Below are 57,671 nucleotides of genomic sequence, written 5' to 3'. Positions count from 1 at the left end.
GGGCCGCAAGCGCGTCCCCCTCTTCGGCGGCGGTATAAATATGTTCCGCCCGAATTGCTTCAATATTTCCCTCGACTATTGAGGATACTAAAGAGCTTCGGCCTTCCTTTACGGCTTTAACCATGAAATAAACCAGAGCGGTTTCCGAAGCCATCGCTTCCAGACAGCCGTAATTGCCGCAGCTGCATAACGGGCCGTCTATATCTACGACACTATGTCCTATTTCACCGGCGCTATCACCTAAACCGCGATATAACTCGCCATTCAGGATAATCCCGGACCCAATTCCGCCTCCGACGCCCATAAATATCGCATTTTTCACTTCCCGGTAAGGCCCGTAATAGTATAATCCCAGGGCCATCGCCCGCATATCGTTCTCCACAACGACAGGCAGATGAAACCGTTCTTCCATGATAAATTTTAAGGGTACATTGCGCCAGCCCGTAGTAGGTGAAAATAAGGACAGCCCTTCCGTTGACCGGACCGGCCCCCGTACCGTTATGCCGATCGCTGATGCGCTCTGCCCTTCCGCCGACGAACAGCACTGTCTTATAATATCTTCCAAGATAGCCAATACCTCATCCTTCTCAAGATGCTGCGTATTTTGGCTCACCTGCTTCTTAACTTCCAGGCCGGCATTCACTACATAGCCGATAATTTCTTTGGACCGGACATCAGCAATAACCAGATTGGCAACTTCCGGATTCGCCTTTAACAGTACCGGACGTCTGCCGCCGCTGTATTCCCCGATCATATACGTGCTGATTATGCCGGCGTCAATCAATTTACCGGAAATGTTGGTCACCGTAGGCGCAGTCAAGCCGGTTAATTTGGCAATATCCACGCGGGATATAGGACCGCGTCTCCGTACCGTATTAACTATCAGCGCCTCATTCACACCACCCGCGGCTTTTAAATTGGTATTCATTATTTCTGCCATATCACTACACCTATTCTTGCCTTTCTAACTTAAAAATACGAACCACTGTCACTTGCGCTACCAGATTGTATAGCCCGTCGTAATAATCCGAAAACAGCCTCTCACAAATCTTCTCTCTATATAAATTAGAAATCAGAGGCCAATATTCCTCTTTAATTATAAATTTAATTAAATATTTTTTTAACCATTTTAACCTACTCTGCCGCCAAAAACAACTCCAACTATATTACCTATATTTACATCCGGCCGGACATCCATCCATTCCTGCTCTTCGCAGTGGCGGCATCGGTACGGGACTTTATACGGGTTAAGTATAATCCGGAAAATATAATCATCGCTCCGGCAATCTGCAGCGGGCCAAATGTTTCACCTAATAATATCCAGGAGGCAAAAATAGCAAAAACAGGCGATAAATTATTGTATAACGCCGCTTTTGTACTGCCAATTCTGCCAATGGCCCACACCCAAAGAAAATTACCGATACTAAGCCCCAATACACCGGAATAAAGAATACTCAGCCAGGCGGGAAGGGGAATCCGGCTCCAGTTGAGTGCCGTCAGGGCCGGTAAAGAAATCACAGCAAAGGCTAGCGCCGTAATCGTCATTACATAAGCCATAATCTGGTAAGACGAGTATTTATCCACCAGCTTTTTGGAAAATACAGTATAATAGCCGTTACCAGCCAAACCAACCAGGAGCAGCAGCGCTCCCTCCAGGTCATTCGCCGCCAGGCTCATATGCTTGCCCGACCCCAGGACAATTAAAACCACGCCGAATAAAGACACGCCAATGCCAGCCACCACCGGCCGGGAAATGGTCTCCAGGTGAAAAAATTTATTAATTAGAGCGACACTGACCGGCAAAAGAGCCAAAACCATAGCGGCATTCCCCGCCGACGTTTTGGGTAAACCGGCTAAGAAAAAGACCTGAAAAAAGAAAAAACCCATCAGACTGATGGCCAAAATCATCCTTTTATCCTCTTTCGCCACAGGCCGGCAATGTTTCTTTGAACAAAGCACCGGCAAAAATACCAGCATGGCTACCAGCAAACGCAGGGCATTATACGCCATAGGCGGCAAATACAAGAGGCCGACTTTCATAGCAGGGGTGTTGATTCCCCAAATTAATACGGTCACCAATAAAATAGCTTCAACAAAACCCCGGTTTGACAACACGATTCACTCCCATTTTAAATCTCCGGCGTCATATATCTTTCTTATTTTTTATCGACATTTCATTTTATTGTAAATCATTTCTGCCGCTTAGGCAAACAGTTCCTGCCGTTCCTATAATCCCCTGCCCCTGCTATGGAACCGTCGGGAAGGAAATAGTAAACGCCCCGCTTTAAAGCCAAGCGGAGCGCTATAGACCGAAAGACCGCATAGCGGTTTCTATTGCAGTTCTATTGCCGGCTGGGACGAAACTGAGGAATGTAGACCCGGCCGGGAAGACACTTCCGGCCGGCGCCGGCTGCCGGCATAGCGAATTTTTGCAAATTCAGCCAGATCATAATCGACGGTAACCAGATCTTGACGGTTCAATTCATTCATTGCCGTTTTACCCACTGCTTGTACAGCCAGTTGCATTTCCGCCGTGCAAGACCGCAAAAAATTAGCTAAATGGGCAGCCGCTTTATCCACATCCAGTTTATCGGTCAGCCGTCCGTCATATAAGGCCAGTTGCGGCGGGGTGGTCTGAGGCAGCGCCTTAGTCGCCTGAGTCTGCAGCGCCGCCATGAGGGCAATGGAGCCAATATATACGGCATCGGCTCCCAGCGCGACTGCTTTTAAAAAATGTCCCGGCGTTGTCAGTCCGCCCGTACAAATTACACTGATTCTTTCCCGCAGACCCTGTTCTTCCAGCCAATCCACCGTTCGTACCAGCGTATGCAATGTCGGCAGTCCTACATTGTCCTGCAGGGTGGGATTGGCGTGGGACGTTCCCCCTTCCGCGCCGTCCACAACGATAAAGTCCGCTTCCGTCCGGGCGATCACCGCCAATTCATACTCGATATAATCGGTGCCGGCTATTTTGATGCCTACCGGTACATCATAACTGGCTTTAAGACCGTTCACCAGGTTTATAAAATCCTGGACCGTCTGAATTCCCGGCATACGGGCTGAAATACCCGTGTTTTGCCCTTCCTCCAGATGCCATGCCTCCCGTAGATGGCCGCCAATTTTAGAGGCTGTAATCGGTTCGTCTACGGCGCCACCCCAGGCGCCTTGCCCCATTTGTATCTCGATGGCGTCAAGACGGCTTAGCTGGTCCGGTGTATTGAGCCAGCCGCCCCGGTTGTACTGACCGATCAAAAAGCGGGCGGCATCCCGTTCCTCCTGCGTAACCGCCGATTCCCCCGTATTGGTCGATGTTCCCGCCATAGCCGATCCCCGGGCCAATGCCGTTTTGACCTCCAAACTGAGTGAACCGCCGTAAGACATGCCCGTAATCAGAATCGGGATATCCAGGGTAAGCGGGCGCTTTGCCTGCGGACCAATCACCGTCCGGGTATTAACCTGCTTATAATCGGGTACGGGAAACGTAAAAAGCTGTTTCGGATTGAGTAATATTTTCTCCCATGGTGATAGGACAACGGGACTCCCCAGGGGACGGGTCAGTTCTTTGCCGGATTCCGCCCGCATCATCGCCTCAATGATTGCCACCGGATTCATTTTCGTTGCCGCGGTAACCAGCAGCATTGGATTATCGGGATAATCCTCCGTCATCATTTTAACCATTGCTTCGTCCATTACGGGATCCATCATCTTCATCATCATCCAGCTCGCCAGCATAGCAACATCCCTTTCATAATGACTGTTTAATCATAGTATGGTGTATACGGATAAAATCATTCCGAACCGATAAGCGGCGAAAATTTGGCCTTTTGTTTTTTAATAGGCACTGCGGGGATTGTCCAGGCCGGATGGCGATTTTACCAAATTTTAGTTTTTTGATACTATAAAGGCAAGTAAAACTCATCACAAGGAGGTCTGGATGTGAAAAAGATTCTACTATTGCTGGCTAATGGTTTTGAGGCTTATGAGGCCAGTGTTTTTACTGACGTATTCGATTGGAACCGGGAAGAAGGAGACGGGTCGACTCAATTAGTAACCTGCGGTGTGAGAGAAAAGTTAATGTGCACCGGTCATTTAACGGTTCTGCCCGAACTATTGGCATCTCAGGCCGATGCAACCGGGTTTGACGCTCTGGCGATTCCGGGAGGTTACGAATCCTATGGTTTTTATGAAGATGCCTACAGTGAGGATTTTTTGTCCGTTATTCAAACGTTTAACCGGGCGGAAAAACGAATCGCCGCGGTTTGCGTCGGCGCTCTGCCTTTGGGAAAAAGCGGCGTTTTACGTGGACGGCAGGGAACGACCTATCATTTGAACAACGGCTACCGCCAGCGGCAGTTAGCCGCTTTTGGGGTGAATGTCGTTAACCGGCCCCTCGTAGTTGACGGCAACATTATCACTTGTTCCGCGCCGGCGTCGGCCCTGGATGTTGCCTTTAAACTGCTGGAACTGCTTACATCACCGGCAAACTGCAGTCATATAAAACATTTAATGGGTTTTTAGATTTTGCCCTCCAGGTATTCGTTATAAGTAACACGCCGGTCAATCACACCGGTTTCCGTTATTTCAATAATCCGGTTGGCTACTGTTTGTACAAATTGGTGGTCATGGGATGCAAACAGGATTGTGCCATCAAACTGAATCAGTCCGTTATTCAAAGCGGTAATGGATTCCAGGTCCAGATGGTTGGTAGGCTCATCCAGCAGAAGAACATTCGCTCCGCTCAGCATCATTTTGGCGAGCATGCACCGCACCTTTTCGCCGCCGGACAATACGTTGGCCGCTTTTTGGGTTTCTTCGCCGGAAAACAGCATACGGCCCAAAAAACCCCGTACGAACGTTTCGTCCGGATCCCGGGAAAATTGTCTGAGCCACTCCACAAGATTCAGGGACGTATCAAAATAAACCGAGTTGTCCTGAGGAAAATAAGCCTGCGAAGTGGTAACTCCCCATTTCAAGTCACCCTGGTCCGCTGCAGCTTCTCCCGTAAGAATTTTAAACAGCGTTGTTTTCGCTAAATTGTCCGGCCCCACAAAAGCAATCTTATCACCCTTTTCCACCCGGAAGCTGATCTGGTCAAGCACCTTCTCCCCATCGACAGACTTACTGATATCTTCCACTGTCAACAGTTGGTCTCCCGCCTCCCGGTCCGGTTTAAAGGCAATATAGGGATATTTGCGGGAAGAAGGTCGTATATCCTCCAACGTCAGTTTTTCCAGCAGCTTTTTACGGGAAGTCGCCTGCTTGGACTTGGAAGCGTTGGCACTAAACCGTTGAATAAAAGTTTGCAGTTCTTTTATTTTTTCTTCCGTTTTGCGGTTGGCTTCTTTGGAAAGTTTTAAGGCCAATTCGCTGGACTGCTGCCAAAAATCGTAATTTCCCACATATAACTGAATTTTACCAAAATCAATATCGGCAATATGCGTACAAACCTCATTGAGAAAATGGCGGTCATGGGATACTACGATCACCGTATTTTCAAAGTTACCGAGGAATTCTTCCAGCCACCGGATGGACTCCACATCCAAATGGTTCGTCGGTTCGTCCAAAAGCAAAATATCCGGGTTGCCGAATAACGCTTGCGCAAGTAACACGCGGACTTTTTCCTTGCCGCTTACATCCCGCATGAGCTTATCATGCAGTTCTTCCTGAATGCCTAAGCCGGTTAACAGCCGGGCCGCCTCCGTTTCCGCATTCCAACCGTCCAGTTCGGCAAACTCTCCTTCCAGTTCGGCGATCCGGATTCCATCCTGATCCGAAAAATCCGCTTTGCTATACAGCGCCTCTTTCTCCTCCATAATGGCAAACAGTCTCGCATGCCCCATGATTACAGTTTTTAAAACAGTAAATTCATCAAATTCATAATGATTTTGTTTAAGAATCGCAATCCGTTCCCCCGGGGAAATGAGCACCTCCCCGGAACTAGGCTCAATAGCGCCGGACAGAATGTTCAAAAAGGTAGATTTTCCTGTTCCGTTTGCGCCAATTAATCCATAGCAATTTCCGGGAGTGAATTTAATATCCACATTTTCAAACAACGACCGTTTTCCATAACGCAGGCTCAATCCATTGGTGCTAATCATCCCTTATTCCGCCTTTCTAAAATCGATTACAAAAATAAAAGCCGTCCGGTAACGGCGGCTTTTTATGAAATTGAAAAGTATAAAGTATATTGATTAACCATATCACAAATTGTTCCAGCCGTCAAACCGTATCTCTGGCGGCGGCAATTACTCTCCATAGACAGCATTGGCAGCCTGGCTAATATAGAATGCTGGAAACGGTAACCGGCTTTATATTGACAAGCCGCGACGTTACTGTTATATTACTGTTAATAATGATAATCATAAAAGCAATGACTGGGAAAAGTACGGCAGGCTTTTTTCTCGCAGAGAGCCGGGGGTTGGTGTAACCCGGCAGAACAGGCAGCCGGAATACACCCATTAGCTGCAGGCCGAAACCAGTAGGCTGAGCCGGCCGACCGCCGTTATCGCCAAAGACGCTGTCAAGCGTCTGCTGAGCGGCTGTTTCATTGGCAATGTGGGTGGCACCGCGGGTTTTAATTAAGCCCGTCCCTGATCAGGGACGGGCTTTTCCAATGGAACCGGAAAAATCCGGTTTCTTTTTGACCGCACAAACAAACAAGGGGGAATCCATTCATGTCTGTCCTGGAAATTTTAAAGGAACGCGGCTTTATTGCGCAATTAACCCACGAAGAAGAAATTGAGACTTTATTGTCTCAAGAGCAGGTTACCTTTTATATCGGCTTTGATCCTACCGCTGACAGCCTGCATGTGGGCCATTTTCTCGGCCTCATGGTCATGTCCCACATGCAGCGTGCCGGTCACCGTCCCATTTGCCTGATCGGCGGCGGTACCGCCATGGTGGGCGATCCGTCAGGCAAAAGTGATATGCGGAAAATGATGACCGTAGAAGAAATTAATCATAACGGAGAATGTTTCAAAAAGCAGATGCAGCGCTTCATCGATTTCTCCGACGGCAAGGCGCTTATGCTTAACAACGCGGATTGGCTGCTAACCCTGAATTATGTGGAAGTACTGCGGGAAGTCGGCGTACATCTTTCCGTCAACCGCATGCTGGCGGCGGAATGTTACAAACAGCGGATGGAAAAAGGCCTTACCTTTTTGGAATTTAATTATATGCTTATGCAGGCCTACGATTTTCTCGAACTTCACCGCCGTCACAACTGCCGTATGCAATTAGGCGGTGATGACCAATGGTCCAATATTCTGGCCGGCGTTGATCTCATCCGCCGTAAAGAAAGCAAGCCTGCTTTCGGCCTGACTTTTACCCTGCTGACTACCAGCGACGGTCGCAAAATGGGTAAAACGGAAAAAGGGGCATTATGGCTTGACCCGCAAAAGACGACACCCTATGAATTCTATCAGTACTGGCGTAATGTTGAGGATGCCGATGTGTCCCGGTGCCTGTCCCTGCTTACCTTTCTGCCCATGGAGGAAGTAAGACGGCTGAGCGCTCTTAAAGACAAGGAAATCAATACCGCCAAAAAAATATTGGCGTACGAAGTAACCAAACTCATCCACGGGGAAACGGAAGCGCAGAAGGCGCAGCAGGCGGCGGAAGCCCTGTTCGGCGGCGCGGGACCGCTGGATAATGCGCCCACCCTGACCATATCCCCCGCTGTTATTAATGGTACTAAGCTACTGGATATTCTTACCGGCGCCGGTGTTTTTGCATCCAAAGGCGAGGGCCGCCGTTTAATTGCCCAGGGCGGTCTCTACCTTGGCAATATCAAAGTCACCGACCAGGATATGCTCCTTACTGCTGATCTGTTTGAAAACAACAGTCTGCTCGTCCGCAAGGGCAAAAAAAATTATTACCGGCTCATTATTGATTAATTCACTTTAAGGGGGGAGGTTCCGTGATCTCCGTTCTCAGTGACTGCCGTCTTTGCCCCCGCCGATGCCGGGTAAACCGCACCCGGGCCGAAAAGGGTTATTGCGGAGCAGGCGTATTACCCAAAATCGCCCTGGTATCATTGCATCATGGCGAAGAACCTTGCCTGTCAGGCAGCGGCGGCGCCGGCACGGTGTTTTTCTCTCACTGCAACCTGCACTGCCACTTTTGCCAAAATCATAAAATTAGCCAGGAAGGATATGGCCGGGAAGTTTCCATTGACCGGCTGGCGGAAATTTTTTGCGAGCAAGAGCAGCGTGGTGCTCATAACGTGAGCCTGGTTACTCCCACCCAGTTTACGCCACAAATTATCGAAGCTCTCCGGACGGCCAAACAACAGGGTTTTTCCTTACCTGTTGTTTATAACACCAACGGTTATGAAACGGTGGAAACCGTAGAAATGCTCGGCCCCTGGGTTGACATTTTTCTGCCTGACCTGAAATACGCTGCCAATGACTACAGTATTACCTACTCCGAGGGTCCCGGTTACTTTCATTATGCCAGCCGGGCCATTGCCAAAATGGTGGAATTGACCGGTCCGCCCCGGTTTGACGACCAGGGAATCATGCAAAAAGGAGTTATTGTCCGCCATTTGGTCCTGCCTGGGTTAAGGAAGGATTCGCAGCGCATCCTGGACTGGCTTTGGCAAACCTTCGGCCACACTGTGTATATCAGCCTGATGAACCAGTACACACCGTTATATAACGCCGGTCAGCACCAAGAACTTAATCGCACTGTGACGACCCGGGAATATGACCGCCTTATTGAATACGCTCTCACTCTGGGGATCGAAAATGCGTTTATCCAGGAAGGGCGGGCCACCGGCAGCCAGTTTGTACCGTCTTTTAATTTAGCCGGTGTCTTGAATCCTGCCGAAGGACACCCGACTCTAACCGGTCCGTAAACAGTTCTCCTACGCGGACAATCGTCAGTTCTGTCCTGTATTGACGAATCTTCCGGAAGAGCATAATATAGACTTGTAATGTGAAAATTCATAAATAATCCCTTCTCGGTTTACATTAGGGTTGGGCAGGACAGCCTGCTGCAACCCTAATCCAATAAATGGGAGATGAATGGCAAATGATTAATCAAGCAAGAATGCTGGCCGAATTTCTGGAACTGGTCAAGATCAAATGTTCCACCAAGGAGGAACGGCAAGCGGCCGATTTCCTGAAGCCACGGCTTACGGCCCTGAATCTGGAAGTCAGCGAGGATGACGCGGCTGCCAAATTCGGCGGCAATTGCGGCAATATACTGGCCTACCTGAAAGGAAATGTGCCGGCTGCCCCGGTCATTCTGCTCAATGCCCATCTGGACTGCGTTGAACCTTGTGAAAATATTCAGCCCCAAATCAAGGATGGGATCATTTCGTCCGCCGGCGATACGATTTTAGGCTCCGACGATAAAGCCGGCGTAGCCGCTATTCTCGAAGCTTTACGGATACTCAAGGAACAGAATTTGCCCCATGGCGATATTCAGGTTGTTTTTACCGTTGGTGAAGAATCAGGCTTAAATGGCTCCAAAAACCTGGACCGGCAATTATTGAGGGCTGACTTCGGCTATTCCCTGGATGCCGGCGGTACGCCCGGCGAAATTATCACCATGGCTCCCGGCCAAAATAGTATTAACGCTACAATCCACGGCAAGACAGCCCATGCAGGGGTAGCACCGGAAGAAGGGATCAATGCCATTGTCGTGGCCGGCAAAGCCATTGCCGCCCTGAAACAGGGGCGCCTGGACTTTGAAACCACGGCCAATGTCGGTATCATCCGCGGCGGCCGGGCCACTAATATCGTGCCGGATACGGTAGAAGTGTTCTGCGAGGCCCGCAGCCGCAATCTGGACAAACTGGCAGCCCAAACGGCCCATATGCGGGAAACATTTGAGCAGATCGCGCAGGCCAACGGCGCCCGGGCTGAAGTAACCGTCTCCAGCGCCTATAATCCCTTCGTGCTGGAAGAAAACTCAGCTGTTGTCAGTTTGGCCGTTCAGGCAGCAAAATGCATTGGTTTGCTGCCTGACGTTAAAGCCACGGGTGGCGGCAGCGACGCCAATTTCTTTAATGCCTACGGTGTCCCGACAGCGGTTCTGGGCGTCGGCATGTCCAAGGTACATACAACGGAAGAATTCATCAAAGAAGCGGATCTGTATGCTGCAGCCCGTCTGGTTCTGGCAATTATCCAAGCAGCCGCCGAAAAACAAAAATAGATTTCTATTTCCGGGCGGGCATTTTGCCCGTCTTTTTGTTTTGCTCTGTCTTGCGGAATTATTTAAGAACCGCTATACTATATTATTAGTCCATTCATTTATTTGTCTCTTGGAAAAGGTGGTGATTCGATGAAAACAGGCATATCTATTATTGGAGCGCCGGTCTGGCTGGGACAGACCCATTACGGCACCAATCTGGGGCCTTACGCCCTGCGCGCTGCCGGAATTCTCGACGCATTGACCCTACTAACCGCCGACGTTATTGATGCCGGCAACATTGCCGCCGATACCAAAAAAAGGTCCAAACAACGCCGCTCGCGGCTGAAGAATCTCCGCGCAGTCGTTACCGCCAATGAAGAGCTGGCGGAAATGGTCTCGCTCGCCACCGGCCGGCACCGTTTTCCCCTCGTTTTAGGCGGTGATCACAGTATTGCTATTGGCACATTAGCCGGCCTGGCCCGGCATTATCATAATCTCGGGGTTATTTGGTACGACGCCCATGCCGATATGAATACACCCGAAACGTCTCCCAGCGGCAACATCCATGGCATGCCGCTCGCAGCCAGTATGGGACTGGGGCACCCTTCACTCGTTCAGGTTGCCGGTTATATGCCAAAAGTAAAACCGGAAAATATCGTATTTATCGGGATACGGGATATAGATCCGGGGGAACGGGAATTAATCCGGACCCAAAAAATAAAACAGTTTACAGTCGCCGATATTAACGAACGGGGCATGCCGCAGATTATCCGGGAAACCCTGGACTACCTGCTTTCCCGCTGCGACGGCATCCATCTCAGTTTTGACCTGGACGGTATAGACCCGTCCGCCGCGCCGGGAGTTGGTACGCCGGTTCCGGGAGGAATATCCTGGGCTGATAGTCTGTTGGCCATGCAGGAACTGGCTCATTCAGGACAAATCACCTCTGCCGAATTTGTAGAACTGAATCCTTTACTGGATAAGGACCAGCGAACCACACAGGCAACGGTCCGGTTAGTCTCTCTCCTGTTTGGCGGATCCGCCGTTACGGCGGCCCGGCAGGAATTGCCGGCAGCTACGGACATTACCGGCTAAACTTATTTGCATGACGCAGGCTTATAACCAAGCCTGCGTTTTTCGATTTTCAGCACCTAATTTATCCAATTCATTTCAGAAGGAATTTTGTAAAACTTCGTCGAAATCAGGGAACTTAAATGTTTTCTCCCTGTTCCTTTGGTTCCGGTTTCCCTTATGCAAACTTTAATAAATAAATGTTTTGGTTGGGACGTGATAGCCATGCTTTCCGGCGAAACCACTCCAAAGGACAGTCGAATGTGTCAGAAATTCCGGTCACAGCAAATTTCAATTCGAATTGTGACCCTTTATTCCGTTGCCGGCTTCTTATGGATTTTATTTTCCGACCGTTTCCTTGCCGCCGTGACGGGAAATATGCATCAGTTTTTACGTTTCAGTATGTATAAAGGCTATACTTTTGTTGCGGTTACTGCTTGGCTGCTCTATTACGCCACCCGCTATTTTATACGGCAGGTTTACCAGGTCAAGGAGCATTTATTCTCGGCGAATCAGGCGCTGGAATCGGCCTATAAGGAATTGCGAACCAGCGAAGAAGAACTGCGCCGGCAATACACGGAACTGCAGCAGCAATCGGCAGCGTTACATCGCAATGAAGAAAAATACCGTTCCCTGTTCGATAATATGCTGAATGCTTTTGGTCTGCACGAAATCATCTGCGACGAAGCGGGAAAACCGGTCGACTACCGCTTTCTGGGAGTGAATCCGGCTTTTGAACGTATTACCGGACTGAGACGTGATCAAATACTTGGCAAAACCGTCCGCGAACTTCTGCCCGGCATTGAACCCTACTGGATTGAAACATTCGGCCGGGTTGCCCTAACCGGCCAGGCCACGTCCATTACCGACTATTCTGCCGATTTGGGACGTTATTTTGCCGTCGAAGTCTATAGCCCGGAACCGGGTTTATTTGCCGTGCAGTTTTTGGATATAACCGAGAAAAGACTATACCGGGAACGCCTGGAATATTTGGCTTATCACGATTCATTGACCGGGCTTCCCAACCGGCTGCTGTTTCAGAACCGGCTGGAAGAAAATCTGGCGGCATGCCGGCAGCACCAGCAGCAGTTAGCCCTCCTTTTTTTGGATCTGGATGATTTCAAACTGGTAAATGATACCCTGGGCCACGCCGCCGGCGATCAGTTACTCAGGGCCATCGCCGGGCGGCTGACCCGCTGTACCGGTGAGCAAGTAACAGTAGCCCGCATGGGCGGCGATGAATTTACCCTTTTGCTGCCCGCCGCCGAAAGTGTGGAACAGGTGTCGGCCTTGGCGGAAACAGTCATTGCTGCGATTCGGCAGCCGTGGTTTTTTGAGGGCAAACCGTTTCGCCCCAGCGGTAGAATCGGTATTGCTTTATTTCCCCGCGACGGGCAGGATACCGACACTCTGATGAAACAAGCCGACATGGCCATGTATAAAGCAAAAGAACATGGCAAAGGACATTATCAGTATTATATGAATGATATGGAATCGTACCTGGCCAGACGGTTGGAACTTGAAAATAGTCTGCATCATGCTCTCGAAGAAAATCAATTTGTCCTTTATTATCAGCCTCAGGTTGACTTAGGTGGTTCCATCGTAGGGGTTGAAGCTTTATTGCGCTGGCTCCACCCCGAAAAGGGACTGATCCCGCCCACGGAATTTATTGGCGCTGCCGAAGAAAATGGTCTCATCGTTCCGATTGGTGAATGGGTCTTACGCACGGCTTGCCGGCAAAATAAAGAGTGGCGAAACATGGGATTGACGCCGGTTTCCATGTCGGTTAATCTTTCGGCCCGCCAATTTCAACAAGCTAATCTTTTAGCCGTCATTACCGGCGCTCTGGCAGACTCCGGATTATCCCCGGAATGGCTCACTCTGGAAATTACCGAAAGCATCGCCATGAAAGATGCTGATTTTACGATTCAGTTACTGCAGGCATTATGCGAAAAAGGGATCCACATCAGCCTGGATGATTTCGGTATAGGTTACTCCTCCTTGATTTATCTGAAACGGTTTCCCATTCATTCCCTTAAAATTGACCGTTCTTTCATTCTGGACATCAATGATCATTCGGATGGTGCCATTATTGCCCAAACCATTATTGCCTTGTGCCGGAATCTAAGATTATCCGTCGTGGCCGAGGGAGTGGAAACCATTGAGCAAATGCAATTTTTGCAAAAACTGCGGTGTGACGTAATGCAGGGCTATTTTTTCAGCCGGCCTCTCCCGGCAGCGGAAATAACGGCCCTGCTGCAAATTGAAAAAACAGGGCTGTGAGAAACTTATCCGTAGTTTTTCACAGCCCGCTTAGTTTTTCTAAAATGTTAAATCCCGTTCCACTATGACCGGTCCGGCGGGAATACCGGACAAAGTAAACCCGGCCACAAGGTCTGATGGCATTACAGGCTGGCGTTTTTCAATAAGGCCCGCCTTCCAGGCCAGATAGCCGATAATCGCCGTTGCTTTGACTCCCCGGCGGCGCAGGGCGGTAATGGATAAATCCCGTTGCCGTTTGGAAAGACGGTGCCCATCCTCACTGATTAATAGCGGCACATGGGTGAACGCAGGCAGACTGAGCTGCAGCAGCTTATAGAGCAATAATTGCCGCGGCGTCGAACTTAAGAGGTCATCCCCGCGCAGTACTGCCGTAATTTTCATTGCCGCATCATCTACTACCACTGCCAGTTGATAGGCGTGAATTCCGTCGGACCGCCGGACAACAAAGTCCCCTGTCTCCCGTTGGACATCCTGTCTTATAAGGCCCCGGACCCCGTCCGTAAATGAGATCGTACCTGATGGAACAACTAAACGCAGGGCTGGATGAAGTCCTTCATCGCCGGAAACCGGCGGACGCCGCCGGCAAAGGCCGGAATAAATCCGTTCCCCGCTGCCGGCGTGCGGCGCCGACGCAGCCAGTTGCGCCCGCGTGCAATAGCAGGGATAAATTAAACCGGCCGCCGCCAACTGTTCCAGCGCCTGCTGATAAAGATGGCGCCGCTGGCTTTGCCGGTATGGCCCATACAATCCCCCCCGGTCCGGTCCCTCATCCCAGTCAAGTCCCAGCCAAGTCAGGTCATCCATCAAGCCGGCACCGTATTCCGGCCGGGAGCGGTCCGGATCCAAGTCCTCCAGACGCAGGACCATCGTCCCCCTGGCGGCCCGGACCTGCAGCCAAGCCAACAATGCCGTCCAGGCGTTGCCCAGATGCATTTCTCCCGTCGGACTGGGGGCAAACCGGCCCCGCAGCATCGGCTCTTGCTGGTTTTTGATTTCTGACATTCCCCGTCCCGCCTTTATTCCCACTTTCACAGTCCCCTGTCCCTCGAATTCTTCCAGAAAGATAAGCTTAGTGAATTTTTTTTGCAAAATTCATTTTCTCTTTGTTATTATATAATTCCCGCTGCGAATTTACAATGTGGCACATTCCTTACCGGCCGGACAGAAAGGCGGAAAAAGGGCTGTTTAAAAACGCCAGCAGGCGGGGTACCAGGGCCGGCGCCAGCAGTGTGGCGGCAAGGCCGGAAAAAATCATGGACAGACTGGCAATCGCTCCTTCCAGTGATCCCAGTTCATAGGCTTTGCTTGTACCGGTGCCATGAGCGGCAATGCCTAATATCATTCCTTTGGCAATCGGACTTTGCATTGACAAGAGACGGATCACGACGGGACCTAGAATAAGACCCGCTAATCCTGTTAAAATAACAAATACAGCAGTTATCGCCGGGATTCCCCCCAGCATTTGCGACAGGTTCATGGCAATGGGGGTTGTCACCGAACGCGGTGCCATACTGTCTATAAGTTCCGAACTCATAGCGGCATATCGCGCCAAAAGTAGCGAAGAACCTATGGCCACCACCATGCCGCTGACAACACCGCCGGTAATCTCCCAGATATATTGGCGTAAAATCGACCGGTTTTTGTACATGGGAACGGCCAATGCAACCGTTGCCGGCTGCAGCATGTCACTAAACAGGCGGCTACCTGTATTATACGTATCGATTGATACCCGCCACACCGTCAACCCGATAATCAATAGTACCGGACAGACCAGCAGCGGCGATAAGAAGGGAATCGGTTTATAACTATAAATTTTTTTTGTTCCCCAATAAACAAATAAGGTTGCCAAAAAACTAACCAGTATCGTCATATTCTCACCTTTTCTCTCTAATACCCAGCAGCCATTCGGACATCCAGCCCACATACACCATAACCAGCAGCGTGCTGACGACAATAATCAACAGAAATTCGCCCCCCTGCTTTAGCATCAAATCGGAATAGCGCATAACTCCAACAGCGGAGGGAACAAAAAATAACAGCATTTCCGCGATAAGAAAATTGGCTCCTGCCTCAATCCATTTTAACGGAATCACCTTCCATTCCAAAAGCAGATATAATGCGATTATGCCAATGACACTGCCTTGTATGCCAAGCTGCCAGCACCGGGCAATCTCATTACATACCAAGGCGAATACATATAAAATACCAACTTGGGCCCAAACCCTAACATATTTCATTTGACCACTCCTTTTGTTTACGAGTTTACACCAAGGACGAAATAACGGGAAATATCAATTCGCTATCGTATTCATGCCTTGCGGCTATGAGAAAGGTCTTTAGGTCCGTGGCGCAGGGCTCAGGGCGCGTGAAAACCCGGTGGAAAGCTTCCGCCGGCTCAAATCATAGTCGTTCACACAGCAGGAGGATTTTTATTACGCCGGTAGAACGCTGTATATAGTTCTTAAGCTATAGCCAAAAATAACGAGGTGATTATAATGAAACCAGTCTTATTGGTAATCGACGTTCAGAAAGCTTTTCCTCCCAATGCGCCTTCGCTGCAGCAGGCTATCCCGGTCATCAACGCGGCCATAGATTTATTCCGGGAGAACAAGTTGCCGATTATTGCCATTCAGCACATTAATGAGCGGGACGGCCTGGTCCCCGGTACGGAAGGCTTTGAACTTGCCGCCGATTTACACCTGCTGTCTGCCGACCCTCGTGTCCACAAGACCTATGGCAATGCGTTCAACAAAACTTCCCTGGGGCAATTAGTTGAAGAGTATGGCGCCGACACGCTCATCCTGACCGGCTATGCAGCTGAAAATTGTGTATTGTCCACCTGCCGGGCAGCACTTGACCGGGACTTGACACCGGTCATTCTGCGCGGTTCCATCGGCAGCCGCAATCCGGCCAACATCACTTTTGTGGAGAGCATCAACGATCTCATTTCGTTCAATGCGCTGAAAAAATTTCTGGCAGGATAAGAAAAACCGCAAACGCGGTTTTTCGGTCCATGGCGCAGGGCTCGGGGCGCAGGAAAACCCGTCCATACTCAGGGCAAAAAAACGGCCTTTCTTTTTCCTGCGAAAAAAGAAAGGCCGTTTTTTACCAGTTGATACTCGGAGCTACTTGGGCTTCCGGGTTTAGAACCACACCCCGCAACACCCATTCTTTAAATACCGGATACCCTGTCCGGTCGACAATATAGCCGACATGTTCCTTGCCGCCCGGTGCGGCAGGGTCCATATATTCCTGAATATAAGCGTATACATTCCGGATAATGCCAATAATGCTGTCCTCATCCACCCAGCGGATAAAGGGTTGCGCCAAACGGGGATTCTTTTTCCCGGTCCGTCCCATAATGACTAATTGAAATAATTGCCGCGGACTGCGTGTCCAGGCCCCGGTAGGACATTTCAGGACGCATTCGCCACAGCCGATACAGCGTTTGGCATCGCGCTCTACTTTAAAATTGACAAACTCCAGTACATCCGCCGCCCGTTTGGTGCAGTTTTTCACACAGGCCTGACAGCCAATGCAGCGGTAAGCATCATATTGCGGTTCATTCATGCCGATAATGCCGAAATCGTGCATCCGCGCCTTAATGCAATCATTAGGACAGCCGGTCAGGGCAATTTTCACGTGATAATCATGAGGGAACACGTTTTTTTCAATTTTACAGGCCAGGGCTGTTGTGTCATAGTTGGCAAAAGGACAGACCCGGCTGCCGATACAGGCGGTAATATTGCGGGTTCCTGCTGCCAGATAGCCGATATCCGGATCACTGCCGGGAATGTCCAGACCCTCCAGCAGCGGCCGGATGGCCCGGTTGACTGCCGGCATATCCGCCATGGCAATACCGGGAATTTCAAACCCCTGCCGGGTTGTTATATGCACCGTACCGTTGCCGAAGGTCTCCGCCACCTGCTGAACCACCGCCAGATATTTAGCATCCAGATGCCCGCCCGGCACCCGGATGCGCACCGCTGTCCGGTAACGTACCTTCGTGACCCGGAAGGCATTCTTTTTCAGCTGTTTGACATTAATATCATGCTGCACGTTTCTCCCTCCTAGTCGAATAGCCCCTTGGCTTTGGTATAGTTAAATACGGGACCTTCCAGGCAAATATAGGTATCATCCATCTTACAGTGCCCGCACTTGCCGACGCCGCAGCACATTTTCCGCTCGTAAGAAACCCATAAATTGTCTTCCCGGACTCCCTGCCGTAAAAATTCGGCAGCCGTGTGCCTGATCATTACCGGCGGCCCCACGACAATTACCTGAACCTGGTTCCGGTCCTCAATGGCGGCTTCCCGCACATATTGGGTAATCAGTCCCGTACGTCCGGTATAATAGGCGTCGCCTTGATCGACCGTTAAAACGACATTCAGACTTTTTTCCCAAGCCGCCAAATCCTCCCGGAACAAGATATCAGCAGGCGACTTGAATCCGGCCAGTAAAGTGAACGACTTAGCCTCCCGGCGATGGGCCGCAAAATAGTCGACCAGGCCTTTTACCGGCGCCAGGCCTGTTCCGCCGGCCGCTACAATCACTTCCCGGTCTTTGTACTGTTCCAGATCAAAACCGTTGCCGTAGGGTCCCCGCAAATATAAGGTATCACCGGCCCGCATAGTGTGAATGCTGTTGGTAACAACACCCACCTTCCGGATGGTCAGCCCAATATAACCGGGCCCTATATCACTTACTGAAATGGGAGCTTCGCCGTATTTGGGCAGAGATACCTCAAAAAACTGCCCCGGCTTTACGCTTCCTTCATACTGCATGATAAAAGTATAGTCGATGGCGGTATGCGGGATAATCCGGCTGATTACAGACGGAAAAGGACGGTATAGATTCATGTTATTCTCCCTCCTTTGGCTGCAGCCGGTTAATGGCATGCGAAAAAGAAATGTATTCCGGGCAGACATCGTCGCAACGGCCGCAGCCGACACACATAGACTCGCCAAAGCGTTTTTTATAATCATATACCTTATGCAAAACCCGGAATCGCATCCGCTCCCCATAACTTTGGCGGAAAGAATGGCCGCCCGCCATGTCGGTAAAACCGTCGACCATGCAGGAAGCCCACACCCGCCGCCTCTCGCCCGACTTCTCATTATCCTTATAAAAAATATCCTGCATGGAAAAACAAGTACATGTCGGACAAACAAAATTGCAGCGGCCGCAGCCGATGCAGCGGGACGAATACTCCTGCCAGAAGGCGACTTCGAAAACATGGTCCGGCAGGTTGGCCGGCATCGTTACCCGGACCGCATTATCCGTTACAAAACGGGGCTCGATTTCAGCCGTACAACCTTGTAAAGCAGGAAAAGCGCTATTTTTTATTTGCACATCAACAAAATCGCCATCGGGCCGCACAAAAAGGTCATAGTTTTCCGTCCGGTTCGTATTCAGACTGGCACAAAAGCAGTTGGCAAAGCTCTGCCGGCACTCGATGAGACAAATAGAAACCTGGTCGCGTACCGCTTTATAATACGGGTCTGCCGGACCATTTTCCAGATAAATCTGATCCAGGCGCCGCAACGCATGGATGTCACAGCTCCGTAAAAATAACAGGATTTTCCGGTCCCGGACCTTGGGTTCCGTCCAGTTATCTTCCGTAAAATAAAATAAGGTTTGAGTAATGGGCAACAGAGTCTCCCTGGCGGAAAAATCACTTTTCCGGTCGTACGCAATCTCCGTAAATGAATGAACCGGCTTGTAACGGACGGAGTCGGTCCCGGTATAAGCCCCTTTGCCGCTACAAACTACGGGAGCCCAAATATCAAATTCTTTTTGCAGTCCTTCAAAGTATTCCTGCCAGGCCGGCAGGGTCAGACGATATCCTTCTCCCATAGGACAGCCTCCTTTTGAATCCTTTATTTTCACTTTACGCCGTGAGCGTTAAAAAATCTGTGATATATATCACAGATTTTTTGTTTCAAAGTCGCTTTTGGTTACCAGGCGGGGACGACGGAGCCCTTGAAATGTTCTTCGATAAATTGTTTTACCGCCGGCGAATGATAGGCTTTAATTAATTTTTGAATGTTACGGTCATCTCTATCCCGGGAGCGGCAAACAAGAATATTCGCATAAGGAGAATCAGCAGCTTCCATGGCAATGGCGTCTTTCGTCGGCACCAAACCGGCCGTCATGGCATAGTTGGTATTAATGGCCGCCAGATCAACGTCGGGCAATGAACGGGGAATCTGGGCGGCATCCAGTTCCTTGACGGTAATATTCTTCGGGTTTTCCACAATGTCGCTTACAGCCGCTTTCAATCCTGTTCCCGGTTTCAATTGAATCAGACCCGCTTTCGCCAATAACAGGAGGGCCCGCCCTCCATTCGTCGGGTCATTGGGTATGGCGACAATCGCGCCCGGCCTTAAGTCGGCAATGTTCTTTATTTTTTGCGAATAAAGCCCCATGGGAAAAATCACTGTCTTGGCAACGGTAACCAAATCGTACTTACGGTCTTTAATGACATTATCCAGATATGGCTGATGCTGAAAACTGTTCATGTCGATGTCGCCCTGACTGAGGGCCACATTCGGCTGGATATAATCATTGAATTCCACGATTTCCAGCTTCAGTCCGTCCTTGGCGGCCACTTTCTGCACGGCCTCCATAATTTCGGTATGGGGACCGGCGGTAACCCCCACCTTAAGCACCTTGTCGCCGGCTTGCCGGCCGCAGCCGGCTAACAAGACGGCAATACTGCTTATTATCACGGCCGTACCAATTAAACTTCTCAACTTCATAGAATATTCCTCCTTAAATCCACATTTCGCATGATCGCAGCAAACTGAAAAAATCCTCTTCGCAGAGCGAAGAGGATTAGCATACTAATTACTCTCTCCATCTGCCAGGAATCAAATCCTGTTGGAATTGGCACCGTTCGCATCACGCGATGGTTGCCGCAGCTTCATCGGGCCAGTCCCTCAGCTAACTCTTGATGAAGTATTCACTTGTTCCGCCTGCCGCATTCCTTTCTTAAGAAGCGGGCAAGCAATGCAGACCAGACTTATTGAAGAAGATAATACCATAGACTTACCGGCTATGTCAATATGAGAAACGATTATTTATACTCAGATGCGAAACTGTCAAAGTCAAAACAGCCGTCGCTAACCATCTTTTGAAACCAATAACCGGATTTCTTGATTCGCCGGTTACGGTTATTTTCCAGCTCGATTTCCACATAACCATATCTGTTCTTAAATGCGTTATAAGGGGAAACATTATCCGTAAAATTCCACATAAGATGACCAAAACAGTTACTGCCTTCCTCGACGGCTTTCCACAGCCACCGCAAATGATCGGCGACATAATTGATACGGTAATCGTCCTGAATTACGCCGGCGGTATCTTTATACCTGTTTTCCTCCGCAACACCCATGCCATTTTCCGTTACAATCCAGGGTATGTTGTTATATTCATTTTTCAGCACCATTGCATAGTCATACAGGCCCTTGGCATAGATCTCCCAGCCCCGGGAGGGATTCATCTTCCTGCCCTGCAGTTCGTAGTCGTCATAATAATAGCGGGGATTAAATTTTACCGCCGGATTCCAGGCAGCCGTCCTCGCTTTGACCCGCTTGGGAGTATAATAATTGAAACCCAGAACATCCACCGGATTGGCTTTAATGATTGCCAGCTCCGCCGCCTCAACATCAATCATACAGCCATGCTGCTCAAGCAGGGCAAAATATTCGGCCGGAAACTCCCCGTTAATGCACGGATCGGCATAAATCCTGTTTTCAAACAGGTCGCACATCTTAGCCGCTTGCAGGTCGTCCGCCGATTGCGACCGGGGATATACCACCGCCGAATTGAGAATAATCCCGATTTTACCGCCCTGTTTATAACCATAATCCTGTTCGTGGTATAACTTTACTGCTTTGGCGGTTGCCAGCACTTTATGATAATTCCACTGCATGGCCTCACGGGTGTCGGCCTTATAAGGATACCAGACCCCTTCCATAATACCCAGCAGAGGAAATACAATTGGTTCATTAAAAGTAAACCAGTAACGTACTCTGTCCCCTAGCAGCTTAAAAGCTGCCGCCGCATATTTCACATAGCATTCGACAACTTGTTTGGAGTTCCAGCCGCCGTATTTTTCATACAAATAGTTGGGTAACTCCCAGTGTTCCAGGCAAATTATCGGTTCAACGCCGTTTTTTATTAATTCGTCTACTACCTTACTGTAAAATTGAGCCGCTTCCTCATTGACTTCACCGGTTTCATAATTTTGAATGAACCGCGACCAGTCGATGGAGGTGCGGTAAGCCTTTATACCCAGTGCCTTCATCAGGGCGCAGTCCTCTTTATAGCGGTTATAAAAGTCAGTCGCAACCGCCGGACCGTATCCTTCGTGCCAGCGCTCCGGCGAATACTTGTACGCCGCATCCAATAGCGAATCCTGACCCGGCTTTTTCCCAGTCCAGCCTTCCGTCTGCCAGGCGGCTGCCGAAGCTCCCAGCATAAAATTCTTCGGTAAATAATATTTCACAGCGAATCCCCCTGTTTTTGATTTGATTCAAAAGACTAAAACTTCTGCCTGCCCTCTTCAGGAACCGGCAGAAGTTAAGCCATTCTTACAATAGTTTTTTTCAGCGGAGCTGTTTCTAGCGTTCCTGCAGCATCAAAATCAGTTCTTCAATCAAATCCTTGGCCACAATCGTGGTCATAAGATGATCCTGGGCATGAATCAGCAGCAAGCTGACCTCCGGCTTTTTCCCCCCTGCTTCTTCTTGTAGTAAATTGGTTTGCACGTGATGCGCTTTATTAAGTTCCACCTTCGCTTTCTCCATGAGTTCACCGGCGGCGGTGAAATTTTTTCCCCGCGCCAGGCGCAGCGCCTCCATAGCATAATTACGGGCGTCGCCGGCATGGAGAATAATTTGAAAAACAACTTGCTCCAGTTCCATATTAGCCTCCTATTTCTATTCCGTAAGCTACTGTTTTCCCAGGCTCAGCGCCTGATCAAGCACCTTCCTGCCATCCACCATGCCGTAACTGAGCGAGTCAATCACCGCAAATTTTTTATTTTTGGCAGTAACAAGTTCGCCGATTGCCTTGGCTTTATATTTCATTTGCGGACCTAATAAGATCACCTCATATTTATCAAGGTAACTTTCCAGTTCATCAACGGAGCAGGCAAAAATGTCATCCTGATTCCCGCGGGCTTCACTCTCTTTCTTCATTTTATTAACCAACAGGCTCGTTGACATTCCCGCCGAGCAAACAAGTAGAATATTCATGGTAACCTCCCGGATTTGTTTTTATTTTTAAGCCGGCATTCAAGCTTTGAATGCGGTTCCGCCTACCGTTGCTTTTTCCGCTTCTTCCATTCCCTTTTCTTCGGCCAGTTTTGCCTTATCCCATACTCTCAGGAACGGATAATAAATCGCACCGGCTACGATAAAATTAACAAGCTGCAACAAAACGGCTTTCCAATCACCTGTCGCTAAAAAACCGCTGAAGAAAACCGGTGTCGTCCATGGCAGCAAGGCGTAAGGCTTGCCGACAAGTCCCGCTGCCATGGTTACATAAGTAATAACGGCCACTGTTAAAGGCGCCAGCACCCACGGTATAATCATGACAGGATTCATAACGATTGGCATACCAAACGTAATCGGTTCGTTAATATTGAAAAGCCCCGGCCATATTGCCGTTTTCCCTAATGCTTTCAATTGTTTGGATTTTACGCGGGTGAAAAGAAGCACCGCCAAAGCCAGAGTGGTCCCGGACCCGCCGATCAGTACAAATACGTCAACAAACTGCTGGGAGATGATATTGGGAATTACCTGTCCGGCTGCTTTGGCAATCGCATTTTGCTGGGTAAAAGCCAGCCATATGGGACTCATGATGCCACCCACCAAGGCTGCCCCGTGAATACCTACGGACCATAAGAGCTGTACAACCAGTTCGGCAATCAGAATAGCGCCTAAAGTTCCACCCAGATGAAGCAGCGGATTGGTAATAATTGTGTTGATCACTTCCGGAATGGGCAAGCCGACGGTACTTAGTAAAATTACATTTACGACCCAGACCAGGGTAAGAATGATAAATCCGGGAAACAAAGCCGCAAAGGACCGGGCTACTGAGGAAGGCACCCCTTCCGGCATTTTAATAACTAAGTTCCTTTTCGTCATATAGCGTTGAACTTCTACGACAAATACCCCAATCAGCATGGCGACAAACAACCCTTTGCTTCCCATCCAGGCTGAGGCAATATTGCCGTCCTTGGTAAACGGCATGGCTAAGATAAACGCCGATACACTCAGGACTCCGGCCGACAAGGTGTCCAATTTGTACGAACCGGCCAGACTGAAGGCAATGGAAAAGGCCGCCACCAGCGCCATAATGCCGAACGTGGCATTGACTACCATTAACAAATTGCCGACATAGGGTTTAACCATTGCCGCCAGGAACGCCACCGGCGGAAAAGCAATTACCAGAAATGCGGAACCAATCAAAATCAAGGGAATGGTGGCCACGATGCCGTCACGGAGAGCTCTCAGGTGGCGCTGTTCTGCAATCCTCCCTGCCACCGGCATAAAATATTTTTCCAGAAATCGAATGAGACCTTCCATAGACACAACAACTCCTTCATAAATGAATTTCGCTTATAGTAATCGCAAAATTCATGCCAATACCATTATCAAGTGGGACGCCGGAACCGGGATAAGGAACCGGGTACAATGCAGCCCGTCCGAATTTACAAGCATCATGGCCGAATATTCTTATTTTTTAACAACTCCCGGATACGCCGTCCGGAAGCCACCCTCCTGTTTCGTCGCATTATGTGTATCGACTTGTATTGAAACTGTATAGTCTGTCAGGACGTCATGGCAATAAGTCCTAACACATTTAAACACTCGCCGGCCGGCAGCCGGACATTGAATTTTTCTTCCAGATAATGTACTGCCTCTAAAACAAGCGCGTATTGTTCGCTATTTTCCTGCAATTCCGCCTCATTGACCTGACGCTCGGGAACAAAGCCGCCGACGCTTAATTTCTCTACGACACAGGCCAAATGCAAAATCAAACCAATCATACAGTCTTCCGTAATCGCCAGTCCCTTTTGACTCAGTACGGTGTAAAACTTCTCAAAGGCCGCCATAAACGCCGTACCATTGATTTTTAAATTTTGATCAATTACATCCTGCATAAAACTCATCCGGTCCATAACCGCTTCCACGGAAGTTTTCCCTTTTTCCTGCCCTTTGAAGTCCGTTGGGAAAAGACAGGCCTTGCCAGCCAATAATTCCTGCGGTGAAATATAATTGATTGATGAATCCTCCGGCCGGATACTGCTGACTACGGCCAATAAATTCTTTTCCCGCTTAATTTGGGCAATTTTGTAGTTATAGTGGTCCTGGTTGGAAATCTCTACAGGAATCACATCAATTTTCCTTCCCTGCTGCTTTGCCAGGTCTTCCACTATCTTCTTAAGTTTTATCGCGGTTCCTTTACCGGTTATGCAGGCGGTAACAATAACATCTCCTTGCAGGTTATAGGAGAAATTGGTATTGTTCCAATACATGCGGCCCACATAAGGACTTAACTCATTGATCGCCCGGTATATCTCTTCCAGCGGCAGCCGCATAATGGCCTTGCGGGCAGCTTCCAGTACTACGGGTGTACTGACCATTTCCACAGTTTTTATCGGAATGGCTGTTCGCTCATAAATCATATCACCGAACATAACCAGCGAACCCATATCCACAAGCAGCAAAACCCCTTGTCCCTGATCCTGCTGAATTACCAGCCGGCTAATTTCCTCCAGGGCCGCCTCCGGTTTCTGCTCTAAGGGCATATCATAACCGATAATATGTTTCTCGCCCAATAGCCGGTTGGCGACATCCACCATGGAAGAGGCGGTGCTGTTGCCATGCATGGCGACGATAATTCCCACCCGTCCCTGACCATCCTTCCGCTTTTGGTTGTCTACCGTTAAAAACATGGTCATAAAGCCAATTTCGTCCGGCGGTACCGTAATATCCATAGCCGCCTTTATCATCCGCCCCAATTCGTCGGCTACCTCGAATTCCTCCCGGTAGCTCCTTTGGATTTCAGCCAGTTGCAGATTGACAATCGGTTTTCCTTCCCGCAGCCGTTCTATAGCGCTGGATACGTGGATGGTCATGGCAAACAGTATGGTTTCTTCAAAAGACCGGTCCATTTTCTGACCGGCATACTGCAGAAACCGGCGGACGATTTCCACAATTTGTTTGTCTACAATCTTATATAACTCCTGCAAATTATCCCGGCGGAACTTTGACATATACTGCTTGAGATAGGCGTCGATATCAAGCCCCAGGATAAGCTGGATATCCTCTTCACTTAATCCTTTCTGGCGGAGGAGCTGGATCTTTTGCTCCATCATTTCATAAATGCTCAGATCGGTCTGCCGCGGCAAAATAATATCCTCTTTAGCTACGGGAAAAACGATTTCCTCGGCTAAGCCGATCTTATCAATCGCCCCCCGGTATTCCTTATATTTTATCAGTCCCCGCCGGACATGAGCCGGGAGGTCCTCACTGCACACCCGGATGCCGTTATTCTTTTTACCCATAAAATCAAGAAAGGCGCGGGCGCAACTGAGTTTAATATCCCCTTTCAACTGACCGATGTTATTGGGGCAATCGTACATCAGGAAAGCCTTCAAGGAATTGAGACTGACGCTGACCGGACTTTGGAGCACTTGTACCTCCCGCCGGAAAAAACATTTTACCAGTTCCCAGCGCTCATTCATCGTCCGCTGCCGCAAAGGCGGCAGATTAATTACCATCGGAATGCGGCGGACAAAAGTTTTTAATAACGAGGAATCCGGATTTTCAGTGGTTGCGCAAAAAATAAGGACCTGAACCTTTTTAAGTTCTTCCGTATCTCCCAGGCTCCGGTACATGCCTTTATCAATGAGATAAAACAGCATTTCCTGTCCTTCCGGCGGCAGCCGGTGAACTTCATCCAGAAATAAGATTCCCATGTTTGCTTTGGCTACGACACCGGCCTTATCCGATTCCGCGCCGGTATAGCTTCCTTTTTTCACACCAAAGAGCTGAGCCAGCAGCAATTGGGGATTGTGGGCATAATCGGCGCAATTAAAAGCAACAAAAGGGGCATCGATTTTGACCCGGCCAATATCTTGCGCATAACGGAACATAGCCTCGGCAAACATGGATTTACCGACTCCCGTTTCCCCCAACAACAGGGTATGCAGCCCCAGCGGCGGATACATAATGGCCGCTTTCGCCTGTTGGACCGCATTTTTCAAACTGCGGCCGGCACCGATGATTTCATCCAGTGCGGAAAGAGGCTGCATAATTTGTTCCGGCGCCGTCCGTTCTCCGTTTGTCCGGTAAAAAACCGGCTTTCCCTCCAATTTTTCCAGCCGGCCGTCCTTCACCAGACTATTTAAATCAGAGGAAGCGTTCGTTCGCTGAATATTCATCCTGACGGCAATCTCATCGGTTGTAACACCGGCAATCTTACCATCCTGCCTGAGCTGTTCCCTGCATAGTTCCCTTACCGTTTCATAAATCTGTTCAATCCGTTTCACGTTACGCTATACCTCCGGCCCATCAAACTAAACTGAAGGAGAATTCTATCAATATTAACTATTTCCCTGCCATTGCAAAAAGAAAGACCGCTTAGAGCGGTCTTTCAGCCTGCGCCTTTATTATAATACAACAATCTCACCGCGCCGTACCCTTTGGGCCAGTGTTGACGACCCCATTCCCTGCTGCGTTACTTCTTCTATGGGGATTCCCAACTCACTGGCAATTAACTGCCGTACCCTGGGACTGCAAAATGTTCCCTGGCAACGGCCCATTCCGGCCCGGGTCCGCCGTTTTACGGCATCCATTGATTTAACGGCAATACCCCGGTGCAGGCTGTCAATAATCTCGGCTTCGGTCACAACCTCACAGCGGCAGATAATATGTTTATCAGGCTCAGCCGCATTAATATCTCCGTCAAAAGTTGCGTCCTTCTTACGGATAATGGGCCGGCGGCAGGGCTGGAAGGATTCCTTTTTCACCAGAGACAGCCCCGCTTGCCGGAGCAGACCGGCAACTTTCAGCGCAATGGCCGGTGAAGAGGTTAAGCCGGGCGAGTCGATACCGATCAGATTAATCAATCCCGGTATCCGTTCCCCTTCAATGACCCAGTCACGCTGGTTGGAATGGGGACGATTGCCGGCAAACGAAGTCAATGCCTTTCTCATGTCAAAGCCGGGAACAGACTTGCGGGCCGTTCTGACAATAAACTCCAGGGTTTTCTCGTCGGTTCCCACATCGTCTTTATCGTCAATTTCCTCGGCATTGGGCCCGATCATTAAATTTCCATGATACGTTGTAGTTACTAGAATTCCTTTCCCCAGCTTGGTCGGCACCTGAAAAATGACTGATTTCACCAGATAATTCTGGTCTTTATCCAGCAGCACGTATTGCCCGCGCCGCGGCGAAATACGATAATCGTCAATGCCTGCCATACAGGCAATCCGGTCACTGTAAATCCCGGCCGCATTAATAACATAAGTGGCTGAAAATTCCTCATCTCCGGCTGTCAGGACAAAATATCCATCCTGGCGCCGGATCGCCGTCACTTCCTTGTTGAGATGCAATTCCGCGCCATTTTCCACTGCATTTTCCGCCAGAGCGATAACAAATTCATAGGGCGACACAACACCGGCATCGGCACAATACAAAGCGGCAATCACTTCCTGACTGAGATAAGGTTCCCGTTCCCTGGCCTGGTCGCCGTTGATTATGGCAAGACCGCCAACCCCGTTTTTAATTCCATAGTCATAAAGCTCTTCCAGCATGGGAAGCTCTTCTTCCCGGAAAGCCAGCACCAAGGACCCGGTTTGGCGATACCCGAAATGCAATTTCTCCTCCAATGCCTTATACATCCGGTTTCCCCTCACGCATAACTCGGCTTTTAAAGTACCCGGTTCGTCGGAATACCCGCCATGAACAATGCCGCTATTTGCTTTCGAACAGCCGCAGCTGACATCATCGGCTTTCTCCAGAATTCCGATGCGCAGCTTGTATTTGGACAATTCCCGGGCGATGTTCATCCCAACCACGCCGGCCCCAATGATGCATACATCATACATACCGCTCCACTCCTTGTTATTTTTTCACCTAAAGACCCGTCACTTGACTGAACAATACCGTTACCCTTCATGCCGGAAGTTACCAGCTAATTTATTTTATATTTATTCTTTACTAAAAATAATTTTCCTTCTTTTATCATTCCAAGGTCAAGGCAATCTAAAAATTTTCTCCTTAATTTCCAATACAGTAAAAAATGAATTGGTAAATAAAAATGATACACATAAATACAAAAAGATAATATGATTCCCATTTTCAAATTTTTAACTCAATTTTGAATGTTATTCTGTTTTTCTATTCAACCGGCGAAAATCGTGGGAATTTTAGGACAATTACTCTGTATTACCGGAAAATAACCGATAGAATTGCCAGTGTGGCAAGTGTATTGGCACGAATTTTGCGGTACATAAACGCTGACAAGCAGAAAAGCGTCGAATCTGCCGCTATGCCTTCAAGGATATAGGAATAGAACATATCAGCTTATTATGAAGCTAAATTCAGCAAACTCCCCCAAATATCTATTCGGATCATTTACCAAAGAAACTATGGGAAAAGAAAGGAGGGAAAGTGTACACCGGTTCCCATGGCTTGCAGCGGTAATTGATAAATGGGGAACTACGGCGGAAGGTGTGAAAGGAAACTATGGATTCTTGCTCCTTTACCGGAATGTCCCCAATGACACTGTTAGAGAGAAAGAGAGTGTGTGTTATGAAAAAAAAGTGTGTTCTGCTTGTAACCCTGGTATTCTTATTGAGCCTCTGCGGTACCGCTTTCGCCGCTGCGTCCTCTATATTTTCCGATGTACCTGCCAATGACTGGTCTTATGCTGCTGTAAACCAATTGGCTAAGGCCGGCATCGTTGAGGGGTATGGCGACGGCACCTTCCGCGGAGAGCGCCTTTTAAGCCGTTACGAAATGGCTATCATTGTCGCTCGGGCTATGACCAAAATGGATCAGGCCGATGCCCAGAATAAAGCCCTGATCGAAAAACTGGCGGCCGAATACGACAGCGAGTTAAAAGCCCTCGATGACAAATACGACAGCAAGTACAACGCTCTGGATAAAAGAGTGGACAATGTTATGTTAAGCGGCTTTGTTCGCGCCAAATATGACAGCGACAGTTCCGACGGCCACAGCAACGGCGGCGGCAACAAACATTTTTACATGGACTTGGAAGGGCAAATGAAAGTGAATGACAGATGGGATGCCCATTTCCAGAGTGAAACAAATAATCACTATACCAATAGTACTTGGGGTAATGCTGTTACCGGTGCTGAAGGGAATGACAGCGATAACAACGGTACAATCCAAAGAATTTGGGCGGTCGGCAGTGTTGGTAAGGTCGGCGTCACCCTCGGCAAAAAGTGGTGGGGCTACGGACAAAACGTTATTTTCGGCCATGCGGCAGACGGCATTCAGCTTGATGTCCCTGTTACGCAGGGATTTACGGCCAGCGTTTTTGATTTAAGACCTTCCCAATCCTCTACCCTCGTATCCGATTCCCTCTCGAATCCCAATAATACTTCTCTTTACGGCATTCAGTTGAATAGTAATTTATCAAAAGAAGCAAACCTGAATTTAGTCCTTGGCGGCAATCATAAAACCGGCGACCGAATTAATGATGATGGCACTGTGGTTGCCGACACAGGCGTTACCCGTTGGGGAGCGGCAGATTTAACTTATAAGATAAATAATGATTATACGTTCCTTGCAACGTACGCTAAAACGAATGCCGATAATTTCAACAACAGCCAGGAGTACAGACTCAATTACAAAGCGGTTGACCTCAATACGCCCGGGTCCTATGATATTTACCTGCGCTATTTTAAATTCCAAAAATACGGCGATATTTCACACGATGATGAATGGGATTCCATGCGCGGGGATTCGAAAGGCTGGATTCTTGGCGTTGACTATGCCTTGGCAAAAAATATCGAATGGACTTCCCTTTATAGTGACCAGAAGCTCAATATCTCCAGCACCAATGATTCCAGAAAATTAATCCGTACTGAAATTGATTACCACTTTTAATCAATTGCTCCGTATTTGACCTGGAAAGACAAACACCGCTTTCAAGCTATTTAAAGCCTGAAAGCGGTGTTTGATTTCAGTAAAACTAAGTGGAATCAATGAGCAAATTGCCTGACTGTATTCCGCCCTCCCTTCTTTGCGGCATGCAGCGCTTTATTGGCGTTAACGACAGCCGCCGCCGGATCGTCCTGTTCCGGAATAACCGTCTCTATCCCTAAGCTGACCGATACCCGCCGGTATGGACTGGCGGCATGTTCTAAGTTAAGATCCAGTACACCAACCCGGACTGATTCAGCCACCACCATAGCCCCCAGGCTGTCGGTATTGGGCAGCAGCAGGATGAACTCTGCCCCGCCATACCGGGCCGCCATATCTCCGGCCCGGTACAAAGATGCCGGCAAAATTTGTGCCACCCGGCGCAAACAGTCGTCACCGGCCAGATGTCCATAAGTTTCGTTATATTTTTTAAAATAATCAATATCAACAAAAATGATGGATAAGGGACCTCCATCCCGCAGCGCCCTGCGCCATTCTTCTTCCAGACGCATTTCAAAATGGCCCCGTCCGGCAATTCCCGTCAGGCCATCAACGGCAACCAGGTGCTTTAACTGCTTATTGGCCGCTATAAGTTCCGTTGTCAGTTTTTCCAGTGTATATTGATATTCCAGGATGCGGCGTCCTGCCGACAGCCGGCTGCGCAGTTCCTTATCATGTACCGGCCTGGTAAGATAATCATCGGCTCCGGCATCCAAACCATCGGCAATTTCATCGATTTTCGTTTTAACGGTTACGATAATAACATAAATGTGCTTCCATTCTTCCTGCCGGATCTTCCGGCACAATTCGATACCGTCGTCATCCAGCAAGACAATGACCGGCTCTCTCTCCTTCTCCAGATAAGACCATGCCTGATTACCGTCCGTAACAGCCATCAGGTCATACTCCCACTCCGAAATAGCCTGAGTTAAATTCCGCCGCCTAATCGGTTCGTCGTCCACGATAAGCACACGCATCCGTTATCCGCCTTCCCGCTTTTTCCGGTTTCCCGTCAGCCTTTTTTGATGCTTACTATTCGGAAAAAACGGGAAAAATCCTGCTATTTTCCGGTAATTGATCAATTATCCCACTTTTTGCATTCCTCTGTCATTCGACAATAATTCTCCTAAAAAAGATAAACTAAGGGAATTTTAAACGAAATATAAAACTCATTATTTACTTTGTGGCTATAAATTGGGAGAAATATTGTCGCTATAAGTTCAGGGTGCGAAATGTGGGAATTATCAGTTGTCCGGTTTTATGATGTATTGACTCCGGCAATACTCCTTGTTGGCAATCGCCCAGCGCAGCGCCTCCAGAAACTTGTCAATCTCAGCATAGTTGTTGTACAGTCCAAGGCTCATTCGTACCATGCCCGGCAGAGGCACTTCGGGATGACAATGGTAATAATCCAGTTTTTCCGCACTTAATTGCAACAAATTTTCCACATAGGGATGGGCACAGAATAAGCCGTTGCGAACTGCAATACCGGCTTCATAGGACAGTACTTCCGCCAGCAGTTTATGATGAATTCCCTGGACGGTAAACGAACATAAGCTAACCCGTTCCTGCCGGTTATTTTCCCAACCGTATAAGGTAACCCCTGAAAGGCGGGACAAGCCACCCAGGGCATAATGGATCAGATCCCGTTCATAGTTCCGGACGGTAGACATGCCGATCCCGGTTAATGTTTTTAAAGCCGCCAACAGGGCTACTACCCCCATAATATTGGGAGTGCCCGCTTCATTTTTAGCGGGAGGCTGCTGCCATTCAATCATTTGGCGGGAAACCAGCCGCACGTCCCCACCGCCCTGATAAACAGGCGGAAATTGAGCAAAAAAGGCTTGGGGACCGATCAGAATACCGATACCAAACGGAGCGTACATCTTATGGGCGGAAAAAACAAGAAAGTCAATGTGTTCCGGCGAATCTTCCGGTTTCATATCTACCGGGCAGTGAGGCACCCATTGCGCCCCGTCCACCAGAATCCTGGCGCCGTAGGCGTGCGCCAGAGTGGCAATGCGGTAGACGGGATTGATAATCCCCGTCACGTTGGAAGCTCCCGTAACCGTAACCAGCTTGACCTTACCGCTATATTTCTTCAGTTTAGCCTCCATATCGTCCAAACAAAGATTGCCGAACCGGTCTACCCGTACATAATCGACAGCCAACTGGCTTTGCCAGGGCAAATCATTGGCCAGATGCTCCATATCGGTCGACAGGACTACCTGATCCCCGTCCTCCTGCCGGAGCAGATAGGCCAGCATATTAATAGCCTCGGTCGTATTCTTGGTATAGATAACCACATCCTGTCCGCCGGCCTTAACAAAGTTTTTAACGGCGTCCCTTGTTTCCTCGTAAATCTCGGATGACAGAACCGATTTATATCCTGAACCCCGGTGAATGGACGAATACCAGGGCGCAAAATCCTCAACACTTTTGAGAACGGAAACAAAGGGAGGCGTTGTAGCCGCATTATCAAAATTAATGGCTGTTACTTTTTTTCCGTTTACTAACGGTACGACAGTATCAACACCAACGACCAGGGTCCGAAGATAGGCCGCTAATTTTTCGTCCCGCATGTTTCATTCCGCCTTTCCCAATGTGTCATAATTGATTTACCTATTATATAATATTTCAGACGTCATCCTTCCGTTACTAAATCAAGAAAGACCAGTAAAAAGCCCCCAACTGCGAAAGTCGGAGGCTTAAAAAAATTATTCAATAACCGTGAGAATTTGTTCCAGCGGCTTGCGGGACGGATAGGTCCACTCCCTGGCAGCCGGCACGCCCAGCGGGGTCATGGCGGCTAAATAATACCCTTCCTGCGTACGTTCGAAGCCAATATAAGCGGATATTTCCTCACCGGCATAGGTCGGCCCGGTCATCCAGCAAGTGCCGTACCCCAGGCTGGCCGCGGCTAACTGAAAGTTTTCCATGGCTGCCGCTACATTCTGAACACCCGGATTGGGACGGTCCAATTCCCGGATTTGCTCTTCGGCCATGATCCCGGCTTCCCGCAGCATGCCGGCAGTGGTATCATAGGGTCCTGCATAAGCTAAGATAAGCACCGGCGCACCCTTAAAGACCGTATGGTAGGAAACAGAGCCTTTGAATGCCTTAATTTTAGTCTCATCCGTCAAGTATTTTGTCAGGGCCGAATTTTTCGCAACAACCAGATCGGCAATATGACCGATCTTTTCCTTATTGGCAATGACAACAAAATGCCAATTCTGCATATTTTTCCCGGAAGGGGCATATGTTGCGGCTTTAATCATCTCCTGAATATGTTCCATCGGCACCGGCTCAGCAATAAATTTGCGCACGCTGTGCCGTTTGTAAATAAACTCCAGTTGATTCATGAATCTCCCTCCATCTTTCTTCTCTACCCTCTCTTTATATTATACTACCCCGGTCAACTTACTAATCATATAACACATACGTTTAAATGCATCCAATCACTTTTTCAATATTCGGCTTCTCATAAAAACATTTCATAGATAATAAAAATTAGCAGGAGAAAATCATTAAACGAGGAAAATTAAAAAGAACAGGGCGCTCCGCCCTGTCAGGATGTTTTTTTGTCCGCGGAATGCAATAATTCAACATGAAGCGGCAAACAGCCGGAATATACTAACGAAGAGACTTAAAACCCACAAGGAGTTGATACCGTGTTGCGCAGCCCTCAGCTCGAACCGGCAACGTTATTTATTTTTGGTGCGTCCGGTGACCTGACCCAGCGAAAAATCATCCCTGCGTTATATAATCTCTTTTTAGGCGGATTTCTTCCCCAGCCGTTTGCTATTATCGGCGTATCGCGCACCGACTTTACGGAAGAGGCGTTTCACCAGCACCTTCGCGCCGGCGTCGACCGTTTCTCGCTGCAAGAAAAACATACCGGAGAGACTTGGCGCCAATTTACTTCCCTGATCCGGTATATTGCCTGCGACTATGATACTCCGGACATGTACGAAAAATTACTGTCCGCCATGGACCAGTCCTGGCAAACCACGGCAAATCAGGTATTTTATCTGGCTACGCCGCCGGCCCTGTTCCCGGAAATCATTAACCAGTTGGGAGCGTCGGGATCATTCCGCGGTAACCAGCAATTTCGCATCGTGATTGAAAAGCCCTTCGGACGCGACCTTGCTTCCGCCCGCGAGCTAAACGCCGCTTTGCTCCAGGTATTTGAAGAAGACCAGATTTATCGCATCGACCACTATCTGGGAAAAGAAACGGTACAAAATATTCTGGCCTTTCGCTTTGCCAACGCCGTATGGGAACCGGTATGGAACCGTAATTTCATTGATCATGTGCAAATTACCGTAGCCGAGCAGCTGGGCATTGGCCGCCGCGGCGGCTATTATGACACGGCCGGAGCCTTGCGGGATATGATGCAAAACCATCTTATGCAGCTTCTTTGCCTGGTGGCTATGGAACCGCCGACTTCCTTTCATCCTGACGAAATACGCAATAAAAAAGTGGATGTCATGAACGCCATTCGTCCCATTCCACCGGACCGGGTCCGGTTTCATGCTGTCCGGGGCCAGTATGGCAACGGCTGGATCGAGGATACACCGGCCTCCGGTTACCGCAACGAGCCCGGCGTCCGGCCCGATTCCAACACCGAAACATTTGCCGTCCTTAAGTTATTTATTGATAATTGGCGCTGGCAAGGTGTTCCCTTTTACCTTAGAACGGGTAAACGGCTTCCAGCCCGGGTTTCGGAAATATCATTACAGTTTCGCCCCGTTCCGCACCATCCCTTTGCCGGTCCGGCTGCCGACGCGATCCAACCTAACCGTCTGGCAATCCAAATTGAACCGGAGGAAGGGATTCTGCTCCGCACCCAGGCAAAAGTGCCCGGATTAGGCATGAATTTAAAGCCGGTGGAAATGCATTACACCTACCGGGAAGTTTTCGATTCCTTATCACCGGATGCCTATGAAACCTTGCTGGTTGACGTTCTGCGCGGCGATCCGGGATTATTCATGCGGGCCGATCAGGTGGAAGCCGCCTGGTCGGTCATAAGTCCCGTCCTAAACTTCTGGGAAAATACACCGGCCTCTCAATTTCCGAATTATCAGGCCGGACAATGGGGTCCATTTGAAGCGGAAAAACTTATTATTGACGATGGCCGGGAGTGGTTCCTTCCGGCTTGTCTGGAAAAAAACGGAAAGAAGTGTTGAAATAATGACAATCCAAGTTTTCTCCACTGTCACAGATGTTAGCAACGCCGCCGCCTCTATGGTCGCCGACCAGGCCAAAACAGCCATCGCCCGGCATGGCTCTTTCCACCTGGTTCTTTCCGGCGGAACAACACCGCGCCATACCCTGGAGAGGTTGGCCGAGCCGCCTTATGCCACAGGGATACCATGGAATAAGGTACATATCTTCTGGGGCGACGAACGCTGGGTTCCACCTGATGATAGCCGCAGCAATCAACACATGGCCCGGACCGCCTTACTCGACCACGTTGCCGTTCCAGCCGGGCAGATCTTTCCCATTCCCTATCGGCAATCGCCGGAAGAAGCGGCAGAAGGTTACGAGAGCACGCTTCGCCGGTTATTCGGAAAACAGCCGCCCCGCTTTGATTTGCTGTTTCTCGGCTTAGGAACTGACGGGCATGTTGCTTCCCTTTTTCCGGGAACCGATGCGGTCATGGAACAGCGGCGCTGGGTATGCCATACCCAAACGCAAGGCCCGGCCGCCGACCGGATCACTCTTACCTTCCCGGTGATTAACCGGGCCCGGACCATTATCTTTTTGGCAACCGGAGAAGAAAAAGCGCCTAAAGTGCGGGAAATTTTAGCAGCAGCCGGCGTTCCACCCCGCTTGCCGGCTCAATTGGTCCATCCTGTAAACGGTGAAATTTATTGGCTGCTAGACCAAGCGGCTGCCAGTCTGCTGACTGAGAAAATCTAAGAAATTTTCTTATAATAACTTTTCAACCAAACTATAGGTCTGTTCCTCAGGAACCGGCTTGCTAATGAAATATCCCTGGATAATATCGCACTGGTACTGTTTTAATTTCGCCAGTTGATACTCGGTTTCCACCCCTTCCGCCACTGTTTTTAAACCAAGACGATGCGCCATTTCAATAATGGATTCCGTCAGTTCTTTTTCTGTTTGCTCCTGCATACCGTCCATAAAGGATTTGTCAATTTTCACAATGTCGATGGGCAATTTTTTCAAATACGTCAAAGAAGAATAGCCGGTGCCGAAATCATCAAGATGAATGCTGATTCCCAGATTCCGGATGGCTTGCAATTTTCCGATGATCAGGTCAAAAGAATCTGCCAAAACGCTTTCCGTAATTTCCAGTCCGAGAGCCGCCGGATTAATTCCCGACGCGGCAACAATTTGCCGCAGCGATTCCACAAAGTCATTCTGCATCAACTGGGCAACGGAAATATTGGCGGAAACAGTCAGGGCGGAATAGCCCCGGGCATGCAGTTCCTTGATAAACAAACAAGCCCGCTTTAAAACCCAATAACCGATAGGAATAATGAGGCCCGTTTCTTCGGCCAGACGAACAAACTGCAATGGCATAACCAGGCCGTATTCCTTGCTGTTCCAACGAAGGAGCGCTTCAAAACCCCTAATTTTTCCACTATACATATCGATTTGCGGCTGATACCACAGACACAGTTCATCGGCGTCAAGCGCCTCCCGCAAGCTTTGCTCCATCATCATTTTATGCCGCATCACGTCATCCATTGCTTTTTCAAAAAACGCAAACTGGTTTTTTCCCTGACCTTTCGCCCGGTACATGGCCATATCCGCATTTTTCAGCAATATCTCAGCCGTGTCCCCATCCGCCGGAAACAAAGTAATGCCGATACTGACGCTGATATGAAGCGTCTTTTCCCCGACCTGAACCGGTTCACTCAACGTTTTCAGCACCCGGCTGGCATAAAGGCTAACCGCCTCAGCATCGGGCTGCTCCAGCAAAACAACAAATTCATCCCCGCCCATCCGGGCTACAAAGGGCAACTCGCCATTGACGTTTTGCAGTTGCCGGCCAATTTTGACCAACAATTTATCGCCATAAGAGTGGCCGAACGTATCATTAATCAGTTTAAAATTATCAATATCAATGAAAAGAAGGGCTCCGGCGACCGACTGCTGCAAAACGGAACACAACCGTTCCCGCAGCGAAGCCCGATTGGCCAAACCGGTCAGAGAGTCGTGAAAGGCTAAATAATTGACCGCCATTTCACTTTGTTTTCTATCCGTAATATCGGTCATCGAACCGGCCATACGCACAGCCTGACCGCGTTGATCAATCAGCGCCTTGCCGCGGACCAAAACCCAGCGGATGCCTTCCGGCGTATTGATTTGATGCTCGCAAACATAATATTCCGTCTTTCCCTGCAGATGTTCTTCCAGGCCGGTCAGAACGGCTTCTACCTCCGCCGGCGGTACTTTCTCCTTAAGGAAGGAACCCAAGCCCTTGATAACCGGAGTGCTTAGACTCAGCATTTCCCGGCACCGGGCGGACATGTACACTTGATTGCCGGCCATATCCCAATCCCATAGACCGTCATTGGCACCCGCAAAAGAGAGTTCATAGCGTTCTTTACTTTTAAAAAGCGCTTCCTGGGTCGATGACAATTCTTCATACTGACTCTGCAATTCTTCCTGGGACGCTAAAATCTCTTCATACAACGCCGTGATTTCCTCATTGCTCCGCCGCAAATTCTCTTCCGCCATCTTCCGCCGCCGGATATTAAGCTGCAAAAAGAGCATATACGTTCCCATAAGCACAATCAGCGCAACAGTAATCCAAACCGTTTTCCGGTTTTGACCGTAATAGGAAACCGGGCGGTGAATGCCGGTACTATTGGGAGGTACATTTTCCACCGGCAGCTTATACTTTAACAATTGGCGGTAATCCAGCATAACCTGTCCGGCGTTGGAACCGGCGGCGGGAAGCCCCTCAGCCGGCTCTCCGCTCATAAGGCGCAGGCCCATCCGGGCCGCCCGGGCCCCATCCTGCCGGCCGCTGATCAAGCTGCCGCCGACAGCGCCATAACCAAGCTCAAACTGATACAAGAGATAAACCGGTACGCGGCTGGCCTCGCTAAAATCCTTCACAAACCTCTCCGGTTCCATAACCAGCCCGGCCCCATCCCGGGAATAAGAGGCCATCAGCACGGCACTCCGGTCCGGGGCGTTGCGCAAAACTTCCTTTACCTTGTCATCAGTCAGTTCATGCAAATCCACAACATCCAGCCGGGCGGGAATACGGCGGAGTGCCGCGTCAAACGCCCGGCGGCTTGCCAAACCGCTCTCGCTACTGTCATACAATAGATAAACCCGCTCCAAAGCGGGATTGAGCCGTAGCATTAGACGGAGCGTGCCTTCCGCATCCACATCTTCATAAACACCGGTAACGTTCTGCTCCCCGCGGGTCAGGGCAGCGGCCTCATCCCGGGTTACACCGGAAAACACTACCGGCGCATTGGCAAAAAGTTCCTGCCGGTGAACCAAAGCAAAATGAAGGGCGGCATCATCCGTCGTAAGGATCAGGTCAACCGGCCGCCGGGCATACCGGGCCCGGAATAATCCATAAAGTAAATTTAAGTTTTCTTCCGTCGGATTATATTTCCAATCCAAATATTCTACATGAATATCGGCAGCACTGTCCGCTTGACGCAGCGCAGCCAACATGCCTTCGGTTTGTTCGTCGGTCCATGGCAATCCCCGGTTATAGGAATTGAGTATCAGGATATGCCGCTGGGCCTGAGCGGCTATTGCCGGAAAAATCCCGCTCAGGAAAACAGCCATCCAGAGCGCGGACAGGACTGCTATTTTTCGGAACCGCAATCGCCGCATCTCCTTTCATCAACATACTGTCGAAATTAGTATTTAATTTCTGTTTTGACTTTTACTTAAAATTCTCTCTTCCAAAAATGAATCCTGCAATCCAGCCCCGTTCTTGACAAAATACAATAAATTTTTACTGCATTCTTCTTGGAATTCATTTCTCCAACTTTTATTCATCCATTTAAGGATTAATCATTTCATGGTATACTATTGGCAATATCTGAAAAAGGAGTAATCATGCGATCCCCCTTGATAAAATTCATTTTCTTTTTTAGTTTAATTTTCGGCATTATGAACCTTTATATCGGTCTTCGCACTTGGCAATCACTGCACTTGTCTTTGTTTTTTTCCCCTATAACTTTCGGTCTGCTTATGGGAACATTGACCATCCTGCCGGTCGCCGGCCGTTTGCGTAGCCTATACCGTCCTCATGCCGCGGATAGACTGACGGCCCTTGTTAGTTCGTATTGGCTCGCCGCGGCCTATTACGCCACCCTTTTATGGCTTGCAACGGATGCCGCCATTTGGGGAGTCTCCGTCTTCTTTCCCCTTCGTTTCGTCCTGCCGCCGTATCTCCCGGGCCTGACCGTTTGGAGCACAGTTTCCGGCTTGCTCCTTTATGGTACTTGGAATGCCTTGCATCCCGTTATCCGGCACCATACAATAACCATTGCCAAATCATGCGGTCCCCTTACTGATTTACACGCAGTGCTGGTGTCCGACATTCATCTCGGCCCGCTTATCGACAATAGCCGCTTACGGGCGATGATAGAACGGATTAACGCCCTCGAGCCAGACATCGTATTTTTGGCCGGTGACATTATTGACGAAAATGTTGTATATTTTGCGCAAAATAAAATGCCGGAAACATTACGGGCTTTAAAATCCCGCTTCGGCGCCTTTGCCGTTCTGGGCAACCACGAATACCTGGGCGGTTTTCCCGATACGGCCGTACAACTTCTGGAACAGGCCGGTATCCGGGTCTTACGGGATCAGTCGGTCCTGGTGAATGACAGCTTCTGGCTCGTTGGCCGCGATGACCGCATGCGTTACCGCTTAACAGGCAAACCCCGGCGTCCCCTGGAGGAGCTCATGGAAGGCCTGGATGTCTCCCGGCCGGTACTTCTCCTCGATCATCAGCCTGTTAACCTCGCTGAACCTTGCCGGCAAAAAGTTGATTTACAATTGTCCGGTCACACCCACCGGGGACAATTTTTCCCCAATAACCTCGTCACCAAACGAATTTTTGAAGTAGACTGGGGTTATTACCGCAAACAGGATTTTCAAATTATTGTTTCCTCCGGTTACGCCACCTGGGGCCCTCCCATCCGGATCGGCAGCCGTCCTGAACTGGTTGACATCCGGATTCAATTCACAAATAAGAAAGACCGCTGACGCGGTCTTCCGGCAATTGGAAATTGGTAATTAGATTTTTGGAAAAGAAACCACGACTTTATAAGAAAAAGTCTTAACACGGTAGGCAAAGTCGCTTCTTAAGAGATTGCCACGTCGCTCTGCTCCTCGCAATGACAGGAATAGCAGGCTGTCATTGCGAGCGAAACGGAGTGTAGCGTGGCGATCTTGGGTTTTATCGACAACCTGAAAAACCGCTAACGCGGTTTTTTATTATAGTTTTTGCAATAGCTTTTGGTAGGGTTCCACCATTTTCGACCGCATTTGCTCCATATAAACCAGGCGGCGGAGCTTGGGAATCTTCATCAGCCAGTTAAGCAGCGTGTTGCGTAGGACCACTCCGGTATTCCTGGTGGGAAAGTCATAATATCCATGCTCTTTGTAATATTTATGATCGGCAATAAACGGAAAGCGCATGTCGCCCCATATGCTGTCGCGAAAAAGTTTGCGCGCACCGACAAACAGGAACGTAGGCGGCTGGATGTATCCTTCCCGGGAACACTGCAGCGCCCGGTAGGCCAATTCCGCGATCAGCCGGTCCAGCATTGCCGAATCCTTACCCTCGTCCGTTACAATACCGGCTGCATTGGCGCGGTTGCAATCAATATAGGCCTCGACGATTTGCCGCAGGTTTTCATTTTGCGAAAAAGGCCCGCTGATTAAAAAAGCAAACTGCTTGCCTTCCATCACAGGCACATGATTGTTATAAAAAGACCGGTCAAAAAACATCTTCCAGCGGGAAGAAAAATACCGGTCCCGCATTGACGCCGCAAAAACAAGAATATCCGCTTTTTTGACCTTAGCCTCAAAAAAGGAGACAAATTCGTCTTTGTCCTCATAGCAGCAAGTGTTGTCGTAAGCACACCGGATACAGCCCAGACATCCCCCTTTCATATCAAGATCATTCAGATTGGCGACTTCAGGTTCCGGACCAAACCGGCTGCAAAATTGGGTAATCATGTTATTGAGATTGGTATCGTCAGCCGTCGCATCCGTAATGAGCAAAATCCGTTTACCGCTGCAGTCCAGCTTTTCCCCGTTTATGACCGGGTGGTACTCCATCTCCTGCCGGCGAAGTGGCAAAAACATTTTAGCAGTCGCTGCCTGGCGCTCAATCGTCTGAAAAAAGGCGGCGCCAAACTGCAGCAGCCGCTGCCTTTCCGGCACGGCAAACAGGTCCCGCATATCGGCCGAATACCCGCCGGCATAATTCATATCCCAGTCGTCACAGATACCCCGCAGATAATTGTGAGCCGTATGGTCATAAAACCGGATGGACGTTGTTAGTACCGCCGTATATTTTTGTCTAAATACACCCGTTGCGTTTTTCTCCTCAACTAGCTCAATAAAGCGTTTATAGGGTGACGGAACCAGCATGAAATAAACCGGCACGGCCCAGACTACTCCGTCGGCTGCCGCCACGGCCGTCATAATCTCCTGGAATGCCGTATCGTCCCGTTCAATCTGACCGATTCGCTGGGAGACAGTCATCACTTGCCAGGTGTGCCGGGAAAACTTTTGCTGCAAAAAGGCTACATACTGCATGGTAACGCTCATTTCTCCCTTGGGGCTCCCGTTAAGAACAACGATTTTCATCCTTTTACCCCTTTCTTCGGCGGTTCCCTTTTTATCGCATTCAGGACCGCCATGCTTTCGTCCGCCCATTGTACACTGGCCTCAGCCATTTTGATCCCTTTAGCCAGCGTCAGCAGCCAATATACCCGCTCTCCGGCGCAATCACCACCCGCTTCACCGTTTTTAAGCTTCGCTGCCAATGCAGTAAAGTAGTCCAGCCGGGCTTGCGCCTCTTTTTTATAGCGCTCCAAATGAAACAGTGTTTCCTCAACCGGCAGACCGTTGCCAAAAAACAGATGTACTAAAAATTCATCGCGCACCGGTTCCACCAAAGCAGCAGGAAACTCGTGCAGCCAGCGCAAAAATTCCGTCCGGCCCGCTCCGGTAGGGGAATACATCCGTTTAGCCGGCCGCCCGCTTTGTTTTTCCAGCGCCGACACTACCCAACGGCGTTTTTCCAACCCGGCCAGTTCCCGGTAAATTTGGCTTTGTTTAGCCGACCAAAAGTAATTGACCGACTTGTCAATAAACTGCTTAATATCGTATCCCGACATTGGCTGATATTGCAGCAAACCTAAAATTGCATGCGACAGCGACATTTTTATCACCCTTATTATATAACTTGTTATATATAATTTATTATCATTTTAGCAACCAGTTATTACCATGTCAATACTAGAAAGACCTAATGGGTCTTTAAGTAGAAGGAAAGTATTTTACTTTTCGGCTTTCTCAGGAAGCATGTGTTATTTAAAAACAACCCGAAAAGTTATACTTTCCGATCCCATAAAAAAAACCGCTGATGCGGTCTTTCTTGCAAGCACTATTTTACTTTAACCGGCACTTCCACGTAAGCTGTGCCGTCGATAACACTAACTGCCGTTCCTGCGGTCCAGTCATCCATTCCGGTTTGAAAAGGAATCTCTTCCCCCGCTGGAACCAAAACAGTAAAACTTACGTTTTCCAAATACACAGCCCTTTCAAGAATGTAAGAACGGGTCCGTAGTTCTTTTTCTACTCTGCCGGCAAGTTCATAGGGCAAGGCCGTCGTAACCCGGGTATGAAGAATACAGTCAACCAGTCCGGCGGCCTGAATTCCCAGGCTGGCCGCCTGGCCGTATGCCCTGATGAGGCCGCCCGCTCCCAGCTTAATCCCGCCGAAATAACGGGCAACAACGATGGCAGTATCGACAATGCCAGTTTTTTTCAGCACTTCCAGAATCGGTTTGCCGGCCGTACCGGCCGGTTCCCCGTCATCATCGGCCCGTTGCCCCTGTCCGGCCGCACCGAACAGATAAGCAGCACAATAATGATTTGCGTCCCGGTGCTGTTTTTTTATTTCGGCAATAAACCTTGCTGCCTCGTCATCATTGCGGATTCGCCGGACAAAAGCCAAAAAGCGCGATTTACTGATTTGAGTCTCCGCCTGTCCGTCGCCGCAAACGGTACGGTAGCATAACGACTGCTCCCCGTTTAAACAATTTTTGTTGTCCAATTTTCCACATTCCAAACTGTACTCACCCAGTCTTCATAAAAATCCGGCTCATGCGACACAAGCAATATTGTGCCTTTAAACTCTTGCAACGCTCTTTTGAGCTCATTTTTGGCGTCCGTATCCAGATGATTGGTGGGTTCGTCAAGCACCAGCCAGTTAATGTCCTGCAGCATCAGCTTACAAAGGCGTACCTTGGCGTTTTCCCCACCGCTCAACACCATCATTTGGCTGGTAATATGCTCATTGGTCAGACCGCAGCGCGCCAGAGCCGCCCGCACTTCAAAGTTAGTCAGACCGGGAAACTCCTGCCAGACCTCTTCCAGAGCCGTATTGCTGTTATTACGGGCAGACTCCTGTTCAAAATAGCCGGGGTACAAATAATCTCCCAAGGCCACTGTACCGGCAAAAGGCTGCAGTTTACCCAGCAGAGTTTTTAAAAGGGTGGATTTTCCCAATCCGTTAACTCCCCGGATGGCAATTTTTTGTCCCCGCTCAAGAATTAAGTCCACCGGTCTGGTCAAAGGCTCATTATAGCCTAATACCAACCCTTTGGCTTCGACAATCCATTTGCCCGGCGTACGGGCATCCCGGAACTGAAAGGAAGCTTTGGGACGTTCCCGTGGTTTTTCCAGTATTTCCATTTTGTCCAGCCTCTTCTGACGGCTGTTGGCCATACCACGGGTCGCCACCCTGGCCTTATTGCGGGCGATGAAGTCTTCCATGCGCTCGACTTCCTGCTGTTGCCGCTCGTAGGCCTTCAGTTCCTGACTTTTCTTCATATCGTACATTTGCTGAAACTGTTCATAATTCCCTGTATAGCGGGTAAGCACGGTATTCTCCACATGATAAATGACGTTGACAACCTCATTCAGAAACGGAATATCATGCGACACCAGAATAAAACTGTTTTCATACTCTTTTAGATAGCGTTTAAGCCACTCAATATGCTCATAATCCAGATAGTTGGTTGGTTCGTCAAGAATTAAGATCGTCGGATTCTGGAGCAGCAGCTTTGTAAGCAGCACTTTTGTCCGCTGTCCGCCGCTTAAATCACTCACATCCCGGTCAAGTCCGATGTCCCCCAAACCGAGGCCATTGGCTACTTCTTCAATCTTAGCGTCAATCATATAAAAACTGCCGTGTTCCAGCACTTCCTGGATTTCGCCGACCTCTTCCATCATGCGCTCAAGCTCCCCGGGGGAAGCCTCACCCATTTTATCATATAAGGACAGCATTTCAGCCTCTAAATCATACATTCGCCGGAAAGCCTCCCGCAGGACATCACGAATGGTTTGCCCTTTCGTCAGCGTAGTATGCTGATCAAGGTATCCCACCGTAACCCGGTTGGACCACGTAACAGCGCCTTCATCCGGAGTAAGCTGGCCGGTAATAATATTTAGAAAGGTGGATTTTCCTTCGCCGTTGGCACCAACCAGACCAACATGCTCTCCCTTCAGAAGCCGGAATGAAGCATTTTCCAAAATTCCGTGGGCGCCAAAACCATGCGAGACATTTTCAACCGTTAGTACACTCATTTCATTTCTCCTGCCTAAAATTATGCGAATCCATTTTATATTCTAGCTTATCTTTCGCAACGGTGTCAAAACTGTCTTAACGAAGTGGCAGCTGATAATTGACTGATTTTTTTCAGAAAACCCCTTGATTTTTTAATAATTATCTGCTAATATAAACCTTGTGATAACTTTTATCTATTAATAATTATTATAAAGGAGAGATTTAAAGAATGAAAAAATTTGTATGCACAGTTTGTGGTTATGTTCACGAGGGAGATGCTGCACCGGCTTTTTGCCCCCAGTGCAAAGCACCTGCCGCTAAATTTATTGAAAAAACAGAGGCTGCCCTGAACTGGGCCGACGAACACAGAATCGGCATAGCCGCCGGCGTGGACCCGCAAATTGTGGAAGGACTCAAGATGAATTTCATGGGCGAATGTACCGAAGTAGGCATGTACCTGGCTATGAGCCGCCAGGCCGACCGCGAGGGATATCCGGAAGTAGCCGAGGCCTACAAGCGGATTGCCTTTGAAGAAGCCGACCATGCCGCCCGTTTTGCTGAACTGCTGGGTGAAGTAGTGTTTCCTTCGACCAAAAAGAATCTGGAATTGCGCGTAGAAGCAGAATTCGGTGCATGTTCCGGCAAGCTGGACATCGCTAAAAGAGCCAAAGAATTAGGTCTTGATGCCATTCACGATACCGTGCATGAAATGTGCAAGGATGAAGCACGCCACGGTGCTGCTTTCAAAGGCTTGCTCAACCGCTATTTTAAGTAACATAAAAAAGCGAACCCTGCATTTATAGGGGTTCGCTTTTTTTATTCTTCTGGAAAAATTAAAATATAATAGCCGGTAATTTAAGAATAATAATTTACATACCTGCCGATTTTTTTTCGGGCCCTCTGAATCGCATTATCTACTACTTTTTGATCTACATTCAGTTTACCGGAAATATGCCGCTGCTTATAACCGTGAATATACAGGCCGATGACTCTGCGCTCGTTATCGGATAGGCGCCGGGCAATAAACCGGTATATTTTTTCCACCGATTCCTTATCCGCAACTACATCCAGTGGATCCCGCACGCCATTATGAACCACCAGCCGGTCGATTAACGGCGCTTCCTGTTCATTGTCAAAATAACGGCATTTTTCAAAGAGTGATTTCGCCTCGTTAGCCACTCTGTGTTTTTTTCGGTTAGCCATGGTGATGGCCGACTTCATCATGTTTTTAATATTGACGCTGGCTACAAATTCGAAACTGTAGCGGTCGGTTTCGTTAAAATGGAGCACCGCTTTATAAAGACCCAGAAGCCCCCATTGATATAGATCCTCACTGTCTCCACCAGGCAAATAATATTTGCGCGTATACGATATAATCATACCATGAAACTGTTCGGCCAAACGCTCAAATTCGTCATTATTCAATTGTCCCCGCTCATTAAAACAGCATGTCAACATTTTATCTACCTCGATACCATTTAATTTTTCTCATCTGTCGGGAATCATCGTTTTTTGTCGCATAAGCGTTCCATTCAGAAAATTAATATCCAATATTTAGATTTTAACCCGAAATATGTCGTAAAAAAATCGGACCCATGTCCCAATTCTTTTTTTACAATGGGACAAAGGTCCCAAAATTAGACCTTTATGCATAGGGCTTTAGCGCAAAATGTGAAAAAAATCCCGCTGTCGGAGCCAATGGCCGGCAGCGGGATTTCAGTTTAAAAATTTTTTAATTTTTTTAAATTTTTATTAACATTCTTTTATCCGCCGGGTCAGCGTCAGAGCCGCTCCATAAGGGTCGGAAGCGGCAATAACGGCTGATACCACGGCCGCCCCGTCCACTCCTGTTTCCATAACGCGCCGAACATTGGCCGCCTGAATACCGCCAATTGCTACCACCGGAAGTCTTGTCTGCTCCTTAATCCGCTGCAAACCGGGCAGGCTCACACTATCGGCGTCTCGTTTCGTTGCCGTGGCGAATATGGCGCCTACGCCCAGATAATCGGCTCCCCCGGCCTGGGCAGCCAGGGCTTCCTCCACAGAAGATACGGAAACCCCGATGATTTTTTCCGTACCAAGTATTTGCCGGGCTACGGACAAAGGCATATCTTCCTGTCCGACATGGAGACCGTCCGCATCCACAGCCAGGGCAATATCCGCCCGGTCATTAATAATCAAGGGAATACCGTAGGTATCGGTGACTGTTTTGAGACGCTGCGCCCAATGATAAAATTCCCGGGTACATAACTCCTTTTCCCGCAATTGGACAAGAGTAACTCCACCGCGAATCGCTTGTTCCACCGTAGCAAGCAGGTCTTTGCCGGCAAGCAGTTGCCGGTCTGTTACCAAATAGAGAGAGTAGTCAATTCCCGATTTGCACACCATGAATCTTCCCTTCTTTCAGAATAAATTCCGGCAGCATCGTTGATACGGCATCAAACAGCCGGACCCGGAAAGTACCTATCCCCTCACCTGCCCGCAGCGACCGCTGCGCTACCTCGCCGGCCAGGCCCATTGTCAGAATGCCGGCCGCTGCGCCGCAAAACCAGTCATCCGTCACGCCGCAATAGCAGCCGATCAGAGAAGTAGCCATGCAGCCCGTGCCGGTGACCTGCGCCAGAGACGGGTGTCCGTTATCAATATAACATAGCCGGTTCCGATAGGCGATAATGTCTCTTTTGCCGGTTATCGCCACAACACAATCCAGCTCACGGGACAAACCGGCGGCTATTATCTCTCCGTCTTCCTCCGCCGCGGCCGAATCGACCCCTTTAATGTCCGTTTTCAGTCCGGCCAGCAACTTAATTTCCGACATGTTGCCCCGAATAACGGAAGGCCGTACTTCCCGCAGAATTGCAGCCGCCGTCTCCGTCCGCAGTTTGGTTGCCCCAACGCCTACAGGATCGAAGATAACCGGGATTCCCGCCTTGCGGGCTTTGCGGCCCGCCGCCAGCATAGAGTCTACAGTCCGCAAATTAAGCGTTCCCATGTTCAATACCAGCGCGGCTGCAAATGCCACCATTTCCTCCACTTCACCAATATCGTCCGCCATTACCGGGGAAGCCCCGACAGCCAGGGTCATATTCGCGCAGTCATTCACAGTGACATAGTTGGTAATGTGATGGATTAGCGGTTTCTTTTCTCTTAAGTGCAAGAGATTATCAGCGATTTCCGACAATATTTCCATTGCTTTCTATACCTCCTCGAATTGATAGGTGATCACAGTTAACCTCATAACCACACGGTAGTACCAAATACAAAATTCATGAGGAAAATTTGTGTCCTTTCATTCGTCAGTCAGCATCCCTGCCTTTTTATATAAGGTATAGAAATGGTGGGTAGGCCCTACCCCTTTACCAATTGACAGGGCATGTTCAATTGCAGTAGTAATATATTCCTTGGCCCGGGAAACAGCTTCCTGCACAATATAGCCTCTCGCCAAATTGGCGGCAATCGCGGCGGAAAGAGTACAGCCCGTACCGTGGGTATTTAGCGCGGCAATCCGGGGAGACCGCAAATAATAACAGGTTTCACCGTCAAAAAGAATATCGGTGGCATCCCCCTCCCGGTGTCCTCCTTTTAAAAGCACATAGCGGGGCCCCATTTGAAAAATGGCAGCAGCGGCTTTCTCCATATCCTTCAAGCTATTGACAGACTTGCCCGTCATCTCTGCCGCTTCCGGCAAATTGGGGGTGACGACTGTCGCCAGCGGCAGCAGACAGGTTAGCAGGGCTTTTACGGCGTCGGGCCGCAATAAATGATAGCCGCTCTTGGATATCATCACCGGATCAATCACAATATTCCGCGCCTTATAACGGGTAAGGCCCCCGGCGATTGCCCGGATTGTTTCGCTGCGGGATACCATACCGATCTTCACCGCATCCACTTCAATATCCTCGAAAATAGCCTTCATTTGTTCGTCGATTATAGCCGTTTCCATATCTTGCACGGCGAATACACCTTGCGTATTTTGCGCCGTAACGGCCGTAATCACACTCATACCATATACGCCATGCGCCGAAAAAGCCTTGAGATCCGCTTGAATCCCCGCTCCACCGCTGGAATCCGAACCGGCAATTGTTAATGCCTTTTTCAAATTTTCTTCCCCCCTTAGTGTCAATAAAAAAACGCCTCCCCTGCGGAAGCGCTTTACCTTATGTCTTGTTCTTGCAGTATCCCTCCGCTGGCATTATCCAGATCAGGTTAAAGGGTCATAGACTTCCGGGTCTATATCTCAGCCGGCCTCTTTCCCAGCTCCCCTGGCCTATCTACTATATAATTCAAGTTCATCGTATCATACCTCCCGGGGATTTTCAAGGTAAGAAAGACCCAAAGGGTCTTTAAATGGAAGGAAAGTATTTTACTTTTCGGCTTTATTAAGAAAAATGTGTTATTTTTAGAAGCAACCCGAAAAGTTACACTTTCTGATCCCACAAAAAGAGGGACATTTTAAGCCCTACCGCAGGAAAAAAGTCCTTTGTTCCAGAATTTCTAACTCATGCAAATCTACCTGTTAGGAGCGTCAAAATGAAAAGAATTCACAGTCTGTTTATTCTGGCTGCGGCCTTGCTGTTTCTCGGAAGCCTGCCGGTCCCGGCCCAGGCATTCACTACCCGGAGCGTGGCTGTTTTACCGCCGATTAATACGGCAGGCTATACCGACCAGGCCGGGATTAACCAAATCAGCAGCAAGCTGCGTCATCATTTCCGGTTTCCTTATTATGAACTTACGGCTCCATCTACCCTGGCAGTTGCCATGGAAGCCGAAAGGGCCATACTCCGTCATCCTCCCCTTTATAGCCGGACCGTTTTGACGCAGCTGGCCGCCAAACTGCCGGCCGACATCGTCGTCGCTGTGGAATTAGCTGACATCAGGTCATTTACCATTCCATCCCTATGGGACGACGATCCCCATATCATAGCGGATGTAGCCTTAAAATGCTATACCTATGAGGCAAAAACCGGCCATTATCAGTCCTACACCGTCAAAAAACATAATGAAGGTCCCTACCATCCCCGCCTCGACGTAGCCGCTATGCTGGACGAACTGACAGACACGCTCATTCAAAAATTGCCGTTTAAAACAATACCGGATGAGAAAGACCGCTGATGCGGCCTTTCAGCTCGTGGCGCAGGGCTCAGGGCGCCGGAAAGCCGGATCATCTTGTCATAAGCGGAGTCCAATCCGGCATCAATCGCCAAAACAGACGCCGATAGCTCTGGCTGCTCGAATTAAATCGTCATCCAATGGAATATTGGCTGGTTTTCCGGCTACTTGTTCGATGGGAACCCGCACAATCCGGTTATTTTTTAAAGCCATCATACAGCCGAATTCACCGTCCTGAACCGCATTTACGGCCGCCACCCCGTAGCGGGTAGCTAAAATCCGGTCATAGGCCGTAGGCGATCCGCCCCGTTGCAGATGCCCCAGTACAGTACAGCGGGTTTCAATCCGTCCTTCTTCTTCCACCGCCTGGGCAAGCTGATTGCCGATACCGCCGAGGCGAATCCGGTCCGGGCTTCCGTCCACAATCCGGGCAACCACCGGGGAACCGCCGGTCAACCTGGCACCTTCGGCCACTACCGCAATACTGAACATTTTTTCCTGTTGCTGCCGTTCTCTCACTTTGTTAATGACGGACGAAATCCGGAAAGGAATTTCCGGCAGCAAAATACAGTCGGCACCGCCGGCCACTCCTGCGTGTAAAGCGATCCAGCCTGCATAACGGCCCATAACTTCGAGAATCATAACCCGGTGATGCGATTCGGCCGTAGTATGCAGCCGGTCGAGTGCTTCCATGGCAATGCTTATGGCCGTATCAAAGCCAAAAGTGCGTTCCGTCCCCGGCAAATCATTGTCAATCGTCTTCGGTACAGCTATCACTGCCAGATTATATTTTTGCCGGAATTCATCGGCAATCCGCAAACTCCCGTCGCCGCCAATCACGATCAGGGCTTCAACGCCTCTTTGCTGCAGATTGGTTACGGCCCGGGCCGACAAGTCGGCATACTCATGATCCGCTACCGGAAAGTGAAACGGATTATCCCGGTTCGTTGTTCCCAGAATCGTGCCGCCCCGGGGTAAAATCCCCGATACGTCCTGCGCGGTCAACTGCGTCCATTCATTATTAACCAAACCGCCAAAACCATTTTTAATGCCTAAAGTAGTCAGCCCGCACGCATTCCCTGCTTTTACAATGCTGCGGATTACCGCATTCAGGCCGGGACAATCCCCGCCACCGGTTAAAACCCCGACCGTTTTTATTTGTTTCATTTTTCACCGCTTCCTCTCTTCTGCGGCCGTACCCGGCTGGTCGGCTGCGCGCTTAAGGGATCCTCCGGCCAGTAATGTTTAGGGTAGCGGCCCAGTAAATCCTTGCGTACCGCAAAATACGCAGTTTGCCAAAAACTGGCGAGGTCTCTGGTAATTTGCACCGGCCGCTGCGCCGGGGAAAGCAGCTGCAGCGTCAAAGGGATATTACGCCGTCCGATACAGGGAGTCGTTTGCAACCCGAACATTTCCTGCAGGCGTACGGCAAGAAACGGTGCTTCCGGCCGGCTATAATCAATGGGAATGCGTTGACCGCTGGGCACCACTAAGTGAGTCGGTGCAAACTCTTCCAAATCACGGCGCTGTTCCCAGGTAAGCATCGTAAGCAGAATTTCACTGAGACGAAGCTGTGCCAGGTCTTCCCGGCTGTTCATCCCCTCCAGATACGGTCCCAGCCAGAACGGCAGCGCGGCTGTCAGTGCCTCGTCCGAAACATCCGGCCAATCCGGGTCCTGCCAACGCATAAAAAGAATCCGTTGTTGAAGGTGACGCGCCACCCGCGTCCAGGGTAAAATGTGAATTCCTTCAAGGGCAATTCCCGCCAGCAGAGCAGTCCGGATTTTCTCCGGCGCCGGATCCGCTAAAGGAATTTCCTTAATAACAAGAGCTCCCAGGCAAATCTGTTTTCGTCCCCGCACAGCCTGAACATCCCGCTCCCACTCTACCCGGTCCCGTTCCTCAAATTGGCCGGATAAATAACGTCTTACTGTTTCTACTGCCACAGGGGCCGCCAGAAAAACTGTTCCTTCCGCCCCCTGATCACCCACTTCGGCAGCTACCAGGTAAGGTGTGCCGGATAAGGCTTGCCGGCCAAAAAGTACGGCGCCGCGGCCATTACTCAATAAATAATGGCTGCCGTCCCGGCATTGACCGATCCGGTCCGGGTAAGCCATGGCCAGCAAAAGGCCGCAGGCATCCGGGTCGTCGTTATTATCCTTTGACATCTTCGCCAGGGTCATAAGTTTGCCCGCCGTCAAACGCACCCGCTGCCGGACACTCTTATCCGCAGGATACTCCCCCTGCTCCGCTCTCAATACATCCACCCGGAGACGTAAATCAGCCTCTTCCTTGGTACCGTTAACGCGGAATAGGTCGCGCTCCCCTAAAAGGGCCGCAATCTCACACGCCAAATTTCCCAAACCCAGTGACTTTGCCTTTAAAATCATGTGCGCCAGCCTCGGATGAAGCCCCAAAGCAGCCATTTGCCTTCCATGCGGAGTAACATGGCCGTTTTGGTCAAAGGCTTCCAACTGAACTAACAACCGTCTGGCACTTTGCAGGGCAGTATCCGGCGGTTTATCCAACCAGCGTAATTTTTCCGGCTCACTGCCCCAGACCGCCAAGTCGAGCACCAGCATTGTCAGATCGCTTTCTAAGATCTCCGGGACAGTGGAAAATTCCAGCCTGGCATTCTCTTCCCGGGTCCATAAGCGATAGCACAAGCCGGGCCCTAAACGGCCGGCCCGTCCACGCCGCTGGTCGGCTGAAGACTGTGATACGGAAATTGTCTCCAGCCGAGTCATACCGGTACGCGGTGAGAAGCGGGGAACCCGCATTAAGCCGCTGTCAATCACGTTACGCACACCCTCAACGGTAAGACTGGTTTCAGCAATGGATGTCGCCAGCACCACCTTGCGTTCGCCTGGCCGTCCGGGCAATATGGCCATATCCTGTCTTTCCCGGGATAAATTGCCGTAAAGAGGCAGTACCCGGACCTGTTCCGGCAAAGAGGATTGCCCCAATTTTTCCATTACCCGGCGGATTTCGGCCGCACCCGGTAAAAAAACAAGGATATCCCCTTCCTGTCCGGCAAGCACTTTCAAAACAGTTTGTGTCACCAGCGTCTCGGTATCCGCCTGGCTCCGGCCGGCAAGATAGCGGGTTTCCACCGGATAAGACCGGCCGGCCGCCTTAAGAACCGGCGCGTTGTCTAACAAAGCAGCCACAGGTTCCGTATCCAGGGTTGCCGACATAACCAATATTCTCAAATCAGGCCGCAGGATCTCTTGCGACTCAAGGCAAAGCGCCAGTCCAAGGTCAGCCTGCAGGCTGCGTTCATGAAATTCATCAAAGATCACAAGCCCCACATCTTCCAAGGCAGGGTCCGCCAATAGCAACCGGGTAAGAACGCCCTCGGTTACCACTTCAATCCGGGTAAGGTTGCTGACCTTAGTATCCAACCGCATTCGGTAACCCACTGTCTGTCCTACATCCTCATCCAGCAAAAAGGCCATATACTGTGCTGCAGCCCGCGCTGCCAGGCGGCGGGGCTCCAATAACAAGATCTTTTTATCTGCCAGCCAGGATTCCCGCAATAAAGCCAAGGGGATTCGGGTCGTTTTGCCTGCACCCGGCGAAGCTGTCAATACCGCTCTGCCGCTTTTGGAGAAAACATCCCGCAGGCGCGGTAAAACGGAGTCCACAGGGAATGACTGCATGAATTCACCTCATATTTCGAAACTGCTGCCGACCGGCAATCATCGCCGCTATCCGCCGGGCATTAAAATAAAGAAAATTTATTTGTTAAACTACTTGACAGTTGGCATTAAACATTGGCAAACTATTTTATGGTATAATCATACCATATTCGATAGGTTTTCCGTCAAATTTCTATTTATGTTTACGTTACAGTAGCGGGAGGTATTTCATTGGCACCGTCAATGTCCATGTATCATTCCATTGCTTTAGACCTTGCCCAGCGCATCATCAATCATGAGCTGCCTGTCGGCACCAGAATTTCCGGCCGTACCTTATTGGCAAGCCATTATAATACGTCGTCGGAAACAATCCGCAAAGCGGTTTTATTGTTGAAAGATGCCGGTGTAGCCACCGTTTCTCAGGGCAAAGAGGTTGTAATCACCTCTTTGGAAGCGGCTTATCATTTCATCGAACATCACAAAAGCACTCAATCGGTCTATTCCCTCAAGCAGGAACTGGAAATTTTGCTGGAACAAAAGCAAAGCATGGACCAGCGTCTTGATAAAATTTTAAGTGAAATTATTGGCTATTCGGACCGTCTGAAGAACCTTAGTCCCTACAATCCTGTGGAGATAACCGTTCCGGAGGATTCACATATATTGGGACGGACGGTGGCGGATATCCGTTTATGGCAGCATACCGGCGCAACGATTGTAGCGATTCGCCGCGGTATGGAACTCGTTATATCCCCGGGTCCTATGGCCGAAATTAAAGCCGACGACCGTCTGGTAGTCGTCGGCAAATCCGATGTGCTGCAACAAGTCACCAATTTTATCAATCATAAAACGGAAAATTGAAAGTGGATAAAAAAAACTTCCGGTTGCAGCCGGAAGTTTTTTTGCTTAAATTTTAAATTTTTGGACGAGTTGCTGCAGTTCAGCCGCCATATGGGCCATAGCTTCGATGGATGCGCTGATTTCCTCCATAGTAGCTGTCTGTTCCGAGGCAGTTGCCGCAATGAGTTTTGTTCTGTCTACGGTCTCGCCTGCGACGGTTTTAACCGCCTCAACCGATTCCACCACTTCCTGGCCCGATACGGACAATTCCTGTGTATATTCATCGATCTCTTTAATCTGTTTATCCAGATTGTCAATTAACCCGACAATATTTTTAAACTGCCCGCCGGATGCCGTAATCACCCGGGTGCCTTCCTCCACTTCAGCCGTGCCCCGTTCCATAAATTGCACGGTTGCCGCCGTTTCCGTCTGGATCTCCCGGATAATGCCGGCAATCTTACCGGCGGCGGCCTGGGATTGCTCAGCCAGCTTGCGGACTTCGTCAGCTACCACCGCAAAACCGCGGCCTTGCTCCCCGGCCCGGGCCGCTTCAATGGCCGCATTCAGGGCCAGTAAATTAGTCTGGCCGGCAATGCCGGTAATTACATCGACAATTTCCCCGATTTGCTGGGAACGGGATCCCAGTTGCTGTACCAGTCCGGCCGAATGCCGGACGGAGGTATTAATTGCATTCATTTGTTCGGCCGCCTGGTTGACCGCCTCAGTGCCGCCGGCCGCACTTTGAGCTGTTTCCTGCGACATACCGGACGCATCGGATGTAACACTGAAAATCTGGCTAATCGCCCGGGCCATTTTATACGTCGTACCCGCAGCCGCGTCAACTGCCGCAATCTGATTGGCCGTTCCCGCCGCCATACTGTTCACCGTATCCATAACCCGTTCCGCTCCCTGCGCCGATTGGCGAACACTTGCGGACAGTTCCTGGCTGGCCGCCGCCACCTGCTCGGATGCTTTTGTCAAATGCCTGATCAAATCCCGCAGATTATCGGTCATTTTCGAAAATGCTTCCGTCAAGTCGCCAATTTCATTATTGCCTTGATATGCCAGAGCCTGCACCGTCAAATCACCGGCAGCAATTTTTTCCGCCGCCCGCACCACATCATTTAACGGTCTGGATAAACGGCGGGCAAAATAAAAACCTCCCGCAATAACCAGGATGAAGGTGAGCCCATCCAGCACAATTACCGTACGATTCATGATACTTACCGCATCATTGTTGCGTTTTACCCGGTTGTCAATATCCTTCGTAATATTACGCACAAATTCGTCCATAGCCGAATTGACCGCTGAAGAATTATCGCCGGCAGCAGCCAGAAACGCCACGGCCCTGTCCCGTCCCAGCTGGTCCCGGGAATGCATATCGCTTTCCAGTGCCTGCGAATAAGTGTCTATGGTCATTCTCAGCATACTAAACATATCTTGGGACTCTTGCGTGATCAGCTTCTTTTGTAAATCCGCCAGCAATCCCTTTACCTTCTCCTGGGATTGCTTGAAATTTTGCGCATAAGAACTGGCGCCGGTAATGACATACGTCCTTACCAGTGAACTTTGCCGCCACAATTCTCCATTAATATCCTTTACGTCATAAATTATGGGCGCAGCTCTCCCAACCAGCTCATGGTAACCGCTTTCCACCAGTTGTACACGATAATATACATACAGGTTAATCCCTGTTACGGCTAGAACCAGAAGCAAGCATGCACTGATAACCTGCTGCCCGATCGTAAACCGGATTCGATTGCTAATTTGCCTTAACCGGCCGAGGGGAAGCTTGTCCCGCCAGTTAAAATTCATCTTTCCCCCAATGCCCTTGACTAGGAACTGAGCGCTCTTGCCAGTCTTTGGTCCCATTGCAAACCGCATATTATCTTCTCCCGTCAACAAATTAGCTATTTTTATGAATACAGCCTATATATTTATCATGCCTTATAAATATCTTAGCTACAGGTTCCCTGCTTTGTCAATAATTTTCAAAAAACTATGTACTTTCCGACTTTTCGAGAAAAACCGCTGGCGCGTTTTTCGATAATCGGTATTAGACAAGAAAGACCCAATGGGTCTTTAAGTGGAAGGAAAGTATTTTACTTTTCGGTGTTTTAAAAAAAGAACGCTTTTATTCAGAAACAACACGAAAAGTTATACTTTCCGATCCCATAAAAAAACCCGGGTCCGCAATGGCGAGGCCACTGAAGAACTTGTAGTTTTTCGGAGCAAAGCTCAAGAGTAAGAAATAAAAGACGACCCTTATTCCCAATTTTGGGATAATGGTCGTCTTTTACTATCTGGAAAAACCTTTATAACTTGTCTCTTATTTTATCAGTTTCAATATTCTCTTTATATTAACAGTAAATATCGCCATCGCCCCTTGTAACTCCATGCCAACAAGACCCGAAGATGACGCTACGTCATACCCGTGCCTGTGTTTGAGTTCACTGTTTTTAGCCTCAATCTTGTAGCGCTCTTTCGCCTTTTCCTTGAAGTACTCGCTTTCCTGGAACGCCATTTGTTCGGTGTGCTCACCAGATTTAATTTTCATCGAATAAG

Annotated in this window: 47 protein-coding genes, 2 riboswitches and 1 other annotated feature (1 of these 50 running past the window's edge); of the genes, 14 read left to right on the top strand and 33 right to left on the bottom strand. The window is 49.4% G+C overall.

The window, feature by feature from the left end:
* The 3 genes from LUCIF_RS11080 to LUCIF_RS11070 form a co-directional block, all read right to left on the bottom strand.
* Window positions 1-940 carry the 5' portion of an ROK family transcriptional regulator gene (locus LUCIF_RS11080; RefSeq protein WP_122627955.1) on the bottom strand. Its footprint begins 266 nt before the window's first position, so 940 of the gene's 1,206 nt are visible here — the first part of the coding sequence; it begins with the start codon at window positions 938-940; its stop codon lies beyond the left edge, outside the window.
* Between the two features lie 236 nt (window positions 941-1,176).
* Complete coding sequence (locus LUCIF_RS11075; protein ID WP_207857499.1) at window positions 1,177-2,115, bottom strand: DMT family transporter; 939 nt, start codon at window positions 2,113-2,115, stop codon at window positions 1,177-1,179.
* Window positions 2,116-2,331: 216 nt separating this feature from the next.
* Window positions 2,332-3,732, bottom strand: a complete 1,401-nt coding sequence (locus LUCIF_RS11070; RefSeq protein WP_122627954.1) for an FMN-binding glutamate synthase family protein — start codon at window positions 3,730-3,732, stop codon at window positions 2,332-2,334.
* Window positions 3,733-3,936: 204 nt separating this feature from the next.
* On the opposite strand from LUCIF_RS11070, the gene LUCIF_RS11065 reads away from it, so the two are divergent.
* On the top strand, window positions 3,937-4,518 hold the full coding sequence (locus tag LUCIF_RS11065) for a DJ-1/PfpI family protein (protein WP_122627953.1): 582 nt from the start codon (window positions 3,937-3,939) through the stop codon (window positions 4,516-4,518).
* On the opposite strand, the gene LUCIF_RS11060 is transcribed toward LUCIF_RS11065, so the two are convergent.
* The gene (locus LUCIF_RS11060; protein WP_122627952.1) at window positions 4,515-6,098 is read right to left on the bottom strand and encodes an ABC-F family ATP-binding cassette domain-containing protein; all 1,584 of its coding nucleotides are present in this window, start codon (window positions 6,096-6,098) and stop codon (window positions 4,515-4,517) included. The two genes, LUCIF_RS11065 and LUCIF_RS11060, sit on opposite strands and share 4 nt — an antisense overlap.
* A gap of 263 nt (window positions 6,099-6,361) precedes the next feature.
* Window positions 6,362-6,595, top strand: a binding site (T-box leader).
* Window positions 6,596-6,674: 79 nt separating this feature from the next.
* Between LUCIF_RS11060 and tyrS the strand changes: the two genes are divergently transcribed.
* The 5 genes from tyrS (at window position 6,675) to LUCIF_RS11035 (ending at window position 13,494) form a co-directional block, all read left to right on the top strand.
* The gene (gene tyrS, locus LUCIF_RS11055) at window positions 6,675-7,895 is read left to right on the top strand and encodes a tyrosine--tRNA ligase (protein ID WP_122627951.1); all 1,221 of its coding nucleotides are present in this window, start codon (window positions 6,675-6,677) and stop codon (window positions 7,893-7,895) included.
* Between the two features lie 23 nt (window positions 7,896-7,918).
* Window positions 7,919-8,857 (top strand): radical SAM protein, encoded by a 939-nt coding sequence (locus tag LUCIF_RS11050; protein ID WP_122627950.1) that lies wholly within the window; start codon window positions 7,919-7,921, stop codon window positions 8,855-8,857.
* Between the two features lie 158 nt (window positions 8,858-9,015).
* Window positions 9,016-10,161 (top strand): M20/M25/M40 family metallo-hydrolase, encoded by a 1,146-nt coding sequence (locus LUCIF_RS11045; protein WP_243638721.1) that lies wholly within the window; start codon window positions 9,016-9,018, stop codon window positions 10,159-10,161.
* Between the two features lie 129 nt (window positions 10,162-10,290).
* Window positions 10,291-11,235: an arginase gene (gene rocF / locus LUCIF_RS11040; RefSeq protein ID WP_122627948.1), complete on the top strand. Its 945-nt coding sequence runs from the start codon at window positions 10,291-10,293 to the stop codon at window positions 11,233-11,235.
* A gap of 279 nt (window positions 11,236-11,514) precedes the next feature.
* On the top strand, window positions 11,515-13,494 hold the full coding sequence (locus LUCIF_RS11035; protein ID WP_165865966.1) for a putative bifunctional diguanylate cyclase/phosphodiesterase: 1,980 nt from the start codon (window positions 11,515-11,517) through the stop codon (window positions 13,492-13,494).
* A 39-nt stretch (window positions 13,495-13,533) separates the two neighbouring features.
* On the opposite strand, the gene gluQRS is transcribed toward LUCIF_RS11035, so the two are convergent.
* From gluQRS to LUCIF_RS11020, 3 genes are all read right to left on the bottom strand, one after another.
* Window positions 13,534-14,496 (bottom strand): tRNA glutamyl-Q(34) synthetase GluQRS, encoded by a 963-nt coding sequence (gene gluQRS, locus LUCIF_RS11030; protein WP_207857497.1) that lies wholly within the window; start codon window positions 14,494-14,496, stop codon window positions 13,534-13,536.
* A 148-nt stretch (window positions 14,497-14,644) separates the two neighbouring features.
* Window positions 14,645-15,364, bottom strand: a complete 720-nt coding sequence (locus LUCIF_RS11025) for an LrgB family protein (protein ID WP_122627946.1) — start codon at window positions 15,362-15,364, stop codon at window positions 14,645-14,647.
* A 4-nt stretch (window positions 15,365-15,368) separates the two neighbouring features.
* Complete coding sequence (locus LUCIF_RS11020; RefSeq protein WP_122627945.1) at window positions 15,369-15,731, bottom strand: CidA/LrgA family holin-like protein; 363 nt, start codon at window positions 15,729-15,731, stop codon at window positions 15,369-15,371.
* Between the two features lie 258 nt (window positions 15,732-15,989).
* Between LUCIF_RS11020 and LUCIF_RS11015 the strand changes: the two genes are divergently transcribed.
* Window positions 15,990-16,478, top strand: a complete 489-nt coding sequence (locus LUCIF_RS11015; RefSeq protein WP_122627944.1) for a cysteine hydrolase family protein — start codon at window positions 15,990-15,992, stop codon at window positions 16,476-16,478.
* A gap of 121 nt (window positions 16,479-16,599) precedes the next feature.
* Here LUCIF_RS11015 and asrC read toward each other — a convergent pair whose 3' ends face one another.
* From asrC to LUCIF_RS10965, 10 genes are all read right to left on the bottom strand, one after another.
* A complete protein-coding gene (gene asrC / locus LUCIF_RS11010) occupies window positions 16,600-17,553 on the bottom strand; it encodes a sulfite reductase subunit C (protein ID WP_122627943.1) in 954 nt (317 codons plus the stop codon).
* A gap of 11 nt (window positions 17,554-17,564) precedes the next feature.
* Window positions 17,565-18,353 (bottom strand): anaerobic sulfite reductase subunit AsrB, encoded by a 789-nt coding sequence (asrB, locus tag LUCIF_RS11005; protein WP_122627942.1) that lies wholly within the window; start codon window positions 18,351-18,353, stop codon window positions 17,565-17,567.
* Between the two features lies 1 nt (window position 18,354).
* Window positions 18,355-19,350 carry an anaerobic sulfite reductase subunit AsrA gene (asrA, locus tag LUCIF_RS11000; protein ID WP_122627941.1) on the bottom strand — a complete coding sequence of 332 codons (996 nt, stop codon included), beginning with the start codon at window positions 19,348-19,350 and terminating at the stop codon, window positions 18,355-18,357.
* Window positions 19,351-19,451: 101 nt separating this feature from the next.
* The gene (locus tag LUCIF_RS10995; protein ID WP_122627940.1) at window positions 19,452-20,255 is read right to left on the bottom strand and encodes a MetQ/NlpA family ABC transporter substrate-binding protein; all 804 of its coding nucleotides are present in this window, start codon (window positions 20,253-20,255) and stop codon (window positions 19,452-19,454) included.
* Between the two features lie 94 nt (window positions 20,256-20,349).
* Window positions 20,350-20,456, bottom strand: a riboswitch (SAM riboswitch).
* A 116-nt stretch (window positions 20,457-20,572) separates the two neighbouring features.
* A complete protein-coding gene (locus LUCIF_RS10990; RefSeq protein ID WP_207857489.1) occupies window positions 20,573-22,006 on the bottom strand; it encodes a glycoside hydrolase family 1 protein in 1,434 nt (477 codons plus the stop codon).
* Window positions 22,007-22,121: 115 nt separating this feature from the next.
* Complete coding sequence (locus LUCIF_RS10985) at window positions 22,122-22,424, bottom strand: PTS lactose/cellobiose transporter subunit IIA (RefSeq protein ID WP_122627939.1); 303 nt, start codon at window positions 22,422-22,424, stop codon at window positions 22,122-22,124.
* A 27-nt stretch (window positions 22,425-22,451) separates the two neighbouring features.
* Window positions 22,452-22,757: a PTS sugar transporter subunit IIB gene (locus LUCIF_RS10980; protein ID WP_122627938.1), complete on the bottom strand. Its 306-nt coding sequence runs from the start codon at window positions 22,755-22,757 to the stop codon at window positions 22,452-22,454.
* Window positions 22,758-22,796: 39 nt separating this feature from the next.
* Window positions 22,797-24,092 carry a PTS cellobiose transporter subunit IIC gene (gene celB, locus LUCIF_RS10975; RefSeq protein ID WP_122627937.1) on the bottom strand — a complete coding sequence of 432 codons (1,296 nt, stop codon included), beginning with the start codon at window positions 24,090-24,092 and terminating at the stop codon, window positions 22,797-22,799.
* Window positions 24,093-24,337: 245 nt separating this feature from the next.
* A complete protein-coding gene (locus LUCIF_RS10970; RefSeq protein ID WP_122627936.1) occupies window positions 24,338-27,064 on the bottom strand; it encodes a sigma-54-dependent transcriptional regulator in 2,727 nt (908 codons plus the stop codon).
* Window positions 27,065-27,184: 120 nt separating this feature from the next.
* On the bottom strand, window positions 27,185-28,624 hold the full coding sequence (locus LUCIF_RS10965; RefSeq protein WP_122627935.1) for an NAD(P)/FAD-dependent oxidoreductase: 1,440 nt from the start codon (window positions 28,622-28,624) through the stop codon (window positions 27,185-27,187).
* A 706-nt stretch (window positions 28,625-29,330) separates the two neighbouring features.
* Between LUCIF_RS10965 and LUCIF_RS10960 the strand changes: the two genes are divergently transcribed.
* Window positions 29,331-30,653 carry an S-layer homology domain-containing protein gene (locus LUCIF_RS10960; RefSeq protein WP_122627934.1) on the top strand — a complete coding sequence of 441 codons (1,323 nt, stop codon included), beginning with the start codon at window positions 29,331-29,333 and terminating at the stop codon, window positions 30,651-30,653.
* A gap of 95 nt (window positions 30,654-30,748) precedes the next feature.
* On the opposite strand, the gene LUCIF_RS10955 is transcribed toward LUCIF_RS10960, so the two are convergent.
* The 3 genes from LUCIF_RS10955 to LUCIF_RS10945 all read right to left on the bottom strand — a co-directional run bounded on the left by LUCIF_RS10955 (window position 30,749) and on the right by LUCIF_RS10945 (window position 34,051).
* Complete coding sequence (locus LUCIF_RS10955) at window positions 30,749-31,666, bottom strand: GGDEF domain-containing response regulator (protein WP_122627933.1); 918 nt, start codon at window positions 31,664-31,666, stop codon at window positions 30,749-30,751.
* A gap of 267 nt (window positions 31,667-31,933) precedes the next feature.
* The gene (locus tag LUCIF_RS10950; RefSeq protein ID WP_122627932.1) at window positions 31,934-33,271 is read right to left on the bottom strand and encodes an aminotransferase class V-fold PLP-dependent enzyme; all 1,338 of its coding nucleotides are present in this window, start codon (window positions 33,269-33,271) and stop codon (window positions 31,934-31,936) included.
* A gap of 135 nt (window positions 33,272-33,406) precedes the next feature.
* Window positions 33,407-34,051, bottom strand: a complete 645-nt coding sequence (locus LUCIF_RS10945) for a nitroreductase family protein (RefSeq protein WP_122627931.1) — start codon at window positions 34,049-34,051, stop codon at window positions 33,407-33,409.
* 309 nt (window positions 34,052-34,360) lie between these two features.
* On the opposite strand from LUCIF_RS10945, the gene zwf reads away from it, so the two are divergent.
* On the top strand, window positions 34,361-35,878 hold the full coding sequence (gene zwf / locus LUCIF_RS10940) for a glucose-6-phosphate dehydrogenase (RefSeq protein ID WP_122627930.1): 1,518 nt from the start codon (window positions 34,361-34,363) through the stop codon (window positions 35,876-35,878).
* Between the two features lie 4 nt (window positions 35,879-35,882).
* Window positions 35,883-36,614: a 6-phosphogluconolactonase gene (gene pgl / locus LUCIF_RS10935; protein ID WP_165865965.1), complete on the top strand. Its 732-nt coding sequence runs from the start codon at window positions 35,883-35,885 to the stop codon at window positions 36,612-36,614.
* 9 nt (window positions 36,615-36,623) lie between these two features.
* Here the strand turns inward: pgl and LUCIF_RS10930 are convergent, their stop codons facing one another.
* On the bottom strand, window positions 36,624-39,521 hold the full coding sequence (locus tag LUCIF_RS10930) for an ABC transporter substrate binding protein (protein ID WP_165865964.1): 2,898 nt from the start codon (window positions 39,519-39,521) through the stop codon (window positions 36,624-36,626).
* A gap of 291 nt (window positions 39,522-39,812) precedes the next feature.
* On the opposite strand from LUCIF_RS10930, the gene LUCIF_RS10925 reads away from it, so the two are divergent.
* A complete protein-coding gene (locus LUCIF_RS10925; RefSeq protein WP_165865963.1) occupies window positions 39,813-40,916 on the top strand; it encodes a metallophosphoesterase in 1,104 nt (367 codons plus the stop codon).
* A 231-nt stretch (window positions 40,917-41,147) separates the two neighbouring features.
* Here LUCIF_RS10925 and LUCIF_RS10920 read toward each other — a convergent pair whose 3' ends face one another.
* The 4 genes from LUCIF_RS10920 to LUCIF_RS10905 all read right to left on the bottom strand — a co-directional run bounded on the left by LUCIF_RS10920 (window position 41,148) and on the right by LUCIF_RS10905 (window position 45,539).
* Complete coding sequence (locus tag LUCIF_RS10920) at window positions 41,148-42,530, bottom strand: NAD(P)H-dependent oxidoreductase (RefSeq protein WP_165865962.1); 1,383 nt, start codon at window positions 42,528-42,530, stop codon at window positions 41,148-41,150.
* Entirely contained in the window at window positions 42,527-43,108 is a 582-nt protein-coding gene (locus tag LUCIF_RS10915) for a PadR family transcriptional regulator (protein WP_122627925.1), read from the bottom strand. The genes LUCIF_RS10920 and LUCIF_RS10915 overlap by 4 nt, the downstream gene beginning before the upstream one ends.
* A gap of 224 nt (window positions 43,109-43,332) precedes the next feature.
* A complete protein-coding gene (locus LUCIF_RS10910) occupies window positions 43,333-44,019 on the bottom strand; it encodes an IMPACT family protein (RefSeq protein ID WP_207857487.1) in 687 nt (228 codons plus the stop codon).
* Window positions 43,983-45,539, bottom strand: coding sequence for an ABC-F family ATP-binding cassette domain-containing protein (locus LUCIF_RS10905; RefSeq protein WP_122627924.1), 1,557 nt, complete (start codon window positions 45,537-45,539; stop codon window positions 43,983-43,985). The genes LUCIF_RS10910 and LUCIF_RS10905 overlap by 37 nt, the downstream gene beginning before the upstream one ends.
* Window positions 45,540-45,748: 209 nt before the next feature.
* On the opposite strand from LUCIF_RS10905, the gene LUCIF_RS10900 reads away from it, so the two are divergent.
* Window positions 45,749-46,294 carry an NADH peroxidase gene (locus tag LUCIF_RS10900; protein ID WP_122627923.1) on the top strand — a complete coding sequence of 182 codons (546 nt, stop codon included), beginning with the start codon at window positions 45,749-45,751 and terminating at the stop codon, window positions 46,292-46,294.
* An 80-nt stretch (window positions 46,295-46,374) separates the two neighbouring features.
* On the opposite strand, the gene LUCIF_RS10895 is transcribed toward LUCIF_RS10900, so the two are convergent.
* From LUCIF_RS10895 to thiD, 4 genes are all read right to left on the bottom strand, one after another.
* Entirely contained in the window at window positions 46,375-46,977 is a 603-nt protein-coding gene (locus tag LUCIF_RS10895; RefSeq protein ID WP_122627922.1) for a sigma-70 family RNA polymerase sigma factor, read from the bottom strand.
* Between the two features lie 294 nt (window positions 46,978-47,271).
* Window positions 47,272-47,907 carry a thiamine phosphate synthase gene (thiE, locus tag LUCIF_RS10890; RefSeq protein ID WP_122627921.1) on the bottom strand — a complete coding sequence of 212 codons (636 nt, stop codon included), beginning with the start codon at window positions 47,905-47,907 and terminating at the stop codon, window positions 47,272-47,274.
* Window positions 47,885-48,709, bottom strand: coding sequence for a hydroxyethylthiazole kinase (thiM, locus tag LUCIF_RS10885; RefSeq protein ID WP_122627920.1), 825 nt, complete (start codon window positions 48,707-48,709; stop codon window positions 47,885-47,887). The genes thiE and thiM overlap by 23 nt, the downstream gene beginning before the upstream one ends.
* Window positions 48,710-48,808: 99 nt before the next feature.
* Window positions 48,809-49,618 (bottom strand): bifunctional hydroxymethylpyrimidine kinase/phosphomethylpyrimidine kinase, encoded by an 810-nt coding sequence (gene thiD, locus LUCIF_RS10880; protein ID WP_122627919.1) that lies wholly within the window; start codon window positions 49,616-49,618, stop codon window positions 48,809-48,811.
* A gap of 62 nt (window positions 49,619-49,680) precedes the next feature.
* Window positions 49,681-49,793: riboswitch (TPP riboswitch) on the bottom strand.
* Window positions 49,794-50,049: 256 nt separating this feature from the next.
* On the opposite strand from thiD, the gene LUCIF_RS10875 reads away from it, so the two are divergent.
* A complete protein-coding gene (locus tag LUCIF_RS10875; protein ID WP_122627918.1) occupies window positions 50,050-50,631 on the top strand; it encodes a hypothetical protein in 582 nt (193 codons plus the stop codon).
* 81 nt (window positions 50,632-50,712) lie between these two features.
* Here the strand turns inward: LUCIF_RS10875 and LUCIF_RS10870 are convergent, their stop codons facing one another.
* Window positions 50,713-51,795 (bottom strand): 6-phosphofructokinase, encoded by a 1,083-nt coding sequence (locus LUCIF_RS10870; protein WP_122627917.1) that lies wholly within the window; start codon window positions 51,793-51,795, stop codon window positions 50,713-50,715.
* The gene (hrpB, locus tag LUCIF_RS10865; RefSeq protein ID WP_122627916.1) at window positions 51,792-54,290 is read right to left on the bottom strand and encodes an ATP-dependent helicase HrpB; all 2,499 of its coding nucleotides are present in this window, start codon (window positions 54,288-54,290) and stop codon (window positions 51,792-51,794) included. Before hrpB ends, LUCIF_RS10870 begins: the two co-directional genes overlap by 4 nt.
* 210 nt (window positions 54,291-54,500) lie before the next feature.
* Between hrpB and LUCIF_RS10855 the strand changes: the two genes are divergently transcribed.
* Window positions 54,501-55,127, top strand: a complete 627-nt coding sequence (locus LUCIF_RS10855; RefSeq protein WP_207857484.1) for a GntR family transcriptional regulator — start codon at window positions 54,501-54,503, stop codon at window positions 55,125-55,127.
* 45 nt (window positions 55,128-55,172) lie between these two features.
* On the opposite strand, the gene LUCIF_RS10850 is transcribed toward LUCIF_RS10855, so the two are convergent.
* A complete protein-coding gene (locus LUCIF_RS10850; protein ID WP_122627913.1) occupies window positions 55,173-56,990 on the bottom strand; it encodes a methyl-accepting chemotaxis protein in 1,818 nt (605 codons plus the stop codon).
* A 445-nt stretch (window positions 56,991-57,435) separates the two neighbouring features.
* Window positions 57,436-57,671, bottom strand: a 236-nt coding sequence (locus tag LUCIF_RS10845) for a transposase (protein ID WP_207857482.1), incomplete at its 5' end; no start/stop codon positions are given.

Origin of the sequence: Allolucifera butyrica (genome assembly GCF_900476375.1) — a bacterium.
GTDB lineage: Bacteria > Bacillota > Negativicutes > Sporomusales > UPPP01 > Lucifera > Lucifera butyrica.
Note: the sequence above shows the minus strand (reverse complement) of the source record. Positions and strands in the feature narration are given on the sequence as shown.

Bases quoted from the DNA above. Each gene is read 5' to 3' on its own strand.
- LUCIF_RS11070 (WP_122627954.1), bottom strand. From the start codon at position 3,732: ATGCTGGCGAGCTGGATGATGATGAAGATGATGGATCCCGTAATGGAC.
- LUCIF_RS11060 (WP_122627952.1), bottom strand. From the start codon at position 6,098: ATGATTAGCACCAATGGATTGAGCCTGCGTTATGGAAAACGGTCGTTG.
- tyrS (WP_122627951.1), top strand. From the start codon at position 6,675: ATGTCTGTCCTGGAAATTTTAAAGGAACGCGGCTTTATTGCGCAATTA.
- LUCIF_RS11045 (WP_243638721.1), top strand. From the start codon at position 9,016: ATGGGAGATGAATGGCAAATGATTAATCAAGCAAGAATGCTGGCCGAA.
- rocF (WP_122627948.1), top strand. From the start codon at position 10,291: ATGAAAACAGGCATATCTATTATTGGAGCGCCGGTCTGGCTGGGACAG.
- gluQRS (WP_207857497.1), bottom strand. From the start codon at position 14,496: ATGTCAGAAATCAAAAACCAGCAAGAGCCGATGCTGCGGGGCCGGTTT.
- LUCIF_RS11025 (WP_122627946.1), bottom strand. From the start codon at position 15,364: ATGACGATACTGGTTAGTTTTTTGGCAACCTTATTTGTTTATTGGGGA.
- LUCIF_RS11020 (WP_122627945.1), bottom strand. From the start codon at position 15,731: ATGAAATATGTTAGGGTTTGGGCCCAAGTTGGTATTTTATATGTATTC.
- LUCIF_RS11015 (WP_122627944.1), top strand. From the start codon at position 15,990: ATGAAACCAGTCTTATTGGTAATCGACGTTCAGAAAGCTTTTCCTCCC.
- asrB (WP_122627942.1), bottom strand. From the start codon at position 18,353: ATGAATCTATACCGTCCTTTTCCGTCTGTAATCAGCCGGATTATCCCG.
- asrA (WP_122627941.1), bottom strand. From the start codon at position 19,350: ATGGGAGAAGGATATCGTCTGACCCTGCCGGCCTGGCAGGAATACTTT.
- LUCIF_RS10995 (WP_122627940.1), bottom strand. From the start codon at position 20,255: ATGAAGTTGAGAAGTTTAATTGGTACGGCCGTGATAATAAGCAGTATT.
- LUCIF_RS10985 (WP_122627939.1), bottom strand. From the start codon at position 22,424: ATGGAACTGGAGCAAGTTGTTTTTCAAATTATTCTCCATGCCGGCGAC.
- LUCIF_RS10980 (WP_122627938.1), bottom strand. From the start codon at position 22,757: ATGAATATTCTACTTGTTTGCTCGGCGGGAATGTCAACGAGCCTGTTG.
- celB (WP_122627937.1), bottom strand. From the start codon at position 24,092: ATGGAAGGTCTCATTCGATTTCTGGAAAAATATTTTATGCCGGTGGCA.
- LUCIF_RS10965 (WP_122627935.1), bottom strand. From the start codon at position 28,624: ATGTATGATGTATGCATCATTGGGGCCGGCGTGGTTGGGATGAACATC.
- LUCIF_RS10960 (WP_122627934.1), top strand. From the start codon at position 29,331: ATGAAAAAAAAGTGTGTTCTGCTTGTAACCCTGGTATTCTTATTGAGC.
- LUCIF_RS10955 (WP_122627933.1), bottom strand. From the start codon at position 31,666: ATGCGTGTGCTTATCGTGGACGACGAACCGATTAGGCGGCGGAATTTA.
- LUCIF_RS10950 (WP_122627932.1), bottom strand. From the start codon at position 33,271: ATGCGGGACGAAAAATTAGCGGCCTATCTTCGGACCCTGGTCGTTGGT.
- LUCIF_RS10945 (WP_122627931.1), bottom strand. From the start codon at position 34,051: ATGAATCAACTGGAGTTTATTTACAAACGGCACAGCGTGCGCAAATTT.
- pgl (WP_165865965.1), top strand. From the start codon at position 35,883: ATGACAATCCAAGTTTTCTCCACTGTCACAGATGTTAGCAACGCCGCC.
- LUCIF_RS10925 (WP_165865963.1), top strand. From the start codon at position 39,813: ATGAACCTTTATATCGGTCTTCGCACTTGGCAATCACTGCACTTGTCT.
- LUCIF_RS10920 (WP_165865962.1), bottom strand. From the start codon at position 42,530: ATGAAAATCGTTGTTCTTAACGGGAGCCCCAAGGGAGAAATGAGCGTT.
- LUCIF_RS10915 (WP_122627925.1), bottom strand. From the start codon at position 43,108: ATGTCGCTGTCGCATGCAATTTTAGGTTTGCTGCAATATCAGCCAATG.
- LUCIF_RS10905 (WP_122627924.1), bottom strand. From the start codon at position 45,539: ATGAGTGTACTAACGGTTGAAAATGTCTCGCATGGTTTTGGCGCCCAC.
- LUCIF_RS10900 (WP_122627923.1), top strand. From the start codon at position 45,749: ATGAAAAAATTTGTATGCACAGTTTGTGGTTATGTTCACGAGGGAGAT.
- LUCIF_RS10895 (WP_122627922.1), bottom strand. From the start codon at position 46,977: ATGTTGACATGCTGTTTTAATGAGCGGGGACAATTGAATAATGACGAA.
- thiE (WP_122627921.1), bottom strand. From the start codon at position 47,907: ATGGTGTGCAAATCGGGAATTGACTACTCTCTCTATTTGGTAACAGAC.
- thiM (WP_122627920.1), bottom strand. From the start codon at position 48,709: ATGGAAATATTGTCGGAAATCGCTGATAATCTCTTGCACTTAAGAGAA.
- LUCIF_RS10875 (WP_122627918.1), top strand. From the start codon at position 50,050: ATGAAAAGAATTCACAGTCTGTTTATTCTGGCTGCGGCCTTGCTGTTT.
- LUCIF_RS10870 (WP_122627917.1), bottom strand. From the start codon at position 51,795: ATGAAACAAATAAAAACGGTCGGGGTTTTAACCGGTGGCGGGGATTGT.
- hrpB (WP_122627916.1), bottom strand. From the start codon at position 54,290: ATGCAGTCATTCCCTGTGGACTCCGTTTTACCGCGCCTGCGGGATGTT.
- LUCIF_RS10850 (WP_122627913.1), bottom strand. From the start codon at position 56,990: ATGCGGTTTGCAATGGGACCAAAGACTGGCAAGAGCGCTCAGTTCCTA.